Here is a 47,967-nt window from a genome sequence, read left to right on the forward strand (position 1 = left end):
GAGCACGCCGCGCGCATGTGAGGCGAGCATCGGCTGCTCGGCCATCAACGCCAGGCGCTGCGCATTGATGGCCTGGGCATCCCAATCGGCCTCGCTCAGGAAAAATTGCAGTCGCTGCACTGCCGCTGCCTGGGCCTGCACCACCGGTTCGGCACCGGCCAGCGCTGTGAGTGTCTTGTTGCGGTCGTGCGGCAGCAGCAGCCCAGTGAGGTACGCCCGGAAGCTGCGTCGCTGGGCCAGCGTGTGGAACAGCTCATCGAACCTCTTGGCGTAGTCTTCAAGAGGTCCAGGCGCCGGTGGGCATGGGCGTGGAGCAGTCATGGCAATGACCTCCCAAACCGCTTACAGCAATCGACGTGCCTGCTTCAACAAAGTACCGTTATTCCAATTTCAATTTGGAAGTGAACCAACGATCCAGGGCCACGCAGTGATGGAGTGAACGCGTAGGGCATCGCGTTCAAGACCGGCCAGTGCGGTGGCCAAGTGCTCCTCGACGTCTTCCAGGGTGTCGAAGAAGCGGTTGTGGAAGTGCTTCTCGCGCAGTTCATCCCATAGATGCTCCACGGGGTTGAGCTCGGGCGAATACGGCGGCAGGTGCAGTGGGCGCACGTTGGTAGGCCACTGCAGCGCGGCCTGGTGATGCCAGCCCGCGCCATCGAGCACCAGCACGACGCGCTCGCTGCGATGGCGGCGGGAGAGCTCATCGACGAAGAGCTGCATGCACTCGGCATTGACGTGAGGCAGCACCAGCGTGTCGAGTCGTCCGTCGTCGACCGACACCGCGGCGTAGGCATAGGTGTACTGGCGGCTCACGATGGCCCGGCACACGGGGCGCAAGGGCCGTGGGCACCAGCAGCGGCGCATGTCCACGATGCGCCCGAAGCGCGCCTCGTCTTGGAACATCACGCGCAGCGGGGCATGTGCCGGCACCCCGCGCCACGGCCGGGATTGCAACTCAGCCAACTTCCTGGGCAACCTTTTTTTTCCAGCGCTTTTGTGCCGGCGCGCTGCTTTGCGGATGCACTCGGTCGGGCGCCAGCTTTCGCCAGCCATGGCGTTTGAGCAGGTAGTAGATGGTGGAGGGTGCCGTGCGCCGGCCTACGCGCTGCTCGAACGCGGCGCGGATCTCGGCCACCACCACGATCTGCCCCTGGCTGGCGCGCTCGATGAATGGCGCCAGGAAAGCCGCTTCTTCGCTGCGGCTCAAATAGGCACGCGGCCCTTGCGGCGGCGCGGGCTTGCGCGGTACCAAGTGACCTGCGCTGATAAAGCGTCGGCGCAGTTGGCAGGCCCAGCCTACTGACACCCCCAGCACCGCAGCCGTTTGCTCAATGGACACACCCAGCAGCAGAGGCAGCACCACGGCCTGTGCTTGGCGCAACTCCTCTACCGTCTTAGCTTCGCGCAGCGCCTGTTGCGCTTGCTCCAGCACTTCACTACCGCTGGCTGTTCGAGGCATGGCCCAGTCTCCCTGATGGCAGACCCGGCCATTCTTTCACCAGCGAACACGCATTGGAATTAGCCCTTACCCGAGAGGAGCAGGTGCAACTCAGTAGACATAGACACCTCGCCCGGCCTTGCGGCCCAGGTGTCCGGCAGCCACCAGCTCACGCAGGCGTGGGCAGACAGGGCCGGTACTAGGGATCGCCAAACTTGGCCGGATAGACCATCCATGATGGCCAGGCAGACGTCCAGGCTGATCATGTCCGCGAGTGCCAGTGGGCCGATGGGCTGGTCGCAGCCGAGCTTCATGCCGTGGTCGATGTCCTCGGCAGACGCTGTTTCCTCGGCCAGCACGCACAGGGCCTCGTTGATCACCACGTCGATTCGGCCAACTGCATCCAGTGCGGTTCGCATGGCAGCACGGACGCCGACTTCGCCCGTGACGTCGAGCGTGACGGGGCAGACGTTCTCGCCATACCGTTCGACAAGATCGGCCAGGCTGGTCGCGTCGCGCGCTGTGGCCACCAGACGGTCGCCGGCCGCAAGGACGGCCTCAGCAATCGAACAACCCATCCCGCGGGACGACCCGGTGACGAACCAAATGCGCGCCATGGGTTCATCCTTTCATGTCGACCTCGGGCTCATCACCCGAACGTGAACGCATAGCCGCGCGCACCAGAATCGAGAAACCGGATCTCCACCGTGCGAGGTTTCACTGCGCCACTTTGGCGAATCAACTGGTAGAGGCGGCTGGCGTCGACCACACCATTGCCTTGCTCATCCACATCGGATCCGTGGTTCGGCCCGGGTGGATGCCCGTCCAGCGTCACGCGAAACCGCACGGGCATGGACGACGCAGTGCCGAGCACCAGGTTCACATCCCTGGCCTGGAAACGCACCGCCAGCGCGTCACCAGGCTGGTTCGCCTCCACCCACTCGGACCGCAGCGTCCAGTTTCCCGCCAACGACCAGGTATTCAACTGCAGCGAATCGGGCAGGTAGCTCGCCGGCTTGTCCAGCACGGCGGGGGTGGACACGCGCAAGCCGGCCGCCTTCTCGTAGCCGAGGTAGGTCTCGGCACTGCGCAGACTCTCCATGTCCGCGGCCAGGCCCACTCCGCCCGTGTCCGCCTGGACGGCCGTGGTCTCACCTGGCGCCTTTGCACCGCCTTCTTGCAACAGCTCCTCGATCACGCGTTCGGAGCTGGCGTAGTCACCCTCACCGAAGTGGTGGTGCCGAACCCGGCCCTGGGCATCAATGAAGTAGAGCGCCGGCCAGGACTGGTTGTCGAAGGCACGCCAGATGCGGAACTGGTTGTCCTGTACCACTGGGTACGAGATGTCCAGGTCCCGCAGTGCCTTCTGGACGTTGGTTGCATCCCTCTCGAAGGCGAACTCCGGGGCGTGCACGCCCACGACGACGAGCCCGCGGTCGCCGTACTTCTGAGCCCAGGCCTTCACGTAAGGGAGCGTGCGCAGGCAGTTGATGCACGAGTAGGTCCAGAAATTCACCAGCACGACTTTGCCGCGCAGCGAATCAAGGGATGGGCGTTTCGCGTTCAGCCACTGAGTGCCGCCATCGAGACTGGCTCGCGTGGACTCGATCGGCAACTTGCTCGCTCGTGGCTTGTCCGCCACGGATTCGGCAGCCAGGCTGACGGCTGCCCGCTGCGGTGCGCGTGCAGCAGGCACGGCGTGCTGCAGGAGCTCGGTCTCCAGCTCGACGGCACCTTTGCCGCTGACGTTTGCCAGGAGCTTCGTGTCCAGGCCCGCAGCCACCGCCACGACGCTGGCCAGCATGGCAGCACCGAGCATCCGGCGGCTTGCCTCAGAGGAAACGATGCGCGCCATGAAGCGGGCAAAGCTGCTCGAACCCAGCCTCGAGGTCGCCCAGAGCACCACAGTCGCACCGGCACCATAGGACAGCAACAGCAGCGACGTGTGGACACTCGGCCCGGCGAGCGCGGCGGAAGACAGGATCACACCGAGGATGGGACCGGCACAAGGGGACCACACGAGGCCGGTGGCAGCACCGAGCACCGCGGAAGCCAGCCAAGGGCTTTGCGTCTTGGTTCGCGTCAGGCGCTCGCCTGCATCGACCAGGGGGCGGCTCCACCAGGCGGCAAGGCCGGGAAAGAGGAGCGAGGCTCCAAACAGCGCCAGCAGCGCCAGCGCCAGCCAGCGGCCGAACTGGTTCAGGTCGGCCGCCCATGCGCCCGCCACGGCGCCGAGCGAAGCAACGGCCGTGAAAGTCAAGGCCATGCCCGCAAGGAGCGGTAGGCTGCCTTGCGCGAAGGAGCGGTCACCGCGGGAGAAGACGAAGGGCAGGACAGGCAGGATGCACGGGCTCAGTAGCGTCAACATGCCACCGGCGAAGGCGATGAGATAGAGCGTCATGGCGGGCAGTTCCGGTGTCCGATTCAACCGTATGGCGCCTCAAAGCCGCGTGACGTCGAGGACGGCCTGGGCAAATGCGGCCGGTGCTTCCTGCGGGAGGTTGTGCCCGACGCCTCCACTGACCGAACGGTGCTGGTACCTGCCGACGAACTTGCCTGCGTAGACGGCCGGGTCAGGATGGGGTGCGCCGTTGGCGTCGCCTTCCATCGTGATCGACGGCACGGCGATCGTGGGTGCCTGTGCCAGCCTGGCTTCCAGTGCATCGAAGCGCGGTTCGCCGCTGGCCAGCCCGATGCGCCAGCGGTAGTTGTGCACGACGATGGCCACGTGGTCTGGATTGCCGAAGGACTGCGCGCTTCGCTGGTAGGTCGCGTCGTCGAACCGCCACTGAGGAGAGGCCTGTTGCCAGATGAACCGGTTGAAGGCGGCGGTATTGGCGGCATAGCCGTCGCGCCCACGGTCCGTGGCGAAGTAGGACTGGTACCACCACGCAAATTCGGCGGCAGGCGGCAACGGCTTGGCATTGGCCTTCGGGTTTCCAATCAGGTAGCCGCTCACGGACACCAACCCCGCGACCCGCTCGGGCCAGATCGCCGCCAGGATGCACGCCGTTCGCGCGCCCCAGTCGAAAGCGCCCAGCACTGCCTGGCGGATGCTCAGGGCATCCATCAGCGCGACGATGTCCTGCGCCACGGCCCCTTGCTGGCCATTGCGCAAGGTCACGGCGGACAGGAACCGCGTGCCGCCGTATCCGCGCAGGTAGGGAACGATCACGCGGTAGCCGGCAGCGGCAAGCCGCGGCGCCACGTCAGCGAAGGCGTGGATGTCGTAGGGCCAGCCGTGCAACAGGATGGCGACGGGACCGTCGGCTGGGCCGACCTCGGCGTACTCGACGAGCAGGTCTCCCGCTGCCACGGTGTTCAACGGCCCGAACCCAGTGGATACAGCACCTGCGGCATATGCGTCCGTGGCGGTAACAGCGCCAAGTTCAGTGGCGACCAGGGTTGCTGCAGCGTTGCGAATGAAGCTGCGACGGTTTATGGAGGTGGGTCCGAAGAGGTTCATGACGACCAGCGGCGGGGTTGCGGATGAACGGATTCTTTGAGCTACCATCCGTTCGAACAAGAGCAATTTATGCAGCACTTCGTTGCCCTGAGGCGAACGGGTGTAAAGCAGCCCGCTCGGGACGATGAGAGACATCAACCACAAGCGACTCCGCTACTTCCGTGAAGTACTGCAGCACGGCTCGATCCGCGGTGCTGCGGACGCGCTCAACACTGCGCCGTCGGTGATCACCCGGCAGATCTCGCTGCTCGAGGAAGAACTGGGCCTTGTACTGTTCGAGCGGCAGGCGCGGGGTGTAGTGGCCACCGAAGCGGCGGCGCATCTGCTCGAATACTGGCGCGGCTGCCAGGCTCACCACGAGCAGTTGGCCGAGCGGCTCAGGGCCGTGGAGTCGATGGATGCAGGGGTCGCTCGCATTGTGGCGAGCGAGGGTTTCATCGACGGCCTGCTGGAGCAGAACGTTGCCTCGTTTTGTGCTGCCCATCCTGCGCTGTTGGTCGTTGTCGACGCCTTGCCGGTCGACGACTTGATCGTTGCGCTTGTCGAGGACGCCGCGCACATCGGTCTGGCCTTCAACGCTCCATCAAATCCCCAACTGGAGATCGTCGCCAGTGCCTCTGCACCAGTGAAGGTTCTCGTGCGAAAAGGGCATCCACTGACGGACGTGGAAGGCCCGCTGCGCTTGAAACACGTCCTGCAGTACCCCCTGGGCCTCATGCCTCAAGGCTACGGGGTGGGACGGCTTGTGGAGCTGCTTGAGTACGCCGAGCACGTGAAGCTCAGACCCAGCTTCATGAGCAACTCTGTCGCGGCTTTGAAGCGCTTCGTCAAATCAACCGACGGCATCACACTCATTGGTGCCGGACTTGCCGCGGCGCCAGAGATTGGCGCGGGCGAAGTTGTCGCTCTGGACTTGGCCCACCCGCTATGCAGGTCGGCCAAGGTCAGTTTGCTGGTCCGCAAGGGCAGGCCGCTCTCAGCCGCGTGCAATCGGCTACTGATGGATATCCAAAGCAAATTCTCGGTGTTCAATGATCGGTAGAACCCAGGCCGCTGATGGAGATCGACAACGGTACTGAGGGCCATGTGAGCCCGGGGTTCGGCCCGCAGGCCATCGTCCCAGCTGAAACAGACAGCGTTGACTACTGACCAGGAAGCGGCACCGCCGAATTCCCTGAGGGAACGTTGTAGGACCGTTGCATTCGGGGGGACCGTACTGTTGTGAAATCGGTGCTCCAGCAGGTTTCCCATTCAAGGCCGTCAATCGCAAATACGTCAAGCGACAGCTGCGGTTCGGTGATCGTGGCAGTAGCGCAGGCGCCGCCAGTGAACTGGCCAACTACTGTGTCATGTCGAGGCTCAGCGTGGCGGTGAAGATGCTCCCCCGGTCCAGCACGCTTTCCACATCCAGGGTCCCCTCCATCATGGTTACCAGGCGGTGGACGATCGACAGGCCGAGGCCGCTGCCTCCGAAGCGCCGCGTGGTGTAGCTCTCTGCCTGTGTGAAAGGTTCGAAGATGCGCTCCTGGTGTTCTGGCGCGATGCCGATGCCCGTGTCCGCCACTTCAAAACGCAGGAGGCTGCGAGAAGCTTGGCGCTGCAATTCGGCCACGCGCAGCGTCACGCTGCCGGCCCGGGTGAACTTCACGGCATTGCCCAGCAGGTTCAACAGGATCTGGCGCAGCCGCACCACGTCTCCCAATAGCTTTACCGGCAGGTTGGCATCCACCTCCAGCCGCAGCGTCAGTCCCTTTTCCAGAGCCTGTGGTTCGGCGATGTCCTGCACTGACTGCAGCAGTGCCAGCAGCTCGAAGCTTGTGCGCTTGAGCTGCATGTCTGCGGCCTCGATGCGCGAGAGGTCCAGCACATCGTCGGTAAGTCCCAGGAGTTGCGAGCCTGCCTGGCTGATATGCCCCACAAAGGCGTGAGCCTTGTCCGGTAGCTCCATCCTTTCCAGCAGCTGGCTCAGGCCGATGACGGCATTGAGCGGTGTGCGGATCTCGTGGCTCATGTGCGCCAGGAAAGCGCTCTTGGCACGACTGGCTGCCTCGGCCTGCAGCGTTCTCTCGCGCAGCGCCTGCTCCATTTGCTTGCGCTCGGTGAGGTCCGTGATGATGCACAGGATGCCCAGTACCCGACCGGCTGTCTCCCGCAGCATGCTGATGCTCAGCAGACCGGGAAAGCACGTGCCGTCGGCGCGGACGTACGTCCTCTCACCCCGCTGATCATCGCTTGCCGTGCCGATGCCCAGCGTGCAGGTGTCCATGGCCTTCTGCCCGGGGTGCACGTTGACCGGCTCAGCAGCCTCTTTTCGGTAGGAGATTTCGGTAATGAGCCGCCCGAGTGCCTGCGACTCGGCCATGCGAAACATCGCCTCGGCGGCCGGGTTGAACGAGGTGATATGCCCCTGCAGGTCAGCCGTGATGATCGCGCTGGCAGCGCTATTGAGGATGGCGCTCAACGCGGCAACAGGTTCCTCACGAGCTCGGCTGCTCGCCGCCGTGCCCGGTTGGCTCTCGTGCCGCAGCGCTTTGTGGACCACCCGTACGTCCCGCATCGTCGTCACCGCGCCTGTGACATGCCCTTGATCGTTGCGAATTGGCGAGACAGAGATCAACAGGTCAAGCGCAGTGCCGTGACAGTCCATGCGCTGCGTGTGAAAGGGGGGAACGTCGCGGCCTTCCTGTACCCACCGCTGCAAGCGGCGCGCTTCTTGCGCCTTGCTGGGAGGCAGCGTGAGCTGGTTGAAGCTGCGGCCTACCGCCTCGCCGACACTCCAACCCAGCAGGCGCTGGGCAGCCGGATTCCAAAAATTGACGATGCCGTCGGTTGTGCAGCCGACGATCGCGTCCTGCGCACTGGCAGCCATCGCGGCCCAGAATCCCTGCTCGTGCAGCAGCGTGGTGCGGTCGCCTTCTGCGCGCAAGCCAATGCGAGGCTTGGTGGCGTATCCAGGGTTGTCGTCAAATGCGGAAGCCATCCTTGCCACTGCGGCTTCACTGCTGAAAAAGGCCATCGGTTCGAATGAGTTGACGATCCGTCCTGCAAGAGAGCCGGCACGTCTTCGTTTTTAAGTCAACAGGATTCACCCGCAGCGCCGGCTGGCGCATGCAGTCAGCGTGACGGCCCGACCAGTGCCGCATCGGCTCTCGAATCCATGCTTTGCCCGTCTCCACGGGCAGCCATGGATCGCCGGCTTTGCAAGAGTTTACCGAGGGTGAAGATCGAACGTCTTGCAACAAGATGCCGACGGAATGCGTGAACTTGTTGTTTGATGGTGGTGCGTATGCCCGTGAGGCCTGTCATGGACCGGCCTGCTGTGGCTGAATGCGATTCGCACAGTGGGCATCCGGATGCTGGACAGCTTGCTGCGTTCGTGCATCACCGAGGCAGTAAGCGTCGGATCCAGGATAAGAAACGGGACAAGGCATGAATCACAAGGATGCGGCTGCGGCCAAGTGCGGCTGGCTGGACCAGTGGATCGAGACGATGGACGAGCTGGCGCGCCTGAAGAAGCAGGTGCACCCCATGGTCGACGCCGTGATCGAGGAGCAGCGTGGCCGCCAGATCCGCATCGGCAACCGCTGGCTCACCGACTGGGCTTCCTGCAATTACCTGGGCCTGGACCTGGATGAGGACGTGCAGGCCTCTATTGGGGAGCTCGTCGGGCGTTGGGGTACCCACCCTTCGTGGTCGCGCCTGATCGGCACGCCGCGGCCTTATGTCGACATCGAGGAGCAGCTCACGGAGCTGCTGGGCTGCGAGGACGTGCTGTGCATGCCCACCATCACCCACATCCACATGTCGGTACTGCCGGTGCTGTCCGGGGACGGCACGATCTTCCTGGACAGCCGCGCGCACAAGACCATCTACGATGGCGCAATGCTGGCCGCAGGCCGCGGCACGCGCGTGGTGCGCTTTCGGCACAACGATCCGCAGCACTTGGAACAACTGCTGCGCCAGACCAAGGGCGCGGGACCACGTGTGATCGCCATGGATGGCATCAACTCCATGACGGGCAACGCGCCGGACCTGGCGGCGTTCTCAAGCCTGGCCAGCCGCCATGACGGGTTGCTCTATGTTGACGACGCGCACGGGTTTGGCGTCATTGGCGAGCGCGGTGCCGGGGAGCACTGTCCCTATGGGGCACGGGGGAACAGCGTCTTTCGCCATCAGGGGGTGAACTACGACAACGCCGTGCTGGTGGGCGGCCTGTCCAAGTCCTACTCCTCGCTGCTGGCATTCCTGGCGCTGCCCACGCGGCTCAAGGAGGCACTGAAGGTGCTGGCGCCGCCCTACCTGTACTCGGGCCCCTCGCCGGTGGCCTCACTGGCGACGGTGCTCGCCGGCCTGGAGGTCAACCGCCGCCGCGGCGAGGTGCTTCGCGCCGAGGTGTGGCGCAAGACCGGGCGCGTCCTCGATGCGCTGCGCACACTGGAAATTCGCACCCCGAACGAGTCGGGTTTTCCCATTATCGAGATCCCGCTGGGGCACCATGAGGACATCGATGCCGCCGGGCACTTCCTTTTCGAGCGCGGCATCTACGTGACCATGGCAGCCTTTCCGCTGGTTCCCAAGAGCGAAGTCGGCGTGCGCGTGCAGGTTACTGCCGCCAACACCGACGCGGAGGTGGACCATCTCATCGAAGTGCTGGACGAGATGCGGCATCGCTTCCCGATGCAGATGCCGCATAACGTTTCAGGGTCGACCGCTCTTGCCACGACGCCCCCGATTTCGACCCAGGCTGTCTGCGGATCCAACTGACGTAGCCGGATTGCACATGCAGCCGCTGGTGCAGGGCGCACTTCGACCTGTCTCACTGGTTCAGGTCAAGAGGAGCGCCATGGCGGGCGGGCGCTTGCCTGTCAAGATCCATGCGGCTGTGCTGGCCTGTGCGTTGGCTACAGGTGCGGCCATTGCCGACGAGACGGATCCCACGCAGCTGTCGCTGGAGCAGTTGCTCGATCTTGACGTGCAGAGCGCGTCGAAGTTCACCCAGAAGGCATCGGAAGCGCCATCGTCGGTCACCGTCATCACTGCGGGCGACATCCGGCGTTTCGGCTACCGAACGCTGGCCGACGTCCTTGACAGCGTGCGCGGCCTCTACGTGCACAACGACCGCAACTACAGCTACCTCGGTGTGCGCGGATTCGGGCCCCTGGGGAGCTACAACTCGCGCGTGCTCGTGATGGTCGACGGCGTGCGGCTCAACGACCCCGTCTACGGCCAGGGCAGCATCGGACGCGAATTTCCTGTGGACGTCGACATGGTCGAGCGCGTGGAGTTCGTGCCCGGCCCCAGCTCTGCGATCTACGGCAGCAACGCCTTCTTTGGCGTGGTCAATGTCATTACCTTCAGTGGACGCGACAAGGGCGGCGCCGAGGCGTCTGCGGAGGCGGGCAGCGAGGGCGTGCGCAAAGGCCGCGTGAGTGTCGGCAAACGCCTTGATAACGGCCTGGACCTGATGGCTTCCGTGACCGGCTACCGCTCCTCTGGATCGGAGCGTTATTTCCCGGAGTTCGCCGCAGTGGGCAGTGGCAACGGCATTGCAAGCGGTCTGGATTGGGAGCGCGCCTCGGATCTGCTTTTCAAGGCAAGCCTGGGAGGCCTCACGTTGCAGGCCGTGCATGGCGTACGCGACAAGGGCGTGCCCACGGCCAGTTTCCAAGGCATCTTTGGCGACCCGCGCGAGCGCACGCGCGACTCGCAGTCCCTGGTCGAGCTGCGCTATGAAGCCGACCTGGACCGCGACCAGACGTTGAGTGCACGACTGCATCGCGGACGGTACGTTTACCGCGGCGACTACCCGTATGCGGGCCCGGTTCCTGGCAACACGATCGTGAACGTGGATCGCGCCAGCTCCGATTGGTGGGGAAGCGAGGTCAAGCTCGTGAACCGCTCCCTGCGCGACCACCGACTGGTGTTCGGAGCAGAGCTCCAGCGCAATACGCGCAAGGACCAGGACAACTACGACCTCAGCCCCGCGGCGACCTACATCGCCGAACGCCATCGCGCCACGCAATGGGGTATCTACGCGCAGGACGACTGGACCCTGCACTCGAACCTGACCCTCAATGCCGGGTTGCGGTACGACAGTTACACCACCTTTGGCAACATTTTGAATCCGCGGTTGGGCCTGATCTGGACCGTCCAGCCTTCGCTGACGCTCAAGGCGCTCTACGGGCGAGCCTATCGCGCACCCAATGACAGCGAGCTTTTCTTCTCCAGCCAGCCACTGGGCTGGAAGAGCAACCCGACGCTGCAGCCCGAGCGCATCGAGACACGCGAGCTGGTGGCCGAGTGGCGCCTGGCGAGTCTCACTCGCGCCACGGTCTCCGGGTTCCAGTACCGGATCTCGGACCTCGTCACGCTGATCACGGACCCTGCCGATGGGCAGCGTCAGTACCGCAACATCGGTGCCGCGCGCGTCGGTGGTGTGCAGGGCGAGCTGGAGCAGCTCTGGCGCAGTGGCGCCGCGGTACGTGCCAGCGTCAGCGTGCAGCACGCCCGTGACCAGGATGGCAACTGGCTGGTGAATTCGCCTCGCCGGCTCATCAAGCTGGACGCGACCGCCCCGCTGCCAGGCTCTGCGGTGCACGCAGGGCTGTCGGTGCGCTACGCCAGCTCGCGCCTGACACGGACCCAAGGCGTGGTGCCCAGCGTCCTGCGCACGGATCTGACGCTGTCGAGCGAGCGGCTCATTCCGGGTGCCGAGATTTCGGCCGGGATCTACAACCTTTTCGACCGCCGATACGATGACCCTGTGTCGGATGCCCATGTGCAGGACGCCGTTGAACAAGACCGAAGGACCTTCCGTGTCAAGCTCACGGTGCGGTTCTGATGCGGTGCATTGCCATGGGGCTCGTTCGCATGTACGGCGGCTTGCGCCGCATTTCCTTGTGCAATCGACATCGCCCAGGGTATCGCCACGCGGTTATCTGCATGTTGCTGAGCTGGGTCTCCATCGCGGCGCCCAACGCCAGCGCCGAGGTCGAGAACAGCGTCAAGGCGGCGTTCGTGTTCAATTTCCTGCGCTTTACCGAGTGGCCGGCGCAGCGCCTGGCCAGCCCGGATGCCGCCTTGACGCTGTGCGTGTGGTCCGGCAGTGCGCAGTTGTCGGATTCGCTGCGCAGCCTGGCTGGCCGCAAGGTGGACCAGCACGCGCTGAGCGTCAGCGACATCGACCGTGTTGAGGATCTCCAGCGCTGTCATGCACTGTTTGTTCCCGAAGCAGCGCAGCGCAAACTCCCGGCGGGCTTGCTGCGCCGGGCCGAATCGCAGGACGTGCTGACCATGGGAGATGCTGAAGGCTTCACGGCGGGTGGCGGCATGATGGGTCTGCTACCCGAAGGTGCGCGCTTGCGCTTCGAGATCAACGACAAGGCCGTCAAGCGCAGTGCCCTCAGGCTCAGCTCCCACCTCTACAAGCTCGGTCGCATGACGCAGGAAAACCCGTCGCCATGAGGGCGTTGCGACGGTACTTCGACGCTCTCACGCTGCGCCACAAGCTGGGCGTGATCATGGCGTTGGCGCTGGGGACGGGATTCGCGCTGGCACTGGGCGTCGTGGCGGTGAGCGAATTCGTCGAGTACCGGCATGAGCAGCGCCAGCAGCTCGAGACGCTGGCCGACGTGCTGGGCCTCAACAGCACGGGCGCATTGGCCTTCGATGACCGGGCGGCTGCCAACCAGGTTCTCGCGGCACTGCGCTCCAAGCCCGACGCGGTGGCAGCGCAGTTGCTCACTCTCGATGGACAGGTATTCGCGCAGTACCAGGCGTTGCCGGCCGGGCCGCAAACGGCTGCTTCTGGAAGCTGGAGCTTTGTGGCATCCACGCTCCTGGTCGAGCGCCCCGTCGTCCTGCGCGGTGAGCAGTTGGGCACTTTGCGTATCGAAGCCGACCTGTCCGCGGCGTGGCTGGGCTTGGCCGCTCGACTGGCGCGACTGGCGGTGCCGCTGGTAATTGCGTTCGCGCTGGTGTACCTGGTAGCCGGACGGGTCAGGAACGTCATTGCCGCACCCATCGAGCGGCTGGCACAAGCTACCACGACCATCGCCCGCAGCAATGACTACACGGTGCGTGTGATGCGCCAGGGCGATGACGAGATCGGTCGGTTGATCGACGGCTTCAACGACATGCTGCACCAGGTGCAGGTCCGAGACGACCAGCTGGCTTCACATCGCCATGACCTGGAGCAACAGGTGCTCTCGCGCACTGCCGAGATGATGGCTGCCCGGGATGCCGCAGAGGCCGCGAGCCGTGCCAAGTCCCAGTTCCTGGCCAACATGAGCCATGAGATCCGCACGCCCTTGAATGGTGTGCTGGGCGTGTCGGAGTTGCTGTTGCTCGGACCCCTGGATGCCCGGCAGCGCCAGTTTGCCCAGACCATCCGCAGCTCCGGCATGGCCCTCCTGGATGTCATCAGCGACATCCTGGACTTCTCCAAGATCGAGGCCGGTCGCCTGGAGCTCGACCGCGTGGAGTTTTCGCCCGTCGACTTGGTGGAGGACTGCGCCGTCATGCTGGCCGAGCGCGCCCAGGCCAAGGGGCTGGCGCTGATTGTCGACGTGGACGACACGCTGCCGGTACGGGTCAACGGCGACGTGGTGCGGCTGCGCCAGATGATGCTGAACCTGATCGGCAACGCCGTGAAGTTCACGGCCAAAGGGGAGGTCGTGGTGCGTGCAAGCATGACCGGCACGACTGCGAACGTGCTGCGAGTGGAAGTCGTCGATACCGGTATCGGCTTGACGCAGGAGCAGCAACAGCGGTTGTTCCAGCCATTTGTGCAGGCCGATGGCACCACCACGCGCCGCTACGGTGGCACGGGTCTGGGCTTGGCCATCACGCGGCAGCTCGCGGAAATGATGGGCGGTGCGGTCGGCGTGCACAGCCAGCCGGACGGGGGCTCGACATTCTGGTTCGAAGTGCAGCTTGATATTGTGCCGACGGGGCAAGACACAGGGCAAGGCTCCTGTGAAGGGCCGGCATGGAGGGGTCTGCGCGTGCTGGTTGCCGAAAGCAACCCCACGCAGCGTGGCGTTCTCCAACGGCACCTGGGCCTTGCCGGCATGGATGTCTGCGGCGTGGGGGAGGGTCCTGATGCGTTGCATCGACTGCGCACGGCCGCTGCCGCAGGGCTGCCATTCGACCTGGTGTTGCTGGATCGACAGCTGTCGCGCCTGGGTGGCCTGGAGCTTGCACGGCACATCGTCGCTGATCCAGCGCTTCGCGGCACGCGGTTGATGCTTCTGACCACGCTCGCCCACGATAGCGCTGCCGCTGCTGAGCAGGCTCGCGTCGCGGGCTTCGGTGCTTGCTTGAGCAAGCCGCTGCGGCGTGCCGAGCTGCTGAAGCTTGTGGGAACGGTGGCGGCCGGTATAGCTCATGCGATGCCAGGCGCGGGGGAGGCTCAAGATTCGCTGCTGCCGACGTTCAACGCACGCGTGCTGGTGGTCGAAGATCAGCCAGTCAACAGCATGCTGGCGGCGGCAATGCTTGAAGCCTTCGGCTGCCGGGCGGATGTGGCAAGCGACGGGCGCGCTGGCGTCGAGGCCGTCCTGTCCAGCCGATATGACTTGGTACTGATGGACTGCCATATGCCGGAAATGGATGGCTTTGAGGCTACCGAGGCCATCCGCCGCCACGAGGCCGTATCGGGAGCCAGACGGGTGCCCATCGCGGCACTGACGGCCAACGCGGTCGCAGGGGACCACGAGCGGTGCGTGGCGGCTGGCATGGATGACTACCTCAGCAAGCCCTTCACACGGGCTCAACTGGCACAGCTACTGCTGCGTTGGGTCGCACCAGTTCACGGCTTATCGCCGACCTCGACAGTGGCCAGTGCGCGACTTCTCGAAGATCCATGGAGAGCGGCTGGAGACGAAAATTCACCTGGCAGGAATACCGGCCTGCATTGATGAGTTGCGTTTTCAACAAACAACGGTGTGTGACGTTCTGGATGCACGGGTGCCAGAATTCGATTGCATGGGCATCCGCAGGATGCTCGTCGCACCGAGCTGCCGGCGTGGGTGGCTGTCAGCACCGCGACATGAGGCACCACGTCAGCAAAGAGAGTCAATTCCGAAAATAACTTGCGAAGCCTCAGCCACTTGGCGCAAAGCGTGGCCGCATTCGAGCGGTATACCTGTCTCTTCTCCCGAGCGGTACCATGGTCCAGTGTTCACTCCGACTGGATGGCCATGGACCATTACCGCGATATTGAAACCGAGACGAGGATCTCCAGCAGCGGGTTGAGGTACACGGCCAAGAAGCCCGGTTCAACCTTTGGTCCCGGCTGCTCGGCCACGATGTCGTGCTTCTGGTGCGGTCGCCACAAGCCCATCTCGGCCATGGCGAACAAGAAGATCCTCGGCCGCAATCAGAAAGTCTGCGCGGTGAGTTGCCGCAAGAAGACCTGAGTACCAGCGCTGAAGGCGACATCACCTGTTTTGGCGTCTATTGCGCTTGGAGTGGCTGTTGTGCCGGCGTGAACCTGTCGAGCCTTCAGCCCTTGGCCCACAGCATGGACGGGCCGGCAGCTGCTGCCCTGGGGTCAGTGGTTGGAGTCGCCGGCCAGGTCCGACACTGGTCCCGGCCCTGCCAGCCCTCAGACTCGGCACAAAGATTCAGGGAAAAGGGATCTTGCTTTTGCAGGGAACGCGCAAGTGCAGCAGGGCAGCCCTGACGCCCCGGTCAAAGCGGCTGCTGTGGCTGCCAGGGGCGGTTGCAGCGTAAGCGCGCAATCTTCCCCGCACTCGTCCGCCAGTACGGGGAAGATTGCGCGCTTACCGTTCAGGTGCTGGTTCGTCGTGGATGTGCCCGCACAGTTCGTCGCCGCGGTGGTCGGGAGCAACTGCGGCAGCGACATGGCTGAGATGGCTCCCATGCACCAGCAACTCATGCAGCGCTACGGCCATGTGCCCGAGCACTGGCTGGCCGATGGCGGCTTTACGAAGCTGCAGGCCATCGAAGCGCTGCATGCCCAAGGCACCCAGGCCGTAGTGCCGCCGCCGCGCAGTCGCAACCCCGCCTCCATCCCTTTGCGCCCAAGGACAGCGACAGTGCCGTAGCTGGCGCAGTGGCGTCCTTCATGGGCAGCCACGACGGCAAGGTGCTGTACCGTCGGCACGGGGCCACGGGGGAGTGCGCCAATGCGCAACTGTGCCGCCGGGGCTTGCAGCAGTTCAACGTGCGTGGACTGCTCAAGGCACATGCCGTGCTGCTGTGGCACGCGCTGGCGCACAACTTCATGCGCATGCGCTCGTTGGGCCTGGCCTTCGTGGCGGGCTGACGCTGCGGCCAAGCCGCAGCGCGCTGGCCTGAGCGCGCCGCGACAATCAAGGACTCACATGGCAGCCCTGGCGCACGCACTGCAAGCGTTCACGGCCCGCATGAGCGCGATCACGGCTGGCAGCTTCAATACTGCTTATCCGGCCCCGCGCAGCTAAATCGTTCACAGCTTCTCACACCCTCAGTTGGTTGTTCAGACCGGCGAAGCACCGGCGGCGGGAGGTGTTTGCTGCAGCAGCTGAGTGCACTGGAGCAGGTGTGCCAGAGCGGTGAGATCGCCCGCGTCGAGATGCCGTCTCCTTTCATCCTGTCCAACACTGCCGAATGAGATTCCGCCGGACCGTGTACATGCCCGTGCGCATCCCGTGCGGCTGAACTCAGCAGGTGCCGTGTTGTGACACGTCCGCAGAACGTCAAACGAGGTGCGGGGGCTGCCAGGGGCCGCGTGCGGCAGCAAGTGCGAGGATTTCACTCGCTGTGCATCGAAAGAAGGGCCGTTCGTGCCGCCGAGTAATGGTGAGCGCCACGCGCCATTCGGCTCAAAACCGGCGTTGCTATAGTATAGCAACCTTATAAATCAACAACTTAGCTTTTCGATTCGGTGAAGTTTCCCCACGCTAATGCCTTGAGAGGGCACGCTTGACCACATACGTGGTCTTGGGGAAGTTTGCGCAACCGTGAGAGGTTTTGTGCGGGCCAATTGGCACGGCGTTGCGCTCGTGCACTGCGGTAAGACCAATCTGTGGGAGATTCTGTGCAGGAGTGGGCCGGCCTCCGGCGCAGCCGTACACGGTCTGCTGCAGCGCCCATGGGGAGCAAGCCCCCGTGCGGAGGTATTGGCCCCGACAGCGCGGCGTGAGCGTGCCATGTATCAGGCCGAAGCCCTGCGCAGGCGTGGGGTAACGCCCTCCAACCAGCCAACGTCCGGAATGCTCAAGGCCCGCATTGCTGAGCCGTGTACTGAACCGGCCGAGGCTGGAAAACTCGCTGCACAAGATGGAACAGGGCACCCGGGCTGGAGGTGCCGGTGAAGGTGCGCAGCCTCATGCGTGCGTTCGCCCTGATGTCGGCCGATCTCGGGCTTGAAAGACCGCCGCGGCGCTGCGGCAGGCTGCGCAAGGCCACAAGCATGCGAAATGCCTGCGGGCCCTGAACCAGCCAGTGTCAGAGGCCTTTGTGTCCGGCCAGGCCAGGGACTCGGACCGTGCTGTGCTGCAGTCGTCACAGTGACTTGAGATACAGGACCAGGGCTGCGATTTGCGCATCGGTCAGGTACTGCGCCTTTTCCGCTTGTAGGTGTGGATGACCTCCTCCGACGTCGCTGCCGCGCTATTGTGGAAATGGGGCGGGTGCTGCCATGCGCCGCGCAGCTCGGCGCGCCGCCGGGCTCGGGTTCGCTGACCACCTCGCTGGGCGCGCGCAGGCGCCGATTCGAGTTCGTGAACGCCAGCCCGCTGTGGCGGCTGGCGCAGGTACCCTGCTTGGTGTTGAAGACCAAGCGCCCGCGCGCGGCCGCTGCAGGGTTGAAGCTCCCAATCGGCGGCTGCAGCTTGAGCCCGATGACGGCAGGCAGGTTCAGCACCCGGTGTGTCGAATCGTTGGCAAACCGGGGCCAGGCAGCTGACGACGATGCTTTATCGTTATTCCCTTTTGCATCCGTGGCGAGTGCCCGCGCATGCAAGTTGCTACCCAGAACGGCTGCCATGATCGAAAACGACCATCCCCGCCGCGCCGTCACCGGCGTTCTTGGCCTTGACGACGTGCTGCACGGTGGGCTGATCGCGCACCGTCTCTACCTGATCGACGGCAATCCCGGCGCAGGCAAGACCACGCTGGCGCTGCAGTTCCTGCGCGAGGGCGTCCGCGCTGGCGAGCGCTGCCTCTACATCACGCTGTCCGAAACTCGGGACGAGCTGCTGGCCGGTGCCGCCTCGCACGGGCTGGACTTGAACGGCGTCGAGATCGAGGAGCTCATGGGCCGCGAGGGCGAGCTCGACGGCGATGCCGAGCTCACGATGTACCACCCCTCGGAAGTGGAGCTCACCGAGACGACGCGCCAGGTGCTGCAGGCCGTGCAGCGCGTGAACCCCAGCCGCATGGTCTTTGACTCCCTGTCGGAGCTGCGGCTGCTGGCGCAGAGCTCGCTGCGCTACCGGCGCCAGATCCTGGCGCTCAAGCAGTTCTTCGCCGCGCGCCACTGCACGGTGCTGCTGCTCGACGACCGCACCGCCGAGGGGCCGGACCTGCAGCTGCAAAGCATCGCCCACGGCGTGATCGCACTGGATCAGCACGCGCCGAGCTATGGGCAGGCGCAGCGGCAGCTGCGGGTGGTGAAGTTCCGCGGCAGCGACTTCCGCAGCGGTTTTCACGACCTGGCCATCCGCCATGGCGGCCTGCAGGTGTTTCCTCGTCTGACCGCCGCCGACCATGGCGCCGCCTTCGAGCGCGAAACCGTGCCCAGCGGCGTGGAGGCCCTCGACGCGCTGCTGGGCGGGGGCATCGACCGCGGCACGGCGACGCTGCTCATCGGGCCGCCGGGCAGCGGCAAGTCCACCGTGGCGCTGCAGTACGCGCATGCCGCCGCCGCGCGCGGTGCTCATGCGGCGGTGTTCGCCTTCGACGAGTCGCGTGCCATTCTCCTGGCCCGCTGCGCGGGACTGGGCATGCCGCTGACAGAAGGCACCGGCGCGGGTCAGGTCCACGTCCGCCAGATCGACCCGGCCGAGATTGCGCCCGGCGAGTTTGCCTCGCTGGTGCGCGAAGCCGTTGAAGTCTTTAGGGCCCGCGTCATCGTCATCGACAGCCTCAACGGCTATCTCAACGCGATGCCCGACGCGCGCTTTCTCACGGCGCAGCTGCACGAGCTGCTGAGCTACCTCAACAACCACGGCGTGGCGACGTTCCTGGTCGCGGCGCAGAGCGGCCTGATGGGGCCGAACATGCAGGCGCCGGTGGACGCCAGCTACCTGGCCGACACCGTCGTCATGCTGCGCATGTTCGAGCACGGGGGCCGGGTAAAGAAAGCCATCTCGGTGCTCAAGAAGCGCAGCGGCCGCCATGAGGAGACGATCCGGCAGGTCTGGTTCGATGGCGGCGGCGTGCACCTGAGCGAGCCGCTGGAACATTTGCGCGGCGTGCTCTCGGGCGTGCCCGTGGAAGACGGGCTGCGCAGCGCCGGCGGGCTGTCCTGAGCGGCCCGGATCCGATGCCTGCGGCCTTTCCCTCATGAGTTCGCCAGGACAACGCGTGCTGGTGCTGCCCCCGACGCGCCGCGATGGCGAGGTGACGCGGGCCCTGCTGGCCAAGGCGGGCCTCGATGGCCTGGTGTGCTCCACGCCGCACGAGCTGTGCGAACACGTGGCGCTGGGCGTCGGTGTGGTCATGCTCACCGAGGCCGCGCTGTGCGACCCGGCCATCGAGGAGTTCGTGGCGGCGCTGGCGCTGCAGCCGCCCTGGTCGGACCTGCCGGTGGTGGTGCTCGCGCGTGACCGCCAGCCGCCGGCGGTGGTGGCCCAGGTGCTGGAGCGGCTGGGCAACGTGACACTGCTGGACCGCCCGGTGTCGGCGCGCTCCATGCTCAGTGCCGTGAGTTCCGCCTTGCGGGCGCGCTCCCGGCAATACCAGATCCGTGATCACCTGTTGTTGCAGGAGCGCACGGAAGCCGCGCTGCGTGAGAGCGACCGGCGCAAGGACGAGTTCCTGGCCATGCTGGCGCACGAGTTGCGCAACCCGCTGGCGCCCATCGCCAACGCCGTGCGGCTGCTGGACAAGGAGCTTCCTGCGGAGCGGCACCGTGCGGTGGTGGAAATGGTGCGGCGGCAGTCGGCGCACATGTCCCGGCTGGTGGACGACCTGCTGGAGGTCTCGCGCGTCACGCAGGGCCGCATCGAGCTGCGCAAGGAGAGGCTGCTACTGGCGCATGCCCTGCTGCCCGCACTGGAGGCGGCACGGCTGATGGCGCGAGAGCAGCGGCAGTCGCTGATCTTCGACGTGCCGCTGGACATCGAGCTGGAAGCCGACCCCGCGCGGCTGACGCAGATCGTAGGCAACCTGTTGACCAACGCAGTGAAGTACACGCCCGCCGGCGGTCATCTGCGCTTGAGTGCCCGCGTGCTGGCGCACTGGGTCGAGATCCAGGTGCGAGACGACGGCCTGGGGTTGGACGCGGCGTTGCTGCCGCGCGTGTTCGACTTGTTCGCTCAGGGTGCCACGACGCTGGACCGCTCGCGCGGCGGACTGGGCCTGGGGCTGACGCTGGTGCGGCGGCTGGCGGAGTTGCACGGCGGTGAGGCCGAGGCCACCAGCCTCGGGCCGGGACTGGGCTCGACCTTCACGGTGCGGCTGCCGTGCCTGCAAGGCGCCGAAGCACCCGGCGGCGCGGCCATGTTGGCCACGTCGCCGCAGTTGGCGCCCACGAAGCTCCTGGTGGTGGATGACAACGCCGATGCGGCCGACTCGCTGTCGCTGCTGCTGCAGATGGATGGCCACGAGGTGAGGATCGCGCGCACCGGCCCGGAAGGACTGGACGTGGCGCGCCAGTGGCGACCCCGTGCGCTGCTGTTGGACCTGGGATTGCCAGGCCTGGACGGCTACGCCGTGGCTCGGGCGCTACGCGCGGACCCCGCCATGGCTGGCGTGGCGATCGTGGCCGTGAGCGGCTACGCCCAGGACAGCGACCGCGAGAAGACCCGCGCGGCAGGCTTCGATGCGCACCTGGTCAAGCCGATCGATCTGGAGGAAGCCTACCGGGTGCTCGCGCGAGCACTGGCGCCCTCAACACTGGGTCGGCAGTTGGCCAAAGGTGCAGGGCTTCATTGACTGAGGTGTCCTGACAAGAGTGGACAGGCCTGTTCTAGGCATCGTCGGGCAACGGCTCGATCCAGCACATCGCCGGCGAACTCTTCGGGCAGATGACGAAGGTGCCCGTGACCCATGTGTCCTACACGGGGCCCGGCCCGGCCATCAACGACCTGATCGGCGGACAGGTGGACGTGTTCTGCAGCCGCGCTGCGACGGCCATGCCATGCCGGCCTGGCAAGACAACCCGGCCGTGCGCTCGGGCATCGCGCAGCTCCCCCGCTATCTCGACACGCGGGCGCGGCAAACGGCACGCTGACGCACCCGGCCCGCGCGCCGCATCACCACGGCAACAGGGATCTGGGCCGCCGCGCCGCGCGGCGGTGGCGGCGGGGCCGGAAGAACCAGCGCTTGAGGCTCTCGGCCGACACCAGGTAGGCGGCGGTGAGCCCGCCCACCAGGGCCAGTACCGCAGCAGGCAGTGGCACGAAACCGAAGGCGCGGCCCAGCGGCAGGTGGGGCAGCGCCAGCGCCAGCGCCGCCACGCCCAGGCTGGCTGCAACGACCCAGGGCGAGGGCCGGTCGCGCCATGCCGGGCTCGGCGTGCGGATGACGAAGACCACCAGCACCTGCGTCGCCATGGACTGCACGAACCACGCGCTCTGGAACACCGCCTCCGTGCTGCGCATCACGCCGTAGAGCAGGGCGAAGGCAGCCAGGTCGAACAGCGAGCTCAGCGGCCCGAACCAGAGCATGAAACGGCGTATGCGCGCGATGTCCCAGCGCCGCGGCTTGAGCATCTCGGACTCGTGCACGCGGTCGGTGGGCAGTGCCAGCTCCGACAGGTCGTACAGCAGGTTGTTGAGCAGGATTTGCGCCGGTCGCATGGGCAGGAAGGGCAACCACAGCGCGGCGACGGCCATGCTGACCATGTTGCCGAAGTTGGAGCTCGTGGCCATGAACAGGTACTTGTCCACGTTGAGTACCGTGCGCCGGCCTTCGCGAACGCCCTGCTGAAGCACGTGCAGGTCGTGCTCCAGCAGCACCAGGTCGGCCGCCTGGCGTGCCACGTCCACCGCCCCGTCCACCGAGATGCCGACGTCGGCCGAATGCAGCGGCGCGGCATCGTTGGCGCCGTCACCCAGGTAGCCGACCACGTGGCCGCGTGCCTTGAGCGCCAGCACGATGCGGTTCTTCTGCTCGGGCGTGACGCGGCAGAAGAGGTTGGCGCGCGTCACCGCCGCACGCAGCCCGTGGTCGTCCAGCCGTGCGATGCGGTCGCCGGTGAGCACGCCGCGCACCGGCAGGTCCAGCGCCTGGCACAGGTGGCGCGTGACCAGTTCGTTGTCGCCGGTGATGATCTTGAGCGCGACGCCATGCGCGCGCAACTCGCGCAGCGCGGACGCGGTGGACGCCTTGGGCGGATCGGCGAAGGCGATGAAGCCCGTGAACACGAAGTCGTGCTCGTCCGCGGCCGACACGTCCACCGTGCCTGCCTGCACCCGCCGCCTGGCCACGGCCAGCAGCCGCAGGCCCTGTGCGCTGTGCGCCTCGAACAGCGCGGCAATGTGCGCGCGCGCTGCCTCGTCCAGCGGGGGCTCGGCCTGGCCGTCGTCCCAGGCCACGCTCAGGCGCAGCACGTCCTCCGGCGCGCCCTTGCAGATGAGCAGTTGCTCGTCCCCCCGCTGCAACAACACCGAAACCCGGCGGCGCTCGAAGTCGAAGGGCACCTCGTCGAGCTTGCGCCAGCCCTCGGCCGCGGGCGTGCGGTGCGCGAGGATGGCATCGTCCAGCACCGAGCGCACGCCGCTTTCGAAACGGCTGTTGAGCCAGGCGAGCTCGAACACCGCCTCGCAGGGCTGTCCTTGCGCATCGACGGTCCGCTCCAGGCGCAGCGCGGCCTCGGTGAGCGTGCCGGTCTTGTCGGTACAGAGAACGTCCATGGCGCCCAGGTCCTGGACGGCCGAGAGCCGGCGCACCACCACGCGTCGACGGGCCAGACGCATTGCGCCGCGCGCCAGCGTGACCGACACGATCATGGGCAGCAGCTCCGGCGTCAGCCCCACGGCCAGCGCCACCGCAAACAGGAACGACTCCAGCAGCGGGCGCTGGTACAGCACGTTGAGCAGCAGCACCGCCAGTACCAGCGCCACCGTCGCGCGCGTGAGCATCATTCCGAAGAGACGTGTGCCGCGCTCGAACTCGGTCGGCGGTGCAGGGCGATGCAGGCTCCCGGCCATGCGGCCGAGCTCGGTGCGTGCCCCGGTGGCGTCCACGCGCATGAGCGCCGACCCGGACACCACCGAGCTGCCCATGTAGAGCACGTGCGGCGACTGCAGCGCCGTCGACGCTTCATCTTCAACACCCTGCGCCTGGGCGCCGGCGCGCGCGGCGTGCTTTTCTACCGGGACAGCCTCGCCGGTGAGCAGCGCCTGGTTGACGAAGAAGTCGGTGGCTTGCAGGACCGTGCCGTCTGCGGGCACCAAGCTGCCGGCTGCAAGCTCCACGACGTCGCCTTGCACCAGCTCGCGCACCGGGCGCTCCACGGTCTGGCCGTCGCGGCGCACGCGCACGCGAAGCGCCACGGCCTGCTGCAGGGACTCGATGGTGCGGTCCGCGCGCTGCTCCTGCACCAGGTCCAGCACCACGCTGGCGGTGATCACCGCCGCCACGATGCCGAAGCTCAGTGCATCGCCCGTGAAGGCTGCGATGGCGGAGGCAACCAGCAGGACCAGCAACAGCGGGTTGGCCAGCCGCGCGATGAAGCGCCGGGCCAGCGAACGCCGCCGCGATGCCTGCAGCTCATTGGGACCCTGCTCGGCCAGGCGTTCGCGGGCCTGACTTTCCGGCAGGCCCGAGGATTCGCCGTGTGGGCCAGGTTGACCAGGCACGGCGTTGGCGCTGTTTGCTGCAACGGGTTCGGAGGCGGTGTCCATGGCCGACAGCGTGCACCATTGACGGAGCTTGGCGGCCTGCAAAAAATCAAGCTGGGCTTCAAATTCGGGGCTTCAATGCGGCTGTGCGTCCAGCCGGCACAGCTTCTTGGGCAACAAGCGCATTTGGGCCGCGTGCCCTCCAGTGGCCGTGCAGCCTGCTCACCTTGAGGTTGAGGCTGGTGCCGACGAATTCCTTGACGTCGAAGGAAGTCCTTGCCGCTCCCTACATGACGAAATGCACGGCAACCCCAAGCCGTCCGATTTCTCTAACGATTGCGGCGATGGGTGCCGTCGCGTGCCTTGGGTAATTTCAGCAGTAATTCACCCAATCCAACGACATACAAAGCAAGACTGCCTGGCTCAGGAATGGGAGCCGTTGAGACACGAAGGTAATCAATCGACACGTCGGTTGGATAATAATTTCCTGGCAAGCCAATGGATTGACTGAAACCAACTCGAACGCCTGATTGATAATCGGACAATAACTGGCTGACACCTATGCTGACAAACTTGCCTGGACCCGTGTCTGGTTCTATGGATGCGGACACTCCACCGTTGCGGGAAGCCTCCAAAACAAAGCGGTACCATGTATTGTTCTGGAATTCAAATGGAAATTCGGATCCGCTGCCTTGGCTGGTGATGGCCGAGAATACGCGCTGTCTGCCATAGTCGGGCGCAAGCAGTGCCCCCTGCGCATAGTGCTGAATATTGTCGCCACCAATCAGCCACAATTCCAGCAGTTGATCGATGGACGTGGCAGGCGATTGCACCATGGTGTTGAAGCGTACTTCCAGGCGCAGCCCATGCGCAGTGTCGAAGACTTTGTCCGTGCTCCAACCCTTACGCTGAGCGTCGCCCATGACGTTGTTCATGCGCAGGACACTGGCGCCATCCAGAGTTTGAAGCGTCGCTTGCGCTGGTCCGATGTACTGGGCCTCATTCAAGTTCGACCCTGCGTAGCGCCACGGCGCCGTCGGCAGCGCGGTTTTGTAAGCGCTTCCTGGCAACGTGTTGAAGTCATCGAAGAAAAGCTCCTGTGCTGCTGGCACGTTTGAGGATATGCCCAGCAACACCAGTGCGGCGGACAGTGAACGGTTGCAGGGCAAGATAAATCGAAGCATCACAGGCCTCCAGCAAACAGACCAAGGCGTTTCCTGAGCCACGAGAGCGCCGGGACAACGCCGGGACAACGTTCTCCCACTGCTCCATCACGAATACTCTGCGCTTTTGACTGCTACCGTTTCAATACCAGTCTCCAATTTCTTGCGTATCAGACTTTTGCTCACACCAAATGCGTCTAGCGCCGCACTTGGCAAGTATTTCGACTCAAGGTTTTAAGAAGTGGTAATGTAACCATGGCCTCATGGTCGGCGATAAAAATGCTTTCTAATGCAAATTGTCGACCTAGCAATTGGAAATCATTGTCGCATGCCATGCTGGGAATCAGCGTCTGATCCGGGCAGCGGGGATATGCAGCAAGTGGCGAAAGCACTGGTGCAGGATATGACGGCGCGTACTTGGAAGCCCGTCGATTACGACTGCACACAGGCCATGCTCCGCGATGGGCTTTCGCAGCATGGGGGGCCTGTCCATCATGCGGCGGCTGGTGGACATGCCGGCAGCCGAGTGCGGTGATGCAAGCCGAGCTCAGTTACTTCTGCTGCGGCTTCGGCCAGATTGCTCACCTGCTGGATCCTTTCGCAGCGGTAGCCGTGACCGCGGACTATCTCCTTGAGATGCATGCAGACAAGCTGCTGGGTGCGTCAAGGGATGAAGTGGTCAGCGGCTATCTCTATTCATTCTTGGATACCTTTGAAGCTGCTGCCTATGCCAACCCGGAATTTGGTCCCAACGACGTGAGGCTTTCGGGGCAGCTCTCGGCCACGTTCCTGAACGACAGCAACCGGGTGATTGTTGTCAACCATATTTTCGCCAGTGAGTTCGATGCCCGACCCGCGGCGCTGATTCCGGAACCTGCCACCGGCGGGCTGTTCGCGGCCGGGCTGGGGCTGGTTGGGCTCTGGATCCGGCGGCGCAAGCGGTGATTGAACTGCGTGTCCCATCCCAGGTGGACACCGTAATTGCCGACGCGTCTCAAATAGTGGCGGTCGTAGAAGATGCCGATGCGGAAGAGTGTCTGATGATCTGGCGTCGTGGTGGGTATTGAAATATTGGTAATTGAGGGAATGAAATCGGCATCCGGCCTGGATGGCGGCAAGGCAAAAGGTCTACGGTGCCGGCTGTGCGCCCAATTCGGGTCGAAGCAGAGTCGGCGCAGCCGAAGCCCGCAACTCGGCCCGTGCCGGGGCCAATAATGGTCCCATCGGACACTCGGGACGCACCTGTTCGGCGCTGAGCCGCTGCAGTACCGGCCTTCCATGGCTGCAACGCTTCTGGCGCCAGTTGAAGTCGTCGGCGATGGAGCGGGCGCCGGCCGGAATCGGCGGCGGCGCTGGCCGCTTCATACCGCGTTGCGGCTCCAACGCGTTCCAGAGGCCCTGCCTGGTGCAAACCCCGGACCGTCGTCCAAGGTTGATATGACACGCCAACCGCGGCCGTCGGATCGGGTAAAAGGCGCAGCGCACCCGCACTGGTGTCCGTTCATCGACCTCACGGCCGCAGCGGTGGTGCCAGGCAAGCCGCTGCGCGCTGCGGCCCCAGCGCGGTGATGGCCGCCGAGCCCACGGAGCGCACCGCCACGGCGGCGCTGCGGGTGAGCGTCCTGTCCACGCCACGCGCGCAGTTCGACCGCCTTTTCCCGTAACCAGTCTTGGACGTCGCTGACTTCCTCATGAGCACTGAACCCGTCATCCACCTCAAGCAGTGCCGCGTCATGATCGTTGGCACTGAGCAGCCGGCTGCGCCAGCGCTGGCCCTCGCCAAGGCCAAGGTGCCCCAGCCACTGCTCAAGCTCAAGGCCAGGCCCTCGACGCTGGCAGCGGCACTGCCGCCAGCCGAGCCAGCGGCTGCCGCGGGCGCGCCTCCTGACAGCCCCCGGCAGGAGCGCCTGAGCCCGACCGAGCGCGAGCGCTGCCAAGCGGCCCAGGCCACCCCCTTGCCGACCTTATGAGCTATCCGACCCGACACCCCCTGCGCGGGATCGCCAGGCGCGACCTGCTGCTGGCCCTCGTCGTCGTTGCGCTGCTGCTGGGCGTGGCCGCGCCGCGGCTGATGCAGCGCCAGCAGCGTCCGGAAGCCTCGGTGGCTCGCGTGCAGCTGGAGGCGCTGCACAAGGCGTTGCAGGCCTACCGGATGGACGTCGGGCGCTACCCGAGCGACGCCCAGGGACTGCAAGCGCTGGTACAGCCGCCGGCGGACGTGGACCGGGCGCACTGGCGCGGCCCGTACTACCCGGATGCCCCCGCGCTGGATCCCTGGGGCAGCCCCTACGCCTATCGCTTCCAGGGCGGAATCGGGCGGGGCTACGAGGTCTACAGCCTGGGACGGGACCGCGCGCTGGGCGGCCAGGGCGAAGATGCGGACATCGGCCGTTGAGTGGCTTCCGGTACACCTCATGCCTTGCTGACGCGGTCGCTTCAGGGACACACGATGGATCGAATTCGGGTTTTGGACGCCTGTCGTCGCGATCGCGCGCGGCTCGTCCTGGCCTACCGGCTCGGCCGCATCGAGCCCGGTGCCATCGAGCTGTGGCCTGAGAGCGCGCCCGAGCCACCCGCGAGCCAGGGCGCCGCTGCCTTCGATGTCTCGCCCTGGCTGGACCACGAGCTGTTCGGGCTGCTGCCGCTGGGCTGGCACGCGGCCACAAACGAGCGCGGTGCCGTGCGGCTGTACTGCGAGCCGCAGCCCGGCGAGTTGCTGATCGAGGCCGGCAACCTCATCGAGCGCATGGCCGCGGGCAAGGAGCCCGCGCCAGTCGGCTGGGGGCGGCTTTCGCAGGATCAGCGCTCAGACGTGCTGGCCCGGCGGCTGACGGTCGAGTCCGACGCCGCGCGGCAGATCGCGCAGCGCGTGATGTGGCGGCTGGCCAGGCTGCAGCCCGAGGGCGGGCACGACGGGCCGAACGGGCGCTGATGGCGGCAGGCAGGTACGGCTGCGGCGGGAGGGCCAGCGTGCTGCCCTCCACGGCAGCGCTACACCGCGAGCCCTACGGCCCGCGTGCCAAGCGCCGCGGACGCAAGGCGAGCGTTGGCGCCTCTGCCGAAGCCGGACCGCGCAGCCCGCGCGCTGGTCATCCGGACCGGAGGCGCCATCGCAGCCACTGCCCACCTCTCGGCCAGCAGAATGATCCAATTGAAAATGTTCAAATATATTTGAACTCCATTGCGGCTCAAGAGAAAATAAAGCGTATGTCGCGCGCCCCGAAGCTCACCGACGATCTATCCCCCCAGATCGCCAAGGCGCTGCAGGAGCTCGCCGCCAACCTGCACCTGGCACGCCAGCGGCGCGGGCTTTCGATTCGCGCGCTGGCGGCCGAGATCAACGCTTCGGTGCCGACCGTCATGGGCATGGAGCGCGGGGAGGCCACCGTCAGCATCGCCGTCTACGCCGCGGCACTGTCCTTCTATGGCCGCCTGGAGTGGCTGCCCGACCTGATGGCGCCTGAGTTCGACCGCGAGGCCCTGCGCATCGAACTGGCCGGCATCCGGCCCAGGCCGGGAAGCAGGCGGTAGCCTGTCGCCCTGGTGCAATGGAAAAAGGAACCAGGCATGCCCCAGAGCCCCGTGAAGATGATGCTCGACGCGGCCTTCGGGCGGCAGCAGCCAGGCAGCGCCAGCGGCACGGACGCCGCGGCCCTGCAGGCGGTTGCCGAGGCGGCCGCGGTCTGGTGGATGGCGCGCAGGCCCGACGGATGGTCGCTGGAGCGGCACTTGGCTGATCCGACGGTCCATTGCGAAGATGACCACGAGCGACAGCTGGCTGCCGCGGCGGCACGCTGGATATCGCACCGGAAGTGATCGCACGAGGCGGGCCGGGCCCGTTGCCGTGCGTCCTCGCCGTGGGTCCTGCGCAACGCATTCCAGGCGGGCTTTCCTTACTGCCGACAGCGCTGTGACACAGTGGGCTGCCGGCCCTCAGGCCCTGGCTTTTTTGCACCGGCCTGCCGCCGCCTATCGCTCCTGGCGGCGCAGGGTCCACCGCGCCCACATCAGCGGCCTTAACGCACGGCCGCTGCCTTGGGTCCGCCAGGTGGCCTCGGCGTCGGGCGGGCGGCCGGTGGCCTTGCGCATGCCGCGCCGGCACCGCTGAAGCGGACCTGGCGTAAGCAGCGTCAACGCGCCGGCTGGGCACTGCGTTGAGCGGGCAACCGAAATGGCTTGCGCAGTTGCCTAAGACGACGACGTACAGGGAAGATGCAATCGAGCAAGGGCAAGCATGGTGCGGTTGCTGCAGTGGCGCTGTCCATGGTACCGACCGTCGGGCTGGAAGCCTTGGGCGGCGCAAGCGAAGGACCACGTGGCGCCAAAGGAGGCCTGGGCCACCGTCCGCGAGCTGCCTTGAGCCGGGGTCGCATGGCGGGGCTGTAGCTGCCTATTTTTGTGGCAATTCTGCGCAACTCTTGTTGAATCAACGACTTGGCTGAGCCATAGGCATATACACCACAGACTTGTCCACAGCGGCAGGGGATAACTGCCTTGGCAGACGGCCGGACCAGCGGGTCAGGCGTCAACCGTCAATTTCAGTTTGGTCCGATCCTTCAGGCCAGGTGCCACGGTGTCACTTGTACCAACGGCGCATTTCCTCCGGCTGTTCGCTTTGTTCTTGCAGCAACAGGGCATTCAGCCAATGGACCATGAACATGAAGCTGCCGACCCAAAGCGACCACATCATGAGTCCGAGGGTGTCGGCGTAGAGGCCGAACAATGCCCCGCCCAGAGCGATACAGAGCCAGCCTGCGGCGACCCCCTTGCGGAGCAAGACGCCTCCCGCGCCAGCGCACAACAGCGGCAAGCACCACTGCGCAAGGGCTGCACCAACCCGGAGCGACGGCGGCAGAAAATCCATGCTGGCACCTCCTACTGCTGAGTCCGACAGCACGATACGCTGGCTTGGTCGAAGCTCGAACAGCATGGCCTTATTGGAAGGAAGGGGGCGCCGACGTCGACAACATGCTTGTCTTGTGTCGAAGCCTGTCCGAGCTTGCCGGCGCGGCTTACGCAATGCAGAACGCGGCGGTGTTCCCAACCGCCGGCGGCCAACAATCCGGCGGTGCCGATGCCACTACGAAGCAGCAGCCCGAATGCTGACGCAATGGGTGGTGGGTGGGCATCACGCTGGCCGAGTTGCGCGCGCAGGACATGGCTAGCGCGTGCGCCAGTCTCGCGAGCACTGGGTCATCCGGCCGCGCGACCACGTATGCCGGTGGCGCCATGGAGCGCGAGATGGCACCCTGCATACTGGCGCTTCCTGCCGCCGTCCGGACGTGGTGTGCCATGAGCACACGCAGGTAGGTTCTCACTGAGCTTTCAGGCCAGGCACCAACGATGCACACCACAGCTTCAGAAACATCACCGGTACGGCTGGCCCCTGGCAAGGCTAACGGCCAGGGCCTTGCCGTGCTGGCCGAGTCGCTGTACCTGGTCAATCTGCTCCTGGCTCCGGGGTTGGCATTTGCCGTGCTGGTGTGGTTATGGCTGCGTCACCGCCACAGCGCGCCGCCGCTGGCCCGCAGCCACTTGCGCCAGGCGACCTTTGTCAGCATGGTCGCTGGGGTGCTGATTGCGTGCCTGTCCGGTGTCATCGTGAGCCTGGGCGGTTGGCGCTGGTCCTGGACCTGGGTTGCGGTACTGACCTACTTCGTCTGCATCCACGGTGCACTGGTCCTGCTGGGTATGTTCGCGTTGGCCAAGGCCATGGCGGGCAAAGCTTGGCGCTATCCGGTCGTAGGGCCGCGAGAGGATTGAATCGCCATGGAGCACAGACATCGCCAGCGCGTGCACTATCGAGCAGTACAGCAAGCACACCACGGCGTGCTTCGGCACGTGGGCTGAGGGCGCCGGCGAGCAGTTGCACGAGATGTTGTCGCGCATGGAGCAAGCTCATCCCATGCGCAGCTGCAAGCAGGACGGGTGTTCGCGGCACGAGGCCGCCCGGCCGACTGGTTTTCGTCCGGGTTCTGGGACGAGCTCGCCGTGCCATTGGTCGCCATGGCACTTGACCGTGAACGGCGCCCGCCGCGACCGCCGCCCTACAGCGATATGGGCGGACCGACGCCGAAGCGATTTCGACGTGGGTCCCTTCCCAGGGGCCGAGTGTGCTTGGAGGGCTGGTTGCAGCCTGGCTTGGTGCAGCAGGTTGGGGAGACGGACGCGAAGGTACGCGAGCGTGCCCAGGCTGGGCCGAATCTGAATTCGTTGCGTTCACGAGGCTGCCGATGGGCCGCCTGCACGCACCCAGGCTGCTACAGCAGCATCGCGTGCTGCGTGCCGGTGTGCAGGTCACGCCAGGCACGGTTGAGCGCAGTGCGTGGATCGGCGGCGGCCAAGCCGCACAGGGGATAGATGCTGTCCACGGCCTCACGTGCCGTGTGCGCCCAAGCCAGCGCCGCGTCACGCAGCGGCCTCTCGTCTACCGGACAGCCGTCGCGCTGGACCTGGCTCCACGCCTCATCGAGCAGCTCCAGGCACCGACCACGCGCGCCGTCGAGCTGCTGCATGGAGGACTGCAGCTGGGCACGCACCTGCAGCCGTGCGCCCAGGGGCTGCCGGCTGGGCCCGACGGGGCGCTCCAGCACCAGCGGCGTGGCCAGGCGCAGGAAGCCGCGCGCCATGCCACCGAGGTTGGCCGCCAGCGTCACGTACGCCAGCGCATCGAACGGGAAGCGGTAGAGCGCGCCCGGATGCGTTGCAGCGGCCGGCTCGATGTCGAAGACGTTCGTGTCCGACACCACCTGGTCGCAGATCGCGAACGCGTGGCTGGCGCTGGCGCGCAGCCCGATGGCGGCCCAAGTGGGCAGCACCTGCACGCCCGCGGCCGGCACGATGAAGGCCCGCACGCGCGGTGCGCCTGACGCGTCGCGCAGTGGCTCGCCATCCTCGTGCAGCATGGCATTCAACGTGAAGTGGCTGGCGTGCGGAGCGCCCGTGGCGTGCCCCCAGCGGCCGGTGATGCGCCAGCCGTCAGCCGTACGCTGTGCGACGCCGGTTGGCGCGCCGCTGCCCGCCAGGCACATCCCCGGCGTGGCGACCACTTCGCGCGCCAGCGCCAGCGGCAGGAAGCCGGCGAACCAGCCTGCGCCGGCGCACAGCGTCACCACCCAGCCGCAGCTGCCGTCGGCCTCGGCAATGGCCTCTTGCAGCCGCACGGCCTGGGGCAAGGCCAGCTCCAGGCCGCCGAGGGCGCGCGGTGCCAGCAGCCGGAACCAGTCGCGGCGCCTGATGAGCTCCAGCTGCGCCGGCGCCAGGTGCCCCAGTGCCTCGGCCTGGGGTGCGGCCTCGCGCAGGACGCGGGCGTCCTCGTCGGTGATGGTCATCAATGTTCGGTGGAAAAGCGAGGTGCCAGTTTTCGATGGTGCTTGGGTCAATGCTGCGCTGGCGGGGCTGCTGTTCCCGGGCCGCCACAAGGTGCTCGCGAGCTACCGAGAAGTCTCCTTGGCGAACCGCCTGTACTCGGCCTGCCACGCAAGATGACGACAATTAAAAAGATTTCAAGGGCGCGACTGGCTTTCGGTGCCTCGCATGGACAGTCGGAGCGCTCGCCCGGTGCTGCTCGACCCCCTCCTGATCGCAGGCGGGTGATCCTCATTGATTGCTCAACGGCCTGCACGCCACCGAGCGTCGATGGGGTGTGAGGCACAGCGTGATCGTGGGATCGGGCTATCAGGAGTGGTTCAAGTACAGCAGCCGCTGCGCCTCACGCAGCCGATTCTACGGACTTGCCGGCCATCTGACCGCCGGGTGAACCGATTGGCTGGCAGGTCTGCGGTGCGGAACACCAGCCAGCGGCCGGTAAAGTTGCGCAGGCACGCACCGGCTGCACCGTAGGCAGTGGGTCGCCGACCAGATCCGCCCGACAGCCTGGGACCTGGCCGGCGTTGCCGTGGCGTTGGCTGGCATGGGCATCATCATGTTCCAATCGGCCCGGCAGGACTTCAACAAGAGTCGGCCTGGTTCGGGAAGAACCCTCAGCAAACTTGGAGCGACCTATGACCGAAGTCACCATCTTCCACAACCCGGCCTGCGGCACCTCGCGCAACACGCTGGCGCTCATCCGCCACGCCGGCATCGAGCCAACCGTCGTCGAATACCTGAAGACGCCTCCCAGCAAGGACCAGCTGCGCGAGCTGGTGGCCGGCACGGGCCAGGGCGTGCGCGCGCTGCTGCGCGAGAAAGGAACGCCCTACGCGGAGCTGGGCTTGGCCAACCCCAAGTGGTCGGACGAACAGTTGCTGGACTTCATCGTGCAGCACCCCATCCTGATGAACCGACCGGTGGTCGTGACGCCGCTGGGCACCAAGCTGTGCCGCCCGTCCGAGGAAGTGCTGGCGCTGCTGCCGGTGGGCCAGCTGCCGCCCTTCACCAAGGAGGACGGTGAAGTGGTGCAGGACAGCGGGGTGCGGCGTGGCTGAGCTGAACCAGACGCTTCCTGCGCTGGACGCCTCGCTGTTCCAGGTGCCGACGGTCGAACAGTTGACGGTGCGCGAGCCCTCGCGCCACGCGCCGCGCTTTCTCATGCTCTACGGCTCGCTGCGCCAGCGCTCGTACAGCCGGCTGCTGACGTTCGAGGCGGCGCGGCTGCTGCAGGCCATGGGCGGCGAGGTGCGGATCTTCGAGCCCGCGGGGCTGCCGCTGCCCGACGGCGCTCCAGACACGCATCCCAAGGTCCAGGAGCTGCGCGATCTCGCGGCCTGGTCCGAAGGCATGGTCTGGTGCTCCCCGGAGCGCCATGGCGCGATGACCGGCATCATGAAGGCGCAGATCGACTGGATCCCGCTGTCGGTGGGGGCGGTGCGCCCGACGCAGGGCAAGACGCTGGCGGTGATGGAGGTCTCGGGAGGCAGCCAGTCCTTCAACGCCGTCAACCAGATGCGCGTGCTGGGGCGCTGGATGCGCATGATCACCATCCCCAACCAGAGCTCGGTGGCCAAGGCTTTCAACGAGTTCACCGAGGACGGCCGCATGAAGCCCTCGGCGTTCTACGACCGGTTGGTGGACGTGATGGAGGAGCTGTTCAAGTTCACGCTGCTCACCCGCGACGTCGCGCCTTACCTGGTGGACCGCTACAGCGAGCGCAAGGAAAGCGCCGAAGAACTCTCCAGACGCGTCAACCAGCACACCATCTGAGCCTTTGCGCCAGTTCGCCGCACGCTGCCCCGGCGCTGGCACACGCTCTTTCCCTTCGCAGGCATGGATGGCGAGGATCTCGCCATGGGCAGGGAAAGCGGGGGCGCTGAGGTCCATGGGCCCTCCTGTCGTGAGGCCGCTCCGCATGGACGCGCCGATCGTGCGCCGCTGCAAGCTGCCGCGTGCAACCCGCCCACTGGGTGGGGTACCGGGCTTCAGGCGTGTCCCGGCGGGTACGTGAAGCCGCCGCCATGCTCCCTCTCCAGCCGCGCTTCCTCGCGCAGGTCCTCCTGTACCGGATCGGGCGCTCCACCGCCCTTGAGATGGTCCTCGTACCAGGCGGAGATCAGCTGGCCCACGAGCGGCTGTGGCCCTTGCACGATCTCGTCGATGTCCAGCGCGCTGGCCTCGCAGATCGCCTCGATGGGTGCCATCGCAAAGCGCACGAGGCCGTCGTCCACGTTGCGCGACAGGCGCAGGTCAGCAAATTCCACATCGTCCGGAATCGTCACACGCAGTTTTCTCATGCTGTCTTCCAACGTTGCAGCACTGCAGCGCCATGGGCAGGCGCTGCGGCGCTGTACTGCGGGTGTCATGGCGAACCCATGCACCGGGCGGCCGAAGCCGATGGTGCACGGATTAGAGCAGGACCCGTTCCTGACCTCTGGAAGCCGCGGATGGGTCCTTGATGCCTACGGCACGACCCAGCGCCCGCTGCACCGTCCGGCACGGCATGCGCACGGTACATTGACCGTGCCGCACCCGACGAGAAAGGGCGCCATGAATCGATCCAGCCCCGTGGTAGGGATGATGCTGCAGTTCGCATTCGGCCCGGGTGCCGCGGGCGTCACGCCTTCCAGCGCCGCAGGTTGCGGACAGCGGCGCAGCGATGGCCGGCGAGATGTCGCCGCAGATGCTGGCACTGGCCCAGGCCGTTGCGGGCTGGGTACGGCAGGGCGGCTGACAGCGCTCCTTCCCGTACTGGCTCAGCGTGCCTGGACGCCGGGACAGCGGGCTCTCACGAGACCCGGCCCCGACGCCCTGCGTGCCGGCCACGCATGGAGCGCCAGGGCCATGGCGACCAGGCCGGCACCCATGATCTCACTGGCTTGGGGCGGCGCGCCGAGCAGGGCACGGACGGCGATCACGGACAGGGGCACGACGTTGAGGAACAGCGTGCCGATGGGGGCGCCGAGCCGGCGCACGCCCAGATTGAACGCCAGTGCCGCGGCCACCGTGGGCACGACGGCGACGTAGAGCAGTTGCGGTGCGAATTCCGCCAGTACCGCCGGGGAGGGAAGCGGAATCAGTCCGCACGCCGTGGCCAGCGCCGCGCCTGTCGCCAGCCATGGCAGTGCCGCGGCGGCCGTGAGCGCGGTGTACTCTAGCGGGCTGTGGTCAGGCAACGAGGCGGCGCCACGGGTGTAGAAGACCCAGCCCAGCGTGCCCGCCAGCGTGATCAGGTCCCCCAGCTGCGAGGTGGCGGTGACGCTGGCGCTGCCGGCCAGCAGCTGCGCCACCGTGGCCACGCCGGCCAGCGCCAGCGCCGCGCTGACCACGGCCCGCGGCGGGGGGCGGATGCCATCGAGCAGCCAGCGCAGCCCCAGCGTCGTGAAGGGCATGGTCGCCATCAGCACGGACCCGTGCGAAGGCGCCGACAGCCGCAGGCCGACGAACACCAGGATGCTGAAGGCGCCGTAACCGGCCAAGCCCAGCATCGTCAGGCGCGCCAGGTCCGCCCGCAGCTTGGCCCAGGGCGAGCGGCCGAAGCACTGCACCAGCATGAGCAGCAGCGCCGTGGCCAGGGCGTAGCGCACTACCGTGAACCAGACCGGGTCGATCACGCCGATGACGTGCTTGCCAACAAGGAACAGGCTGCCCCAGGCGGTGGTCGCGAACACCAGCGCCAGGCAGGCCAGTGAGGCCGGAAGAGGAGCCATGGCGGCCATCCTTTGCGAGTGGGAAGTGCCCGGCAGTCTCGGCACCCCGATGAGCGCGGTCCATTCGTTTGGGCGGACTGCCGCGTTTGGAAAATCAACACGCGCCGGCAGGCCGCGCTGCCGACAATGGCGCCATGGAGCTCTACCAACTCAGGACCTTCGTGGCCGTGGCCACCGAGGGCAACCTCACGCGGGCGGCGCAAGCGGTCTTCACGAGCCCGCCGGCGGTGAGCGCGCAGCTCAAGTCGCTGGAGGACGAGCTGGGCGTGCGGCTGTTCGACCGGGTGCCGCGCGGGATGACGCTCACGGGCGCTGGCGAGCGGCTGCTGGTGGAGGCGCAGCGCACGATCGCCGCGGCCCAGGCGATGCAGGCGGCCGCGGCGCGGATCCGTGGGCAGGCCCGGGGCACGGTGCGCATGGGCACGGTCAGCGATCCGGTGTCGCTGCGGCTAGGCGACGTGTTCGTGCGCCTGGCCGAGCAGCACCCGCAGGTGGCGCTGCAGCTGCACCAGGCGGTGTCGATGCGCACGCTGCAGGCCGTGCGCCGCGGCGAGCTGGACTGCGCCTACGCGCTGTGCGACCAGGCCGAGGTCGACGGCCTGGAGCTGGTGCGCCTGACCGCGTGCGACATCGTCGCCGTCCTGCCGCCGCGGTTTGCGGGCGCCCCCGCGCCGGAGACCCTGGCCGAGCTGGCGTTGCTTCCCTGGGTCACGTCGTCACCGGAGTGCGGCCTGCGGCCCCAGCTGGAAGCGCTGTTCAAGGAAGCAGGCCATGGCGTGCCGGCGGGCACCATGGCCGACACCGAGGGCGCCGTGCGCGGCATGGTGGCCAGTGGGCTGGGAGCCGGCTTGATGCGGCGCGACCAGGCCATCGAAGCCGAGCGCGCGGGCCAGGGGATCGTCTGGAACGGCTGGCAAGGCCGGACATGGCTGTGCTGGGCAAGCACGGGCACGGCGCTGGAAGTGCCGGCAGTGGCTGCGGTACGCGACGCGGTATCGCAGGCTTGGACGTGACGTCAACGGGATTGCTGGCTGCAGCGGCGCGGCATGGCACCATGGCAAGTTGTTTGCGTTTGCCCCAATCGCGCTTATGTCAATTTAATTTATAACGCAACCAGCAAGTAGAAAATATGCGGAGCATCGATTGGCGTGTGTGCAGTTTGTCGAAGCTGAACCTGTCCTGCACATGGCGATTACAGGAAGGACTTCAGTGTTCTTGTCGGATCGCAGGCCAGCGCTGGATCGGGGCTGATGCCGGCGTCGAGCAGCTTGCGTGCAGCCATGTGGTCCAGCGGCGCATTGACCGACTCCACGCATGACAGGCGCTTGCCGGCGTAGTGCAGGATCGAGAAGCTGGTATCGCTCGCCCCGGGGCGGTGCTGGCGGACGCCTTCGGCTGGCATCAGCCCCGCCATCTGCAAGCGCAGGCTGCCCTGCTCGGACCAGAACCATGGCAGTGCCCGGTATGGCTGCGGGGCGCCGGTGAGTGTTGCCACTGCGGCGCGCGCCTGGTCGTTGGCGTTTTGCACCGACTCCAGCCGCAGGCGCCGGCCGGTGATGGGCTCGGGAAAGCTGGTGCAGTCGCCCACGGCCAGGATGGCCGCGTCGCTGGTGCGTAGGTGCTCGTCCACCACGATGCCGTTCTCGCATTCCAGCCCCGCGTCATCGGCGAGCTGGTGCTGCGGTACGGCGCCGATGCCCAGCACGAGCAGGTCCACCGGATGCCGCACGCCGTCCACGCCCAAGGCCGCCAGCCGCGTGCCCTCGACCTCGAAATGGCCCACCGCCGCGCCCAGGCGCACATCGATGCCCGCGGCGCGGTGCGTGTCCAGCACGTGCTGCGCCAGCTCGGCCGATACCGAGCGCATCAGCAGCCGCGGCGCCGACTCCAGTAGCGTCACCGCCTTGCCCAGCGCGCGCGCGGTGGCCGCGACCTCCAGGCCGATGAAGCCGCCGCCCAGCACGGTGACCTGCGCTGCCGCCTCCAGCAGCGCACGCAGGCGCTGCGCATCGCCGGCGGTGCGCAGCACCGCGACGTTGTCGAGATCGGCGTGCAGGTGGGGCAGCTGCCGCGCGCGCGTGCCGGTGGCAAGCACGAGCCGGTGGTAGGGCAACTCGCGCCCGGAGCGCAGCCGCAGTCGTTGCCGGGCGCGGTCAATGGCCACGGCCGGATCCGCGCGGTGCAGCGTGATGCCGGCGTCGGCGAACCAGCCCTCGCCGCGATGCTCCTGCAGCGGCTCCTGAGGATTCTTCAGGAAGGACTTGGACAGCGGAGGGCGCTGGTAGGGCAGCGGCGCCTCCTCGCACACGAGATGTACGCGGGCGCCTTGTCCCAGCGCGGCCAGACCCGCGCACACCTGCACCCCGGCATGCCCGCCGCCAATGATCACGATCGGTCCGCGGCCGTCCTGCTCGCTCATAGTCGCCTCCCTCACTGCTGCCGCTCGGGCAGCCGCAGCACCAGGCCGTCCAGCGCCGCGCCGAGCTTGATCTGGCACGACAGCCGGCTCTCCGGGCGGCGCTCGTCGGCCGTGCATTCGAGCATCTCCAGCTCGTTGGCCAGCGGCGGCTCCAGCCGCTGCAGCCACGCCGGCTCGACATACACATGGCACGTGGCGCACATCGCCGAGCCGCCGCACTCGGCCACGATGCCGGCGATGCCCGCGCCGGTGGCGGCCTGCATGACGCTGGTGCCCTCGGCGGCCTGCACGGACTGTTCACGGCCGTCGGGATGGATGAAGATGATTTGAGGCATGGGAAGTCTCTTCGTGAATCAGGCCGGGATCAGACGCAGCGGCAGCGTCTCCAGCGCGCGCAGCGTGTTGTTCAGGCGCCGCGTGGGCTCGCCCGTGAGCTCGATGCGCTTGACGCGCCGGGCCAGGGCCGAGAGCACCACCTCACCTTCGAGCCGGGCGATGGCCTGGCCCACGCAGCCGTGGATGCCCGAGCCGAAGGCCATGTGTCCCACGGGGCGGCGGGTGATGTCGTAGCGGTCGGGGTCGGGCCACTTGCCCGGGTCGCGGTTGGCCGCGGCCAGCATGCACAGCACCTTGGTGTTCTCCTGCACCGGCACGCCGGCGATCTCGGTGTCGCGCACGGCCGTGCGGTAGAAGGTCTGGGCGGTGGACTCCCAGCGCAGCGCCTCCTCGAAGGCGGGGCGCGCCAGTGCAGGGTCGACATGCAGCTTCGCGTACTCGCCGGGGTGGCGCGCCAGGCTGTAGAGCGCATTGCCGATGCCGTTGATGGTGGTGTCCACGCCGGCAGACAGGAACGAGCGCACCAGCAGCGGTGCCTGCTCCAGCGTGATCTCCCCGGCCTCGGCCGCCTGGTAGATCTGGTCACCGAAGCCGCCCGGGCGCAACTGCGCGCGCTGGCAGTGCTCCATGATCCACTGCGTCACAGGGCCTGCCCGCTCAGCCGACTTCGCCAGCAGCTCGTTCCTCGGCCCCATGGAGTTGAAGACCAGGTCGCCGTAGAGCAGCAGGTTCTCGCGGCCTTCGCCGTCCAGCCCCACCGCGTCCGGAAAGACTTTCAGCGGGTAGGGCTGCGCCAGGTCGTGGATGCCGTCGATCTTGCCTTTGTCCACGCAGCGCTCGACGAGCGCCTCGGCCTCGGCCGCGAAGGTGGCGCGGATCTGCATCACCGTCTTGGGGCTGAGGATGCGCGACAGGATCGCCCGCGTGGCGGTGTGCTGCGGCGGGTCGGCTTCCAGAATCAGGCTGGGCGGCCGGAAGGGCTGTTCCTGCCTGAAGTTGGTGAGTCCCACGCCCGCGGAGGAGATGAAGGTGGCGTGGTCGTTCAGCACCGCATGCACCTGCTCGTGCCGCGCGCAGGCCAGCACGGTCGGGTAGGGCGCCAGGCGCAGCACCGGGCCGGCCTCGCGCATGCGCTGGTGCATCGGGTAGGGGTCGAGCAGGTTCTCAGGCGCGTAGGGATCGATGTCCAGCTCGGGGATGGCGGCGGTCTCGTTCATCGTGGGTCCTCGGGGTACTTGCCGCATGGCCAAGACGCCATGGCGGTCGCTATTGACTTGATGATGCTACTTATTGATATATCAACTAGTTGGGAGTTTCCCGATGAACGGACGGCGTTCATCAGAATGCGTGCCGCACGCCTACGGCCAGCCCGGTCTGCGAGCCGCCCGGCACGGGCAGGCCTCCCGGCGCACCGCCGCTGACCGAGAGCGCGAGTTGACCGTCGTTGTCGATGCGCCCGGCCGTAACGTAGGCCGCCGTGCGCTTGGACAGCGTGTAGGTGCCGCGCAGCGCCAGCAGCGTGGCCTGCGCCGGGCTGTCGCGGTAGTCCAGCCTGGCAACCTGCCCCTCCAGCGAGAAGGCCGGCGTGACGGCGTAGGCCGCCTCCACGTAGCCCAGGTTGCTGCGCCGTGCCACGGCGGTGGGACTCTCGTTGTCGCGGCGGATCCAGCCTGCGCCCACCTTCCAGGCGCCGAGCTTGGCGTAGGCAGTGAGGAACAGGCGCTCGTCGGTCAGACCGCTGGACGTCAGCCCCGCGGCGGCCCCGGTGCCGCCGCGCTGGCGTTCCCATGACACGGCAGCACCCCAGGCGGCGGTGTCGTACTTCAGCATCGCCGAGGCAGCGCGGCAGGCCTGCGTGTCGGTGGCGCTCTCGCCGCCGCAGCCCGTGCCCGCCGGCGGGGCAGCCACGTCACGGCCCAGGCTGTAGTTGGCGCCGGCGCTCACCGGGCCCCAGCGGCCCTGCCAGGCTACTGTGTTGTCGAAGCGCGCCTGCGGGATGTAGGGGTCCAGCGAGCCGGTGCCGTAGATGTTCGGGCCCAGGATGCCGGCGTCCAGCATGGACAGGAAGTACATGCTGTACTGCCGCCCCAGCGAGACCGTGCCCCAAGTGAGGCTGGACAGGCCCACATAGGCCTGGCGCCCGAACAGCCGCCCGGCCTGGTTCGAAGCGCCGGTGTCGGCACCGAAGCCCGACTCCAGCACGAACACGCCGCGCAGCCCGGCGCCAAGGTCCTCGCTACCGCGCAGGCCCCAGCGCGAAGGCAGCGAGGCCGTGATGCCGGGCATGCGCGTGAGCGAGCCGCCGGCGGGCGTCACGTGGTTCAGGCGCTCCACGGCCACGTCGATCAGGCCGTAGAGCTGCACGCCGGGCGCGCTCGCCTGCGCCTGCGCGGTGCCGGCCAGCATGGCCAGCAGGGCGGCCAGGATGGTTTTTGTCGTCATGTTGTCTCCTGAGGGTCTTGTTGCTTATGAAACGGCAACCCCGACGTGGCGGTCGAGGATGTCGGGGCTTTGCAGCAGCGCCTGGCTGCTGCCGGCGTGCACGATGGCGCCGTGATCCATGATCAGCGCGTCGTGCGCGAAGCCCAGCGCCTCGTGCACCTGCTGCTCGACGATGACGACGGACAGGGCGCCGTCCGCGGTGAGCGCCTTGAAGGCATGCAGCAGCTCCTGCCGGATCAGCGGCGACAGCCCCTCCAGCGGCTCGTCGAGCAGCAGCAGCCGTGGCTGGCCCAGCAGCGCGCGCGCCACCGACAGCATCTGCTGCTCGCCGCCGGAGAGGTGGTTGCCGGCGTTGCGCCGCCGCTCCTTCAGGCGCGGGAAGAGCGCATAGGCCTCCTCCAGCGCGCCGCGCGCCCGGCGCTTGAGCCCGGCGATCAGGTTTTCCTCCACGCTGAGCGAGGAAAAGATGTCACGCGTCTGCGGCACGTAGCCCAGGCCCAGCTGCGCGCGCTCGTGCGGCGGCAGCTGGGTGATGTCCTGCCCGTCGAAGACGATGCGCCCGGCGCGCACCTGGGCCAAGCCCATGACGGCCTTGAGCGTGGTGGACTTGCCCACGCCGTTGCGTCCCACCAGCGCGGTGCGGCTGTTTGTGGCCAGCGACAGGTTCAGGTGGTTCAGCACCGTCAGCGGGCCGTAGCCCGCGACGACCTCGTGCATCTGCAGCAGCATGCTCATGCCTCGCGCCCCAGGTAGGCCGCCCGCACGATGGGGTGGCGGCGGATCTCGTCCGGCGTTCCCTGCGCCAGCACGGCGCCTTCGGCCAGCACGACGATGCGGTGGGCGAAGCGGAACACCAGGTCCATGTCGTGCTCGATGATCAAGACGGCCAGCTCGGCCGGCAGCCTGTCGAGCGCCTGCAGCACCGTGTGGCCCTCGCCGCGCGGCACGCCGGCCATGGGCTCGTCCAGCAGCAGCACGCGCGGGCGCAGCGCCAGTGCCAAGGCCAGCTCCACCAGGCGCTGTTCGCCATAAGCCAGCGAGGCCGGCGTGTGCGCCGCCAGGTGCGCGAGCTTCAGGTCGGCCAGGACCTGCAGCGCCTCCTCACGCACGCGCGGGTAGCCATCGATGGAGCGCCAGGCGCGGTGCGCCAGGCCCTCGCGCTGGTGCAGCGCCATCTCCACCTGGTGCTGCACCGTCATGTGCATGGGCAGCGTGGTGATCTGGAAGGTGCGCGCCAGGCCCGCGCGCACGCGCTGCGCCTGCCTCAGGGGCGTGACGTCGCGGCCGTCGAGCTCGATGCGGCCCGAGTTGGGCTGCAGCACGCCGCTGATCTGGTTGACCAACGTGGTCTTGCCTGCGCCGTTGGGGCCGATGAGCGCGACGCGCTCGCCGCGGTGCAGCGCCATCGACACCTGGCGCGTGACGTGCAGGCCGCCGAAGCGCTTGTCCAGTTGCCGGACCCGCAGCACGGGTTGCTTGAGGGTGCTCATGCGTGGCGCTCCTTGGCGTCCGGGGTGGCGAGCGCGCGGCCGGGCCGCAGGCGCCGCAGCGGCGCCACGAACCACCGGGCCAGCTGCTGGCGCGGCAGCAGCACCACCAGCATCAGCGCCGCGCCGACCACGAACAGCCAGTGGTACGGGTTGATGGCAGCCGCGGTGTGGTGCAGCACCATGAAGACGGCAGCGCCGATGAGCGCACCGTACAGCCGCCCGGCGCCGCCGAGCACCAGCATCACCAGCGCCTCGGCCGAGAGCGCGAAGCCCAGGCTGTCCAGGCCGACGATGGTGTTAACCTGCGCCGACAGCGCGCCGGCCACGCCGGCCAGCGTGCCGGCCACCGTGTAGACCACGAAGAGCTGGCGCCACACCGGCGTGCCCAGTGCCGCCATGCGGGCGCGGCTCTGGTGGATGCCCTGCAGCGAGAGTCCAAACGGCGAGTCCACCAGCCGGCGTGCCAACCCATAGCCCAGCACCAACACCGCCAGCGCGTAGCAGAAGGCCAGCCGCCCCTCGAAATCGAACTCCAGGCCCAGCAGCGGCTGCATCACGTAGCCGGAAAGGCCGTCGTCGCCGCCAGTCCACTCGCGGTACTTGCTGGCGAGGCTCTGCACGATGGAGGCTATGGCCACCGTCAGCATCAGGAAGGTGAAACCCTGGTAGCGCAGCAGCAGCAGCGCCGAGAGCGCGGCCAGCGCCGCCCCGGCGCCGGCGCCCACCAGCAGGCCCAGCAGCGGGTCGGCGCTCCAGCGCAGCGCGGTGATGCCCGCGGCGTAGGCGCCGGCACCGAACAGCGCCGCATGGCCCAGCGTGGCCAGGCCCGCGTAGCCCACCAGCAGGTCCAGCGACAGCACCAACAGCGCCATGATGGCGATGCGGCTGAGCAGGCCGAGCTGGTCCGGGAAGGCGAAGAACGCGGTCGCGCCGGCGGCGGCGATGAGGGCGCAGTGGCGCCAGGCCGCGCCGCGCAGCGGGGCGCGCACGCCGGCAAAAGCAGGTGTGGTCGTCATGGTCGTTAAAGGGTTTCAGCGCCGCAGCAGCCCGTGCGGGCGCCAGGCCAACAGCAGCGCCATGGCCACGAAGAAGAAGAGGCTGCCCCACTCGGAGGCCAGGTACTTGCTCGCGGTTTCGACACTGCCCAGCAGCAGCGCCGCGGCCAGCGTTCCCGGAATGCTGCCCATGCCGCCCACGGCCACCACCACCAGCACCACCACCAGGTACTTCAGCGCGTAGTGCGGCTCCAGCGGCATGAGCTCGGCGCCGAGCACGCCGCCCAGTGCCGCCAGCCCCGCGCCGAAGGCGAAGGCCAGGCCGTAGACGAGCTGGATGCGGATGCCCAGCGCCGCAGCGGTGCCGCTGTTGTCCACCGCCGCGCGCAGCCAGATGCCGAAGCGCGTGCGCGTGAGCAGCAACCAGCTCAGGAGCGCCACGGCGGCGCCAGCGACGATCACCAGCACCCGCTGCGCCGGCAGCGTGCGCACCCCCAGGTCCACCGAGCCGGCCAGCAGCGGCGGCAGCGGGATGAGCTGCACCTGGTTGCCGAAGAACAAATTGACGGTGGCCACGAGGAAGAAGCTCAGCCCGATGGTGAAGAGCACCTGCTCCAGCTCGCTGCGCCGGTACAGGCGGCGCAGCACCAGCGCCTCCAGCAGCGCGCCCAGCAGGGCCGTGCCCAGCACCGCCAGCAGCAGGCCCGGCCAGAAGCCCAGCCCCTGCTCGCGCATCAGCCACGCGGCCAGGTAGCCGCCGACCATGGCCAACGCCCCATGGCTGAGGTTGATGAAGCGCATCAGGCCCAGCGTGATCGACATCCCCACCGAGATGACGAACAACACCATGCCGTACGACACGCCGTCGATGAGGATGTTGAAGAAGGTTTGCAGCATGGCAACGCCCGGGGCGACCGCCTTGGGCAGCGGTACCCTGCAAGAAAAATTTGTGGGAAGGGAAGAAGGAGCCGCGGCTTACTTGGCGGCCAGCCCGTGGTCGGGCTGCGCTCCGAAGCTCTGCACCTCGCGGTTGACGAGCTGGCCGCCGCTGCGCTCGACCTTGCGCAGGTAGACGTTCTGGACGACGTGGCGCGTGGCTGGGTCGATCTTCACGGGCCCGCGAGGGCTTTCCCACTGCAGCGCCTTGGCTGCAGCCATGGCCTTCTCCGGGTCGCGCTTGCCGCCGGTGGCCTCGATCATCTTGTGGATCACGGCCATGCCGTCCCAAGCGCCCACCGAGGCGTAGTTGGCCACCGCGTCGCCCGCCTTGGCCTTGAGCGCGGCGGCGAACTTGCGGTTGGCCTCGGAGTCGTGCGCCGCGGAGTAGTGGAACGCGGTGGTCAAGCCCAGCGCTGCGTCGCCGAACTTCTGCAGGTCGAACTCGTCCGTCTCGGCCGTGCCGTAGAAGGCTATGCCCGCCTGGCGCAGGCCGTTGTCAGCATAGGCCTTGACGAAGCCAAGGTTGGGCGGGCCACCGGGCAGGAAGGTGTAGACGGCCTGCGCGCCGCTGGCCTTGATGCGCTGCACGAAGGGCGCGAAGTCGGTGGTGGCCATGGGCATGCGCACCGAGCTCACCACCTCGCCGCCGTTGCGAACGAACTCCGTCTTGAAGGCATTTTCCGCGTCCACGCCGGGGCCGTAGTCGGTGACGGCAGTGGCCACCTTCTTCACGCCGTTCTTGGCCATCCACTGCGCCAGCGGCACCGTCACCTGCCACAGCGTGTAGGACGTGCGCAGGTAGTAGTCCGACTTCGTCGTGATGTCAGAGGCCGCGGCGTTGAAGATGACGGTGGGCGTCTTGGACTGCTGGATCAGCGGTGCCACGGCCAAGGCGTTTGGCGTGAAGACGAAGCCGCCGAGATAGTCCACCTTGTCCTTGACGATGAGCTCCTGCGCCAGGCTGCGCGTGCCGGTCGGGTTCGGGCCGCTGGTGTCGCGGTAGATGAGCTCCACGTCGTGGCCGGAGAGCTTGCCGCCCTGGCTGGCGACATAGGCTTCCACCGCGTCCTTGAACAGCTTGCCGTAGTGCGCGTAGGGACCCGAGAAAGGTCCCACGATGCCCACCTTGACGGTGGCGGCTTGCGCTTGCGCGGCACTGATTGCGAAGATGGCCGCCAGGGCCCACTTGAATGCTTGCACGGCTTTTCTCCTTGGCTTGGTCCATCCGACGCCGGTCGCAGGCGCGGATTGATGTGGCGCAAATATAGGCAGATCATTTTGATTTATCAACTAACTGACCTACCAACTTTCCCTAGCGTCAACTCGTTTTCAACTGCAGTGGTGCTGTGCCTTGGGCTACAGTGACGGAGCGGTCCCTGTGGCTGCCGGTTTTTGTTAAGCAATCCTGAATGCACCAGACACCATGCCCACTCGCCAAGCAACCTCAACCAAGGTGGCCGCGGCCGTCACTCCCGTGACGGACACGCCCGCCGGCGTCGACCTGGAGAATTACGTCCCGGCCTACCTCACCTGGATTGCCAACAAGCTCTCCAGGGGGGCGTCGCAGCATTACCTGGCCAACTTCGACGTGGGCATCGAGATCTGGCGCTGCCTGGTACTCCTGGCAGTGGAAAAAGAGGTGTCGGCACAGCAGATCTCCCGGGTCATCGGCCTGGACAAGGGCGCGGTGAGCCGCTGCTTCAAGGAAATGCAATCGCGTGGTCTGATCACGCTGGGGCTCGATGCCAACGATGGGCGGCTGCGCATGGCACGGCTGACGCCCAAGGGGCGCCGACTGCATGACCAGATCAAGGGCGTGGCGCTCGTGCGGGAGGAGGCCCTTCTGTCAGTGCTCACGCCCGAGGAACGCCAGACCCTCGTTGTCTTGCTGCGCCGGCTGCATGAAAACCTGCCGGAGGTTGAGGTGGCCACCGAGCGCTACTTGCAGGAGCACGGGCCTGCTGCGAAGAAACGTTCACGCCCCGCTGCAGCCATCCAGGACAGCGCCTGAGGCAGGCAAGCGCATTTCTCCTCAGCGGGGGCATCCTGGCCCGGCAGCAGGGCCGGGCGCTGAGGCCGCTATGGTCGTGGAGCAGCTTCATTCCAAAGCGCTATTGAGAGTGAAACAAATGGCTGGGTCTGCCACTGCGGGGACACGGCCATGTCGAGAACAGCGAGCGGTAGCGAAGTGCTGGAGCAGGCGCAGCAGGCGTTGCGCGAGGCCAAGACGGTGGAGGAGCTGCGCCAGGCGCAGGCGGTGGTACTGCCGCTGCTGTTGGGCCTGTCCATCGAGCAGACCGCTGCGGCGCTGGGCGTCTCAGTAGGCTGGGCGTGCCAGCTGCGCCGGCGCTTCATCACTGCGGGCCACCTCGTGCGGCGCACGCGGCCTGCGCAGGGGCCACGCGCTTACCTCAGTCGAGTCGAGGAAGAGGTCTTGCTGGAGCCCTTCGTCGAGCGTGCACGCCAGGGCCAGATCGTCGTGGCGGCCGAGATCCGCGCAGCGCTGGAGCAGCGTCTGGGCAAGCGCACGGCACCCTCCACGGTCTACAACTTGTTGCGCCGCCATGGCTGGCGAAAGCTCGCACCCGACCGGGTGCATCCGCAGGGCGATCCGCCAGCACAGCGGCGGTGGAAAAAAAAGGTTGCCCCGAAAACTGGCTGAGCTGCAGACGAGGCCTTGGCGCGGCCTGAGCGAGCGCGCGCCGCTGCGCGTGATGTTCCAGGACGAGGCACGCTTCGGACGCATCGTGGATCTGCGCCGCTGCTGGTGCCCCAAGCCCTGGCGCCCCGTGTGTCGCGCCGTCGTCAGCCGTCAGTACACCTATGCCTATGCCGCTGCATCGATCAGCGACGGGCAACTCGACACGCTGGTGCTGCCACACGTCAACGCCGAGTGCATGCAGCTCTTCGTCGATGAAGTGGCGCGGCGCCACCCCAACGAGCGCATCGTGCTGGTCATCGACGGTGCCGGTTGGCATCACGAGGCGGCTGTGCAGTGGCCGCCCAACGTGCGACCGCTGTTCCTGCCGCCTTACTCACCCGAGCTCAACCCCGTGGAGCACCTGTGGGACGAGTTGCGCGAGAAGTACTTCCACAACCGCTTCTTCGACAGCCTCGAAGCCGTCGAGAACCAGCTCGAACACGCGCTGCGCAGCCTCGAACACGATCCCCAGCGCGTGCGATCCATTACCGCTTGGTCTTGGATCATTACTTCACTTCCAAATTGAAGTTGGAAT

Annotated in this window: 44 protein-coding genes and 2 pseudogenes; 23 read left to right on the forward strand and 23 right to left on the reverse strand. The window is 66.8% G+C overall.

Annotation, left to right across the window (positions count from 1 at the left end):
* From H537_RS42580 to H537_RS0112310, 6 genes and pseudogenes are all read right to left on the reverse strand, one after another.
* On the reverse strand, positions 1-321 hold a 321-nt coding region (locus H537_RS42580), incomplete at its 3' end, for a transposase (RefSeq protein WP_043458660.1).
* 69 nt (positions 322-390) lie between these two features.
* Positions 391-1,053: an IS630 family transposase gene (locus H537_RS55535; RefSeq protein ID WP_238446672.1), complete on the reverse strand. Its 663-nt coding sequence runs from the start codon at positions 1,051-1,053 to the stop codon at positions 391-393.
* Positions 956-1,432 carry a helix-turn-helix domain-containing protein gene (locus tag H537_RS0112295; RefSeq protein WP_051242452.1) on the reverse strand — a complete coding sequence of 159 codons (477 nt, stop codon included), beginning with the start codon at positions 1,430-1,432 and terminating at the stop codon, positions 956-958. The genes H537_RS55535 and H537_RS0112295 overlap by 98 nt, the downstream gene beginning before the upstream one ends.
* 117 nt (positions 1,433-1,549) lie before the next feature.
* Positions 1,550-2,055: pseudogene (locus H537_RS49115) on the reverse strand (SDR family NAD(P)-dependent oxidoreductase).
* A gap of 32 nt (positions 2,056-2,087) precedes the next feature.
* Positions 2,088-3,839 carry a cytochrome c biogenesis protein DipZ gene (locus tag H537_RS0112305; protein WP_028998168.1) on the reverse strand — a complete coding sequence of 584 codons (1,752 nt, stop codon included), beginning with the start codon at positions 3,837-3,839 and terminating at the stop codon, positions 2,088-2,090.
* Between the two features lie 39 nt (positions 3,840-3,878).
* Positions 3,879-4,904: an alpha/beta fold hydrolase gene (locus H537_RS0112310; protein WP_043458662.1), complete on the reverse strand. Its 1,026-nt coding sequence runs from the start codon at positions 4,902-4,904 to the stop codon at positions 3,879-3,881.
* A gap of 124 nt (positions 4,905-5,028) precedes the next feature.
* On the opposite strand from H537_RS0112310, the gene H537_RS0112315 reads away from it, so the two are divergent.
* A complete protein-coding gene (locus H537_RS0112315) occupies positions 5,029-5,946 on the forward strand; it encodes a LysR substrate-binding domain-containing protein (RefSeq protein WP_028998170.1) in 918 nt (305 codons plus the stop codon).
* Positions 5,947-6,243: 297 nt separating this feature from the next.
* Here H537_RS0112315 and H537_RS0112320 read toward each other — a convergent pair whose 3' ends face one another.
* Positions 6,244-7,884, reverse strand: coding sequence for a PAS domain-containing sensor histidine kinase (locus H537_RS0112320; RefSeq protein ID WP_028998171.1), 1,641 nt, complete (start codon positions 7,882-7,884; stop codon positions 6,244-6,246).
* A gap of 449 nt (positions 7,885-8,333) precedes the next feature.
* Between H537_RS0112320 and H537_RS42590 the strand changes: the two genes are divergently transcribed.
* The 5 genes from H537_RS42590 (at position 8,334) to H537_RS50950 (ending at position 15,325) form a co-directional block, all read left to right on the forward strand.
* Positions 8,334-9,668 carry an aminotransferase class I/II-fold pyridoxal phosphate-dependent enzyme gene (locus H537_RS42590; RefSeq protein WP_064735958.1) on the forward strand — a complete coding sequence of 445 codons (1,335 nt, stop codon included), beginning with the start codon at positions 8,334-8,336 and terminating at the stop codon, positions 9,666-9,668.
* A gap of 16 nt (positions 9,669-9,684) precedes the next feature.
* Positions 9,685-11,745, forward strand: a complete 2,061-nt coding sequence (locus tag H537_RS42595; RefSeq protein WP_084150619.1) for a TonB-dependent receptor plug domain-containing protein — start codon at positions 9,685-9,687, stop codon at positions 11,743-11,745.
* Positions 11,746-11,759: 14 nt separating this feature from the next.
* Complete coding sequence (locus H537_RS0112335) at positions 11,760-12,368, forward strand: YfiR family protein (protein ID WP_169516995.1); 609 nt, start codon at positions 11,760-11,762, stop codon at positions 12,366-12,368.
* Entirely contained in the window at positions 12,365-14,824 is a 2,460-nt protein-coding gene (locus H537_RS42600; protein ID WP_051242459.1) for a hybrid sensor histidine kinase/response regulator, read from the forward strand. The genes H537_RS0112335 and H537_RS42600 overlap by 4 nt, the downstream gene beginning before the upstream one ends.
* 282 nt (positions 14,825-15,106) lie before the next feature.
* Entirely contained in the window at positions 15,107-15,325 is a 219-nt protein-coding gene (locus H537_RS50950; protein WP_084150625.1) for a hypothetical protein, read from the forward strand.
* 366 nt (positions 15,326-15,691) lie between these two features.
* On the opposite strand, the gene H537_RS52675 is transcribed toward H537_RS50950, so the two are convergent.
* Positions 15,692-15,886, reverse strand: a complete 195-nt coding sequence (locus tag H537_RS52675) for a hypothetical protein (protein WP_156901644.1) — start codon at positions 15,884-15,886, stop codon at positions 15,692-15,694.
* A 110-nt stretch (positions 15,887-15,996) separates the two neighbouring features.
* On the opposite strand from H537_RS52675, the gene H537_RS56730 reads away from it, so the two are divergent.
* The 4 genes and pseudogenes from H537_RS56730 to H537_RS52680 form a co-directional block, all read left to right on the forward strand.
* Entirely contained in the window at positions 15,997-16,197 is a 201-nt protein-coding gene (locus H537_RS56730) for a hypothetical protein (RefSeq protein ID WP_375136321.1), read from the forward strand.
* A gap of 1,702 nt (positions 16,198-17,899) precedes the next feature.
* Positions 17,900-19,387 carry a DUF7125 family protein gene (locus H537_RS42610; protein WP_043458665.1) on the forward strand — a complete coding sequence of 496 codons (1,488 nt, stop codon included), beginning with the start codon at positions 17,900-17,902 and terminating at the stop codon, positions 19,385-19,387.
* Positions 19,388-19,421: 34 nt separating this feature from the next.
* Entirely contained in the window at positions 19,422-21,014 is a 1,593-nt protein-coding gene (locus H537_RS42615) for a hybrid sensor histidine kinase/response regulator (protein ID WP_064735959.1), read from the forward strand.
* Between the two features lie 38 nt (positions 21,015-21,052).
* Positions 21,053-21,193: pseudogene (locus tag H537_RS52680) on the forward strand (tripartite tricarboxylate transporter substrate binding protein); the annotation flags it as partial.
* A 141-nt stretch (positions 21,194-21,334) separates the two neighbouring features.
* Here the strand turns inward: H537_RS52680 and mgtA are convergent.
* Together mgtA and H537_RS52685 are read right to left on the reverse strand one after the other, a co-directional pair.
* Positions 21,335-23,929: a magnesium-translocating P-type ATPase gene (gene mgtA / locus H537_RS42620; RefSeq protein WP_084150626.1), complete on the reverse strand. Its 2,595-nt coding sequence runs from the start codon at positions 23,927-23,929 to the stop codon at positions 21,335-21,337.
* A 266-nt stretch (positions 23,930-24,195) separates the two neighbouring features.
* Positions 24,196-25,050, reverse strand: a complete 855-nt coding sequence (locus tag H537_RS52685; RefSeq protein WP_156901645.1) for a hypothetical protein — start codon at positions 25,048-25,050, stop codon at positions 24,196-24,198.
* A 513-nt stretch (positions 25,051-25,563) separates the two neighbouring features.
* Here H537_RS52685 and H537_RS0112385 point away from each other — a divergent pair.
* From H537_RS0112385 to H537_RS0112420, 6 genes are all read left to right on the forward strand, one after another.
* A complete protein-coding gene (locus tag H537_RS0112385) occupies positions 25,564-25,974 on the forward strand; it encodes a PEP-CTERM sorting domain-containing protein (RefSeq protein ID WP_028998175.1) in 411 nt (136 codons plus the stop codon).
* Between the two features lie 746 nt (positions 25,975-26,720).
* A complete protein-coding gene (locus H537_RS0112395) occupies positions 26,721-26,999 on the forward strand; it encodes a hypothetical protein (RefSeq protein WP_156901646.1) in 279 nt (92 codons plus the stop codon).
* Positions 26,996-27,424 carry a type II secretion system major pseudopilin GspG gene (gene gspG / locus H537_RS0112400; protein ID WP_028998177.1) on the forward strand — a complete coding sequence of 143 codons (429 nt, stop codon included), beginning with the start codon at positions 26,996-26,998 and terminating at the stop codon, positions 27,422-27,424. Before H537_RS0112395 ends, gspG begins: the two co-directional genes overlap by 4 nt.
* Positions 27,425-27,496: 72 nt before the next feature.
* Positions 27,497-27,961 (forward strand): hypothetical protein, encoded by a 465-nt coding sequence (locus tag H537_RS0112405; protein WP_028998178.1) that lies wholly within the window; start codon positions 27,497-27,499, stop codon positions 27,959-27,961.
* Between the two features lie 275 nt (positions 27,962-28,236).
* Entirely contained in the window at positions 28,237-28,560 is a 324-nt protein-coding gene (locus H537_RS0112415; RefSeq protein WP_028998179.1) for a helix-turn-helix domain-containing protein, read from the forward strand.
* 36 nt (positions 28,561-28,596) lie between these two features.
* Positions 28,597-28,845 (forward strand): hypothetical protein, encoded by a 249-nt coding sequence (locus H537_RS0112420; protein ID WP_028998180.1) that lies wholly within the window; start codon positions 28,597-28,599, stop codon positions 28,843-28,845.
* Between the two features lie 760 nt (positions 28,846-29,605).
* On the opposite strand, the gene H537_RS0112425 is transcribed toward H537_RS0112420, so the two are convergent.
* Positions 29,606-29,959, reverse strand: a complete 354-nt coding sequence (locus H537_RS0112425; protein WP_156901647.1) for a hypothetical protein — start codon at positions 29,957-29,959, stop codon at positions 29,606-29,608.
* A 413-nt stretch (positions 29,960-30,372) separates the two neighbouring features.
* Between H537_RS0112425 and H537_RS0112430 the strand changes: the two genes are divergently transcribed.
* Positions 30,373-30,792, forward strand: coding sequence for a magnetosome magnetite crystal formation protein family (locus H537_RS0112430; protein WP_043458669.1), 420 nt, complete (start codon positions 30,373-30,375; stop codon positions 30,790-30,792).
* A 497-nt stretch (positions 30,793-31,289) separates the two neighbouring features.
* Here the strand turns inward: H537_RS0112430 and H537_RS0112435 are convergent, their stop codons facing one another.
* Positions 31,290-32,360 (reverse strand): acyl-CoA dehydrogenase family protein, encoded by a 1,071-nt coding sequence (locus H537_RS0112435; RefSeq protein WP_028998183.1) that lies wholly within the window; start codon positions 32,358-32,360, stop codon positions 31,290-31,292.
* A gap of 672 nt (positions 32,361-33,032) precedes the next feature.
* Here H537_RS0112435 and arsC point away from each other — a divergent pair.
* Together arsC and arsH are read left to right on the forward strand one after the other, a co-directional pair.
* Positions 33,033-33,455, forward strand: coding sequence for an arsenate reductase (glutaredoxin) (gene arsC / locus H537_RS0112440; protein ID WP_028998184.1), 423 nt, complete (start codon positions 33,033-33,035; stop codon positions 33,453-33,455).
* A complete protein-coding gene (gene arsH / locus H537_RS0112445; RefSeq protein WP_028998185.1) occupies positions 33,448-34,170 on the forward strand; it encodes an arsenical resistance protein ArsH in 723 nt (240 codons plus the stop codon). Before arsC ends, arsH begins: the two co-directional genes overlap by 8 nt.
* Positions 34,171-34,385: 215 nt before the next feature.
* Here the strand turns inward: arsH and H537_RS42630 are convergent, their stop codons facing one another.
* Together H537_RS42630 and H537_RS42635 are read right to left on the reverse strand one after the other, a co-directional pair.
* On the reverse strand, positions 34,386-34,697 hold the full coding sequence (locus H537_RS42630) for a hypothetical protein (protein WP_156901648.1): 312 nt from the start codon (positions 34,695-34,697) through the stop codon (positions 34,386-34,388).
* Positions 34,698-35,156: 459 nt separating this feature from the next.
* Positions 35,157-36,110, reverse strand: coding sequence for a DMT family transporter (locus tag H537_RS42635; RefSeq protein WP_169516996.1), 954 nt, complete (start codon positions 36,108-36,110; stop codon positions 35,157-35,159).
* 134 nt (positions 36,111-36,244) lie between these two features.
* Here H537_RS42635 and H537_RS0112460 point away from each other — a divergent pair, with 134 nt between their 5' ends.
* Positions 36,245-37,123: a LysR family transcriptional regulator gene (locus H537_RS0112460; RefSeq protein ID WP_028998186.1), complete on the forward strand. Its 879-nt coding sequence runs from the start codon at positions 36,245-36,247 to the stop codon at positions 37,121-37,123.
* Between the two features lie 179 nt (positions 37,124-37,302).
* On the opposite strand, the gene H537_RS0112465 is transcribed toward H537_RS0112460, so the two are convergent.
* From H537_RS0112465 to H537_RS0112505, 9 genes are all read right to left on the reverse strand, one after another.
* Positions 37,303-38,529, reverse strand: a complete 1,227-nt coding sequence (locus H537_RS0112465) for an NAD(P)/FAD-dependent oxidoreductase (RefSeq protein ID WP_028998187.1) — start codon at positions 38,527-38,529, stop codon at positions 37,303-37,305.
* An 11-nt stretch (positions 38,530-38,540) separates the two neighbouring features.
* Positions 38,541-38,864: a 2Fe-2S iron-sulfur cluster-binding protein gene (locus tag H537_RS0112470; RefSeq protein WP_028998188.1), complete on the reverse strand. Its 324-nt coding sequence runs from the start codon at positions 38,862-38,864 to the stop codon at positions 38,541-38,543.
* An 18-nt stretch (positions 38,865-38,882) separates the two neighbouring features.
* Entirely contained in the window at positions 38,883-40,082 is a 1,200-nt protein-coding gene (locus H537_RS0112475; protein WP_028998189.1) for a cytochrome P450, read from the reverse strand.
* A gap of 121 nt (positions 40,083-40,203) precedes the next feature.
* Positions 40,204-41,307, reverse strand: coding sequence for a porin (locus H537_RS0112480; protein WP_028998190.1), 1,104 nt, complete (start codon positions 41,305-41,307; stop codon positions 40,204-40,206).
* 24 nt (positions 41,308-41,331) lie between these two features.
* Complete coding sequence (locus H537_RS0112485) at positions 41,332-42,042, reverse strand: ABC transporter ATP-binding protein (RefSeq protein ID WP_028998191.1); 711 nt, start codon at positions 42,040-42,042, stop codon at positions 41,332-41,334.
* A complete protein-coding gene (locus tag H537_RS0112490; RefSeq protein ID WP_028998192.1) occupies positions 42,039-42,797 on the reverse strand; it encodes an ABC transporter ATP-binding protein in 759 nt (252 codons plus the stop codon). Before H537_RS0112490 ends, H537_RS0112485 begins: the two co-directional genes overlap by 4 nt.
* Positions 42,794-43,813: a branched-chain amino acid ABC transporter permease gene (locus H537_RS42640; protein WP_084150622.1), complete on the reverse strand. Its 1,020-nt coding sequence runs from the start codon at positions 43,811-43,813 to the stop codon at positions 42,794-42,796. The genes H537_RS0112490 and H537_RS42640 overlap by 4 nt, the downstream gene beginning before the upstream one ends.
* A 15-nt stretch (positions 43,814-43,828) precedes the next feature.
* Complete coding sequence (locus H537_RS0112500) at positions 43,829-44,689, reverse strand: branched-chain amino acid ABC transporter permease (protein ID WP_211235002.1); 861 nt, start codon at positions 44,687-44,689, stop codon at positions 43,829-43,831.
* Between the two features lie 78 nt (positions 44,690-44,767).
* Positions 44,768-45,931, reverse strand: coding sequence for an ABC transporter substrate-binding protein (locus H537_RS0112505; protein ID WP_043458671.1), 1,164 nt, complete (start codon positions 45,929-45,931; stop codon positions 44,768-44,770).
* Positions 45,932-46,154: 223 nt separating this feature from the next.
* On the opposite strand from H537_RS0112505, the gene H537_RS42645 reads away from it, so the two are divergent.
* The 3 genes from H537_RS42645 to H537_RS55540 all read left to right on the forward strand — a co-directional run bounded on the left by H537_RS42645 (position 46,155) and on the right by H537_RS55540 (position 47,958).
* On the forward strand, positions 46,155-46,742 hold the full coding sequence (locus tag H537_RS42645; protein WP_084150623.1) for a MarR family winged helix-turn-helix transcriptional regulator: 588 nt from the start codon (positions 46,155-46,157) through the stop codon (positions 46,740-46,742).
* Positions 46,743-46,892: 150 nt separating this feature from the next.
* The gene (locus tag H537_RS0112515) at positions 46,893-47,393 is read left to right on the forward strand and encodes a helix-turn-helix domain-containing protein (RefSeq protein ID WP_028998195.1); all 501 of its coding nucleotides are present in this window, start codon (positions 46,893-46,895) and stop codon (positions 47,391-47,393) included.
* Positions 47,374-47,958: an IS630 family transposase gene (locus H537_RS55540; protein ID WP_238446674.1), complete on the forward strand. Its 585-nt coding sequence runs from the start codon at positions 47,374-47,376 to the stop codon at positions 47,956-47,958. The genes H537_RS0112515 and H537_RS55540 overlap by 20 nt, the downstream gene beginning before the upstream one ends.
* Positions 47,959-47,967: the final 9 nt, after the last annotated feature.

This window comes from Azohydromonas australica DSM 1124, from assembly GCF_000430725.1.
Lineage (GTDB): Bacteria > Pseudomonadota > Gammaproteobacteria > Burkholderiales > Burkholderiaceae_C > Azohydromonas > Azohydromonas australica.

What these genes read in the sequence shown, in the direction of transcription:
- H537_RS0112320 (WP_028998171.1), bottom strand. Translation starts at nt 7,884, where the DNA reads ATGGCTTCCGCATTTGACGACAACCCTGGATACGCCACCAAGCCTCGC.
- H537_RS0112480 (WP_028998190.1), bottom strand. Translation starts at nt 41,307, where the DNA reads ATGACGACAAAAACCATCCTGGCCGCCCTGCTGGCCATGCTGGCCGGC.
- mgtA (WP_084150626.1), bottom strand. Translation starts at nt 23,929, where the DNA reads ATGGACACCGCCTCCGAACCCGTTGCAGCAAACAGCGCCAACGCCGTG.
- H537_RS0112305 (WP_028998168.1), bottom strand. Translation starts at nt 3,839, where the DNA reads ATGACGCTCTATCTCATCGCCTTCGCCGGTGGCATGTTGACGCTACTG.
- H537_RS0112470 (WP_028998188.1), bottom strand. Translation starts at nt 38,864, where the DNA reads ATGCCTCAAATCATCTTCATCCATCCCGACGGCCGTGAACAGTCCGTG.
- H537_RS52685 (WP_156901645.1), bottom strand. Translation starts at nt 25,050, where the DNA reads ATGCTTCGATTTATCTTGCCCTGCAACCGTTCACTGTCCGCCGCACTG.
- H537_RS42630 (WP_156901648.1), bottom strand. Translation starts at nt 34,697, where the DNA reads ATGAGAAAACTGCGTGTGACGATTCCGGACGATGTGGAATTTGCTGAC.
- H537_RS0112435 (WP_028998183.1), bottom strand. Translation starts at nt 32,360, where the DNA reads ATGACCATCACCGACGAGGACGCCCGCGTCCTGCGCGAGGCCGCACCC.
- H537_RS0112500 (WP_211235002.1), bottom strand. Translation starts at nt 44,689, where the DNA reads ATGCTGCAAACCTTCTTCAACATCCTCATCGACGGCGTGTCGTACGGC.
- gspG (WP_028998177.1), top strand. Translation starts at nt 26,996, where the DNA reads ATGAGCTATCCGACCCGACACCCCCTGCGCGGGATCGCCAGGCGCGAC.
- H537_RS55535 (WP_238446672.1), bottom strand. Translation starts at nt 1,053, where the DNA reads ATGGCTGGCGAAAGCTGGCGCCCGACCGAGTGCATCCGCAAAGCAGCG.
- H537_RS42645 (WP_084150623.1), top strand. Translation starts at nt 46,155, where the DNA reads ATGCCCACTCGCCAAGCAACCTCAACCAAGGTGGCCGCGGCCGTCACT.
- H537_RS0112335 (WP_169516995.1), top strand. Translation starts at nt 11,760, where the DNA reads ATGGGGCTCGTTCGCATGTACGGCGGCTTGCGCCGCATTTCCTTGTGC.
- H537_RS42610 (WP_043458665.1), top strand. Translation starts at nt 17,900, where the DNA reads ATGATCGAAAACGACCATCCCCGCCGCGCCGTCACCGGCGTTCTTGGC.
- H537_RS0112310 (WP_043458662.1), bottom strand. Translation starts at nt 4,904, where the DNA reads ATGAACCTCTTCGGACCCACCTCCATAAACCGTCGCAGCTTCATTCGC.
- H537_RS42635 (WP_169516996.1), bottom strand. Translation starts at nt 36,110, where the DNA reads ATGGCTCCTCTTCCGGCCTCACTGGCCTGCCTGGCGCTGGTGTTCGCG.
- H537_RS0112465 (WP_028998187.1), bottom strand. Translation starts at nt 38,529, where the DNA reads ATGAGCGAGCAGGACGGCCGCGGACCGATCGTGATCATTGGCGGCGGG.
- H537_RS42595 (WP_084150619.1), top strand. Translation starts at nt 9,685, where the DNA reads ATGCAGCCGCTGGTGCAGGGCGCACTTCGACCTGTCTCACTGGTTCAG.
- H537_RS0112460 (WP_028998186.1), top strand. Translation starts at nt 36,245, where the DNA reads ATGGAGCTCTACCAACTCAGGACCTTCGTGGCCGTGGCCACCGAGGGC.
- H537_RS0112415 (WP_028998179.1), top strand. Translation starts at nt 28,237, where the DNA reads ATGTCGCGCGCCCCGAAGCTCACCGACGATCTATCCCCCCAGATCGCC.
- H537_RS42615 (WP_064735959.1), top strand. Translation starts at nt 19,422, where the DNA reads ATGAGTTCGCCAGGACAACGCGTGCTGGTGCTGCCCCCGACGCGCCGC.
- H537_RS52675 (WP_156901644.1), bottom strand. Translation starts at nt 15,886, where the DNA reads ATGCAGCGCTTCGATGGCCTGCAGCTTCGTAAAGCCGCCATCGGCCAG.
- H537_RS0112315 (WP_028998170.1), top strand. Translation starts at nt 5,029, where the DNA reads ATGAGAGACATCAACCACAAGCGACTCCGCTACTTCCGTGAAGTACTG.
- H537_RS42590 (WP_064735958.1), top strand. Translation starts at nt 8,334, where the DNA reads ATGAATCACAAGGATGCGGCTGCGGCCAAGTGCGGCTGGCTGGACCAG.
- H537_RS0112475 (WP_028998189.1), bottom strand. Translation starts at nt 40,082, where the DNA reads ATGAACGAGACCGCCGCCATCCCCGAGCTGGACATCGATCCCTACGCG.
- H537_RS0112395 (WP_156901646.1), top strand. Translation starts at nt 26,721, where the DNA reads ATGAGCACTGAACCCGTCATCCACCTCAAGCAGTGCCGCGTCATGATC.
- H537_RS42600 (WP_051242459.1), top strand. Translation starts at nt 12,365, where the DNA reads ATGAGGGCGTTGCGACGGTACTTCGACGCTCTCACGCTGCGCCACAAG.
- H537_RS0112515 (WP_028998195.1), top strand. Translation starts at nt 46,893, where the DNA reads ATGTCGAGAACAGCGAGCGGTAGCGAAGTGCTGGAGCAGGCGCAGCAG.
- arsC (WP_028998184.1), top strand. Translation starts at nt 33,033, where the DNA reads ATGACCGAAGTCACCATCTTCCACAACCCGGCCTGCGGCACCTCGCGC.
- H537_RS0112485 (WP_028998191.1), bottom strand. Translation starts at nt 42,042, where the DNA reads ATGAGCATGCTGCTGCAGATGCACGAGGTCGTCGCGGGCTACGGCCCG.
- H537_RS50950 (WP_084150625.1), top strand. Translation starts at nt 15,107, where the DNA reads ATGGACCATTACCGCGATATTGAAACCGAGACGAGGATCTCCAGCAGC.
- H537_RS0112420 (WP_028998180.1), top strand. Translation starts at nt 28,597, where the DNA reads ATGCCCCAGAGCCCCGTGAAGATGATGCTCGACGCGGCCTTCGGGCGG.
- H537_RS0112385 (WP_028998175.1), top strand. Translation starts at nt 25,564, where the DNA reads ATGCAAGCCGAGCTCAGTTACTTCTGCTGCGGCTTCGGCCAGATTGCT.
- H537_RS0112430 (WP_043458669.1), top strand. Translation starts at nt 30,373, where the DNA reads ATGCACACCACAGCTTCAGAAACATCACCGGTACGGCTGGCCCCTGGC.
- H537_RS42640 (WP_084150622.1), bottom strand. Translation starts at nt 43,813, where the DNA reads ATGACGACCACACCTGCTTTTGCCGGCGTGCGCGCCCCGCTGCGCGGC.
- H537_RS56730 (WP_375136321.1), top strand. Translation starts at nt 15,997, where the DNA reads ATGGGCAGCCACGACGGCAAGGTGCTGTACCGTCGGCACGGGGCCACG.
- H537_RS0112490 (WP_028998192.1), bottom strand. Translation starts at nt 42,797, where the DNA reads ATGAGCACCCTCAAGCAACCCGTGCTGCGGGTCCGGCAACTGGACAAG.
- H537_RS0112425 (WP_156901647.1), bottom strand. Translation starts at nt 29,959, where the DNA reads ATGCTGTTCGAGCTTCGACCAAGCCAGCGTATCGTGCTGTCGGACTCA.